Here is a 57342-nt window from a genome sequence, read left to right as displayed (position 1 = left end):
CCCGAGGCGAGTCCCAGCGCGACGACATTGCCGCTCCACGCCCGCTGCCGCATCCCGGTCCTGAAGCGCAGCGTCCGCGGCTCGGCGAGCGGCCGGCCCTCGATGTTGGCGAGCAGAATCGCCGCCGCTTCGTCCTCGCTGAGGAAGTCGCTGCAAAAGACATGGCCGTTGCCCGTCCGGTGCTGGAGCGGGATGCGCCATTGCCAGCCGCTCCGGTGCGCGAACGCCTGCGTATAGGGCCGGGCCGGGCCGGCATTCTCGCTCGGCACCGCGATCGCGCGATCGCAGGGGAGCCAGTGCGTCCAGTCCTCGAAGCCGGTTTCCAGCGCACCTTCGATCAGCAGCGCGCGGAAGCCCGAGCAATCGATGAAAAGCTCGCCCTCTATCGCCGTGCCATTTTCCAGCACGACCGCCTCGACATGGCCGCTCTCGCCGTTCCGCCTGACCTCGGCGATCTTGCCTTCAGTGCGTTCGACCCCGGCTGCCTCGGCGATCCGGCGCAGATAGGCCGCGTAGAGCGCAGCGTCGAAATGAAAGGCATAGGCGATGCCGTCGAGGCTGGTGTTCGGGATATGGGGCAGCCGCGCGAAGCGGTTCTGAAGCGCCACGGTCTCGTTCAGCGAATAGTCGCCGAAGCGGCCCGCGACGCCCTCCGCCCGGCCCCGAAGCCAATATTGCTGGAACGGCAGCATGCCGAGGCTGCGCCCGACCTGCCCGAAGGCGTGCATGTAGACGTCGCCGAGCTGGCCCCAGTCGTGGAACTGGACGCCCAGCTTGAACGATCCGCGCGTTTCGCGGACGAAATCATCCTCGTCGAGGCCGATCAGCGCGTTGAACAGCCGGATCGACGGAATGGTCGCCTCGCCGACCCCGACCGTGCCGATTTCCTCGCTTTCGACCAGCCGGATCGACAGGCCGTCCATCGTGCGGGACAGCGCCGCGGCGGCCATCCAGCCCGCGGTGCCGCCCCCGACGATCACCACCTTCGTGATGCGACTGTCGCCCACTCTTCCCATTCCCTCTCGTGCAGCGCCGCCAGAGGACGGTCAGTCCACAGCCGGCGGGCCGGACGTGTCGCCCGGCCCGCCTGTTCTGTCAGAACTTGTAGGTGATGCCCGCCATGAAGTTGCGGCCATAATTCTGATAGTCGCGGATCTGGCGCGGGTCGTTGTTGTAATAGGTCACGAACGGCTCGTTGGTCAGGTTCGACGCCTGGAGCAATATGCCCAGCCCTTCGAGCGTGCCGCTCTGGAAGGTATAGCCGATCTGCGCGTCGACCACGAACTCGCTCTTCGCCATCACCTTGTCGCGCACGAGGCTGAGCCCCGAGACCTCAGCGAGGAACTTGGAGCGATAGCGGCCCGACACGCGCGCCTGGAATCCCGCCTTTTCGAAATAGGCGGTTCCGTTCACGACCCAGCGCGACAGGCCGGGCATGGAGATCGGGGCGGCGCCGCCCTCGCGGACGCTGCTCTTGGTATAGGAGCCGCTCGCCAGCACCCCGAACCCGTCAAGCGCGCCGGAGAAGGTCGCGAACGGCAGCGAGAGCGCCCCTTCCGCTCCATAGACGCGGCCGCCGTTGCCATTCCGCCATTGTTTGGCGATGCCTTCATAGGTCGCAACCGTTCCGCCGTCCGGAACCTCGAAGCCGGTGAAGTCGAACGCGTCGTCTTGGCGATAGATATAGTTTTCGAGATATTTGTAGAAACCGCCCAGCGATACATAGGCGCCCTGACCGAAATATTTCTCGATCGAGACATCGAGCGTGTCGGCCATCAGCGGCCGCAGTTTCGCATTGCCCAGCTCGAGCGACCAGGGCGACGCGTCGATGTCGGTGTTGTTGCGCCTCGACGAATCGAAATTGACGCCGCCGCCCGGCTTCAACTGATCCATCCGCGCGCGCGCCAGCATGCGCGCCGCACCGAAACGCAGGAAGCTGTTGTCGGCGAACTCGATCGACAGGTTCAGGCTCGGCAGGATGTCGGTGTAGGTCGCGCCGTCGGTGACCGGCGTCGACTGGGTTACGCCGCCTACGACCTGCGCATAGAAGCTCGACCCGGTCTGGTCCGAATGCACGATCTGGATGCCGACATTGCCGCGGATCGGGGTGTCCCCCGCATCGGCGTCGAAATTCGCCTGCACGAAGCCCGTCAGAACCTTTTCCCGAATCGTATAGTCGTTGAAGATGCGCCCCGGCGTCCAGCCGGCCTCGTCGGTGAGCGTATAGTTGCCGTCGTTGTAATAGCGCCAGCTATCGAACGCGACCATGCCGGGAATGCCGATGAAATCCAGCGAGATCGGGTCGAACAGATAGTCGGCAGGCACCGCCGTGTTGGCCGGATAATCATTGCTGGTCAGCACGAAGCCGCGGTCGTCGAGGCTCTTCTTGCGATCCGAATAATTGGCACCGACGCGCAGGCTGCTGATCGGTCCGTCGAACTCCTGGGTCGCCTGCAGGCGCAGCGATTTCAGCTCGTCCTTGATCTTCGGCGTGTTGACGAAGCCGTCCTGGCAGTTGGGCACCGCGCCGCCGCAGCTATTCCAGCCCTGCGGATCGGTGATCAGGAACAGATTGGGATCGGCATAGTCGAGCGAGGGATTGAGGATGATGCCGCCATTCGGGCGCATCTCGAAACCCAGCGCGGTCTCGCGCGCGCCGACGCCGGCGCCGCGCCCGGTGCCGAGGTAGATCTCCAGATTTTCCTCGGTCTTCTTGAGCCGCGAATAGCCGAGATCGAGTTCGAGCGTCAGCCTTTCATTGGGTTTGAACTTCGTGTTCCAGCCGCCGGCGATGATCGTCGAGTCGCGATGGACGATATCGTTGCGCATCACCGCTTCGGTCCCCGACCAGGTCCCCTTCGTCACCAGCCCATTTTCGATGGTGAAGCCGGGCAGCAGCGTCGAATTGCCCCACGCCAGGGGCAATTCGATGCCGCGCAGGCGCTGGACGTCCTTGAACTTCGACCAATAGCCGTCGATCGTCGTGTGGAACGTGTCGCTGGGCTCCCATTCGACGACGGCCATCACGCCGTCGCGCTTCAACTCGTTGGATTTCACATAGGGCTTGGCACCGCCGATCAGGAAGGCGGTGTTCGTGCCGTCGGTCAGCTCGGGATAGCCCCAGGCGTTGAACCGCTCCTCGGCGGTCGGCGACTGCATGCGCGCATAGCCGATCGCCCAGCCGAGCGTGCCGTCGGCATTCTGGTCGATATAGGAGATGTTGGCGCGATAGCCCTTGTCCGAAATATCGGGGTTGAGCTTGCCGAGGTCGTTCATTTCGAAGCGGGCGCCGACGGCGATGGCGCGCTTGCCATAGGCGAGCGGGCGCACCGTCCGCATGTCGATCGTGCCGCCGAGCGCCTGACCGATCAGCGACGCGTCGGGCGTCTTGTAGACGACCGCGCCATTGAGCAGTTCGGACGGATATTGGTCGAGCTCGACGCCGCGGTTGTTGCTGGCCGAAACCTGCTCGCGGCCGTTGAGCAGGGTCGTGGTGAAATCGGGGGCGAGACCGCGGATCGACACGACATTGGCACGGCCGTCGAGGCGCTGCGTCGCCAGACCCGGAAGGCGCGACAGCGATTCGGCGATCGACAGGTCCGGCAGCTTGCCGATATCCTCGGCCGAGACCACCTCGACGATCGAGGTGTTGGCTTTCTTGGCCTGGACCGAATTGTTGATCGCACCGCGGATGCCGGTGACGACGATGGCGCCATCGACCGCCGCATCGTCGGCGCCGGCGGGATCGGCGTCCTGCGCCATAGCGGCGCCCGGCAGGATGGCGGTCATGGCAAGGCCCAGCGCGATGGCGCTGACGCCGCGTCGGACATTCGGGCGAAGGCTGGTCGGCATGGTCATTCTGGTTCCCCTGGCTCGGACGGGCGGTTGTTGCCGCGCATCGGGCCGGGAACGGCATGCGTCCGCCAGGCTCCTCTCCGACACGCGGGTGTTCCCGTCTTCGCCCCGCAATTGAAGCCAATCGGGCAGCGCGACCATAGGGTATACGTATACGCATATTATGCAGCCGCGGCGCTTGGTGCCAAAATGTCACAGCCCGCCGCACGCCGCGCAGGCGCCGGATGCAAATCCTTGCACGGCGCCCGGCACCCGCTAGATTCGGGGTGCGCGCCGCCCCGGGGAAGGCGGCGCGGCAATGGGAGAGGAACATGGGGCGGCCGCCGTCGTCCAAGCCGACATCGTTCGACATCGCCTATCTGGCGGGCGTGTCGCAGCCCACGGTGTCGCGCGCGTTGCGCGGCAGCAAGTCGGTCAGCGCCGCGACCCGCGCCAATATCGAGCGCATCGCGCGCGAGCTCAACTATACGGTCGACAAGAACGCCTCCAGCCTGCGCTCGCAGCGCACCCACACCATCGCCCTGCTCTTCTTCGAGGACCCGACCCCGGACGAATCGATGATAAACCCCTTCTTCCTGTCGATGCTGGGGTCGATCACGCGACAATGCGCGCTGCGCGGCTACGACCTGCTCATCAGTTTCCAGCAGATGCACAACGACTGGCACGTCGCCTATCAGGACAGCCACCGCTCGGACGGCATCATCCTGCTCGGCTATGGCGACTATCAGCTCTATCGCGCCAAGCTCGAGCATCTGGTGGAGATGGACACGAAATTCGTGCGCTGGGGGTCGGTGTCCGAGGACAGTATCGGATTGACGGTCGGGTCCGACAATATCGGTGCGGGCGAGGCGGCGGGCGCGCATCTGATCGCGATCGGGCGGCGGCGCATCGCCTTTCTGGGCGACGCCTCGGCCCATGCCCCAGAATTCCAGGACCGCTACACCGGCCTTTGCCGCGCGATGGCGGCGGCGGGGCTGGCGGCGGACCCGGCCCTCCGCCAGAACGCCGTCTCGTCGGAGGAATCGGGCTATGCCGCCGCGAAGGCGCTGCTCGCGCGCGGGACGGCGTTCGACGCGATCTTCGCGGGCAGCGACCTGATCGCGATCGGCGCGATGCGCGCGCTGGCCGAGGCGAAGCTGCGCTGTCCGCAGGACGTCGCGCTGATCGGCTTCGACGACATCCCCGCCGCCAGCCAGACCTCGCCGACGCTGACCACGGTGATGCAGGACATGAAGGGCGCCGGCGAACTGCTCGTCGACGCGCTGCTCCGCCGCATCGACGGCAAGGATCCCGAACGCACGATGCTGCCCGCGCGGCTGATAAAAAGGCAGAGCACGGCGGTCTGAGCCCCCCTCATCTTCAGATGAGGGGCCTAATTCCTGAACGCATTCGTATACCCATCCCGCCGCGCTTGCCCCCTCCTCCACCGCGCGGCACAGTCCGCGAGAAACGCGAGCCGCCCCGGCGGCCACAAGGGGGAGAGCCGCGATGGAGAAGCCGCGACAGGGTTTCGCCGGCCTGTGGAACATCAGCTTCGGCTTCTTCGGCCTCCAGGTCGGCTTCGCGCTCCAGAACGCCAATATGAGCCGCATCTTCCAGTCGCTCGGCGAGGATATCGAGCGACTGCCGGGCCTGTGGGTCGCAGCGCCGCTGACCGGGCTACTCGTCCAGCCGATCATCGGCCATATGAGCGATCGCACCTGGCTTGGCCGTCTCGGCCGCCGCCGCCCTTACTTCCTCGCCGGCGCGATCCTCGCCGCGATCGCGCTGTTCGTCATGCCCGAAAGCCCGGCGATCTGGTTCGCGGCGGTGATGCTGTGGCTGCTCGACGCGTCGCTCAACATCTCGATGGAACCCTTCCGCGCCTTCGTCGGCGACATGCTGCACAGGGACCAGCACAGCGCCGGCTATGCGGTGCAGACCGCCTTCATCGGTGCCGGCGCGGTCGTCGGCTCGCTTTTCCCCGCTGTCATGGAAGCGCTCGGCGTCGCCAATGTCGCGCCGCCGGGGCAGATTCCCGACACGGTGCGCTATGCCTTCTGGTTCGGCGGCATCGCGCTGTTCCTGTCGGTGCTATGGACGGTCATCGCGACCGAGGAATATGATCCGGCGCAAATGGCGGCGTTCGAGGCCGCGGCCGCAACGCCCCCCGCGCCGCCGCTGCGCGCGCTCGCGGCACACGGCTATGGCACCGGGCTCGGCTGGATCGCGGCGGGCGCCTTCGTCGTCTTCGTCCAGATGCGGGCTAGCCTGCTGCGCGAGGTGCTGCTGCTCGGCGCGTTGCTCGTAGGCTACGGCCTCGCCTCGATGCTCGCCATCGCGCTCGCGCGGCGCGGCAAGGAAACCAACATGCTGTCCAGCATCGTCGGCGATTTCGCGGGCATGCCGCCGCTGATGAAGCGGCTCGCGCTCGTGCAATTCTTCAGTTGGTCGGCGCTGTTCATCATGTGGATCAACACGACCCCGATCGTCGCCCGCTATCATTACGGCGCCGCCGACGCCGCGAGCGCCGCCTATCAGGCCGCGAGCAACTGGGTCGGCGAGCTGTTCGCCATCTACAACGGCGTCGCGGCGCTCGCGGCGCTGACCCTGCTGCCGTGGCTCGCGCGGCGGATCGGCGCGGCGCGCACCCATATCGTCGGGCTGGTCTGCGGCGCGGTCGGCTATGCCAGCTTCTTCGTGCTGCGCGATCCGACGTGCCTGATCGTCAGCGAGGTCTTCATCGGCATCTTCTGGGCCTCGGTGCTCGCCATGCCCTATGCGATCCTCGCCTCCAGCCTGCCGCAGGCAAAGCTCGGCATCTACATGGGGCTTTTCAACATCTTCATCGTCGTGCCGCAACTGCTCGTCGCGACGGTGATGGGGTCGATCATGCAGGCTTTTTTTCCCGGCGAGCCGATCTGGACGATGGCCTTCGCTGCCGCGACCCTGCTCCTCGCCGCCGCCGCGATGCTGCGCGTGGTGCCGCTGGTGCCGGCCGGGGCCCGCGCATCCTTTTAGCTTTCGCTTACCTTAACCATATAGATTGCGTGCGATGGACCAGATTCGCGACGCAATCTATCACGATCAAATGGCTCGCGTCGCTCGGCGCAAGGCCGAGCTGACCGACGATCCCTTCCTCGCCCGCCGCCTGCGCGAGGCCGCCGTTCGCCACGAGCGCATGGCACGCCGGATGCGCCGCACCGAGGGCGGCGCCCCGACCTCGGCCTGACCCGCTATCCGCGATAGGCCTTGGGGTCGATCCCGAGCCGCTGCATCTTGTCGTAGAGCGTCTTGCGCGGCACCTCCAGCCGTGCCATCGCCTCGGCGATGCTGCCGCGCGTCTGGCGCAGCGTGTCGCGGATGATCGTCGCCTCGAACCGCTGGAGCCGCTCGGCGAGACCCATGTCGCCGGGCATCGCCGCGAGACCGGGGTCGGCGGGCAGGTCGAGCACGACGCTGTAGGCGAAATTCCTCAGTTCGCGGACATTGCCCGGCCAGTCGTGCTCGACCAGATGCCGCCTCACCCCGTCGTCGATCGCGAAACCCGCGTGCCCCATCTTGGCCGCCGCCTCGTCGAGGAAATAGGCGAAGGTCTGCGGAATGTCGGCGCGCCGTTCGCGCAGCGGCGGGATACGCAGCTTCACGACATGAAGCCGGTAATAGAGGTCCTCACGGAAATCGCCGCGCGCGACCGCGTCGCGAAGGTCGGTCTTGGTCGCCGCGACGACGCGCAGGTCCACCGGCTCGGGCGCCGCGGCGCCGATCGGCTGCACCTCGCGCTCCTCGATCACGCGCAGCAGCTTCGCCTGCACCGCCGCGTGCATCGTGTCGATCTCGTCGAGGAACAGCGTGCCGCGATGTGCGCTGCGGATGCGTCCCGGCCGGCCGAGCCGGCCGCTCGCGCGGTCGACCAGGTCGCTGCCGAACAACTCGCCTTCCGCCACCTCGTGCGGCAACGCCGCGCAATTGACCGCGACCAGCGCGCCGCCGCTGCGCCGGCTCTGGCGGTGAAGCATATGCGCGACCAGTTCCTTGCCGGTCCCGGTCTCGCCCTCGATCAGCACGTCGATATCGGCCTGCGCAAGCTGGGCGATCGTCTCGCGCAGCCGCACCATCGCCGGGCTTTCGCCGATCAGCGGGCTGTCGATCTCCTGGGCCGCGGCAACGAGACGGCGATTGTCGAGGATCAGCGCCCGGTGCGCGAGCGCGCGCCGCGAGCTGCTGACCAGATGGTCGGCGGCAAAGGGCTTGGTCAGGAAGTCGAAGGCCCCGCCGGTCAGCGCCCGCACCGCCATCGCGACGTCGGCGTGGCCGGTGATCAGGATCACCGGAATCTCGGGATCAATGGCATGGATCGCTGCGCGCAACTCCAGCCCGTCCATGCCGGGCATGCGGATGTCGGTGACGACGATGCCGGCGAAGTCGCGGCTGATCCGCGGCAGCACGCTGGCGGCGTCGGCGAAGGCCTCGACCGCCAGCCCGGCGAGGTCGAGCGTCTGGAGGTTCGCCTCGCGCAGCGGCGCGTCGTCGTCGACGAAGAAGATCGTCTGCTGTCCCGTGAAGAAGCTCATGCGCGCTGCAGTTCGAGGCGGAAGCCCGCGCCGCCGAGCGGCGAGGGGATGAGGAGCAGGCGGCCGCCGAAATCGGCCATGATCTGGCTCGCGATCGCAAGGCCCAGGCCGAGTCCGTCGGCGCGCCCGGTGGCGAAGGGGGTGAAGAGCTGCGGCTTCAGCGCCTCGGGTACGCCGGGGCCATTGTCGCAAACGTCGATACATAGCGGCGCATCGCCGTGGACACGCAGCGCGATGCGCGCATCGGCGCGGCCGTGCATGGCCTCGGCGGCATTCTGCAGCAGGTTGATCAGCACCTGTTCGAGCCGCACCCGCCCGGCGTGGACGGTAGCGCCTGACGCGTCGACCGCGACCTCGACCGCGATGCCCTGGCTGCGCAGCCGGTCGCCGATCAGCAGCATCGTGCCGTCGATCGCATCCTCGACCGCGACCGGGCCGATCGGGGTCGGCGCGCGGCGCGCGAAGTTGCGCAGCTCGCCGGTGATCGCGCCGACGCGCGCGGTCAGGTCGATGATCGTGCCCAGATTGGCCTCGGCCTTCGCCCCGTCGCCGCGCTTCAGATAGGCGAGGCCGTTTTCGGCAAAGCTGCGGATCGCGGCGAGCGGCTGGTTGATCTCGTGCGCGACGCCCGCCGTGATCTGCCCGATCGACCCGAGCCGGCTCGCCTGCGCCAGTTCCTCACGCGAGGCGCGATAGCGGCGGTCGGTCTCGGCCTGCAACTCCGACGCGGCCTTCAGCTCCGCGTTGGCGGTGCGCAGGTCCTGCGTCCGCGCCGCGACCTCGCGCTCGAGCGCCTGATGCGCCGCCTGCCGCATCGCCTGTCGCTCGACAAGGCGGAGCAGCGCCGCGATCGCCGCGCCGACGAGGATCAGCAGGATCAGGAAGACAACGCGCGCGGTCGCGGCGGCGGCGGCGCGATGCGGCGCGAGCGGCTGGACCTGATGCAGCAGCGTGCCGGGCAGCGACACGCGCACCGCCGCTTCGCGATAGCGCGTCTCGCCCCCGCCGCCGCGCACGGTCAGGTCGCCGCCGTCGCGCGCGAGCGGCAGCGGGGCGAGCGGCCGCTCGCCATAGCGACGCGAGGCGCGCAGCGCGTCGCGGGCGGCGGCCGACAGCGGCGCGAAGGCACGGAACCGCCACGCGGGGTCGCTCGCCATGATGATGATGCCGCTGCCGTCGGTGACGAAGCTGGTGCCGCGCGAATCGGCCCATTTCGCCTCGAGCCGGTCGAACTCGATCTTGACCACGATCACCCCGAGCGCGCGGCCCGCGGGCGCCACCTTTCGCGCGAGATAGAGGCCGGGGCGCCCGCTCACCGTGCCGAGCGCGAACAGTTCGGCCGCGCCGCGCTCCATCGCGCCGCGATAATAGGGGCGAAAGCGGTAGTTCTGGCCGACGAAGCTCGTCGGCTCGCGCCAGTTGCTCGCCGCGATCGTCGTGCCGTCGCGGTCGAGGACATAGATGACCGCCGCGTCGGTGCGCTCGGCAAGCTGCTCCAGCTCGACGTCGAGCCGCCGCGATGCCGCCGCGCTGCGGTCGGCGAGCGCGGCGCGCACGTCGGGGAATTCGGTGAGCACGCGCGGTAGCAGGCGAAATTTCTGCAACTCGCTTTCGAGCAGGGTCGCGTGCGCGCGGGCGTTCTGGCGCGCCTCGGCGTCGGCCCCGGCGCGCGCGTGCCCGATCGCCCAGCGGCCAAGGCCGAAAGCGGCGACGACCAGCACCAGCGCGCCGGCCAGCCCCGCGAGGAGCAGCCGCCGCCGGTCGAGCCAGGGGCGCGCCGCCTCCGCCGAATCATCGAACGCCATGCTGTGCGGAATACCGCACAAATCGTTGCATAGCTATGCGGAAAATCGCACAAATTGCGACGCCAGAATTCTCGTCGTTTATAAAAACATCATGAAATCAAGGAGGAAGGGAAAGCCGCCCTCTATTTGACCGTGATTCCGCCCCTCCGTAATCTTCGCGCCCAAGACCGCCGGACCAGGCGGCGAACGCGCCGAGGGCGCCAGGCAGGAAGGGAGAGGCGCGGGTGGCCGCCATCATCGATCCGACGCAGCAGCCGGCGCCGCGCACCCCGCGCCCGTGGTGGATGCACCTGTATGTCCAGGTGCTCGCCGCGATCGCCGCCGGCGTCCTGCTCGGCCATTATTGGCCCGACAGCGCAGTGCAGTTGAAGCCCGTCGGCGACGGCTTCATCAAGCTGGTCAAGATGATCATCGCGCCGGTGATCTTCCTCACCGTCTCGACCGGCATCGCCTCGGTCGGCGAGAGCAAGGCGCTCGGGCGGCTGACGCTCAAGACCTTCGCCTATTTCCTCTTCTTCTCGACCCTCGCGCTGATCGTCGGGCTGATCATCGCCAATGTCTTCCAGCCCGGCGCCGGAATGAACATCGACCCAGCGACGCTCGATGCCGGCGCGGTCGCCCAATATCAGGAGAAAGCGCACGAGGCGACGCTGACCGCCTTCCTGATCGAGATCATCCCGACCACCTTCGTCTCGGCGCTGACGTCGGGTTCGATCCTTCAGGCGTTGTTCGTCGCGATCCTGTTCGGCATCGCGCTGTCGCACACCGGCGCCGCCGGCGCGGCGGTGCTCGGAATGCTCGAAAAGATATCGGTGGTCTTCTTCCACATCGTCGCGATGCTGATGCGCTTCGCGCCGGTCGGCGCCTTTGGCGCGATGGCCTTCACCATCGGCGAATATGGCGTCGAATCGCTCGCCAACCTCGGCAAGCTCATCGCGACCTTCTATCTGACCTCGCTCTTCTTCGTGCTCGTCGTGCTCGGCGCGATGGCGCGCATCGCCGGCTTTTCGATCCTGCGGCTGATCGCCTATCTCAAGGCCGAACTGCTGCTCGTCCTCGGCACCTCCTCGTCGGAAGCGGCGCTGCCGAGCCTGATGGAGAAGCTGGAAAAGGCGGGCTGCGCCAAGCCGGTCGTCGGGCTCGTCGTGCCGACCGGCTACAGCTTCAATCTCGACGGCACCAACATCTACATGACGCTCGCGGCGCTGTTCGTCGCGCAGGCGACCAATGCCCATCTGAGCCTTGGCGAACAGATCGCCTTGCTGCTCGTCGCGATGGTCAGCTCGAAGGGCGCGGCCGGGGTCACCGGCGCGGGCTTCATCACCCTCGCCGCGACGCTGTCGGTCGTGCCGTCGGTGCCGGTCGCGGGGCTCGCGCTGATCCTCGGCATCGACCGCTTCATGAGCGAGTGCCGCGCGCTGACCAATTTCACCGGCAACGCCCTCGCCGCCATCGTCGTCGCCAAATGGGAAAAGGCGCTCGACGAGAACGCGCTGCACCGCGCGCTCGGCATGCGCGAGCCCGATCTCGCCGACAGCCTTCCAACCACCAGCCAGCTCGCCGCCGACACGCCGGCCGACTGATCGACCAGAGAAAAACCATGGGGAGTGACATGAACCGACTGACCAAAGCCCGCTGGGCCCGCCGCAGCAGCAGCCTGACCCTGATCCTCGCCGCCGCACTCGCGCAACCCGCTCTCGCGCAAGAAGAAGCGCCCGCCGACTCGACCGCCGCCGATCCGGCCGCGGACGGCGCGATCATCGTCACCGGCAGCCGCATCGCCCGCGAAACATATGACACCGCCGCGCCGACGGTCAGCATTACCAGCGACGACCTGCTCGAATCGGGGAACAGCGAACTCAGCGAGACGCTCGCCGACCTGCCGCAGCTTTCCTCGACGCTCAACGATTCCACCGTCACCGGCAACACCCAGAATTCGGGCCTGTCGTCGATCCAGCTCCGCAATCTCGGCGACAATCGCACCCTGGTGCTGATCGACGGACGGCGCACCGTGTCCAATTCGGCGATCGGCAACCGCGTCAGCCTGTCGACGATCCCGAGCGATTTCATCGACCGGGTCGAGATCATCACCGGCGGCACGTCGTCCGTCTACGGCTCGGACGCGATAGCCGGCGTCGTCAACATCATCACCAAGAAGGACGAGCGCGGCCTAACCCTGCGCGCGCGCACCGGCGTCACCGCAGAGGGTGACGGACAGGAACTGACGCTCGGCGCGACGTACGGCGCGCGCTTCGCCGACGGGCGCGGCTATCTGCTCGTCAGCGGTACCTACGACCGCGACTGGGGCATCCGCGCGACCGACCGCGAATGGGCGATCCGCCCGATCGGCTATGAGTATGATTTCGAAACGGGGCAGAATCTGTTCGACACCTATTATGTCAACAACAGCGGCGGGCTGACCAGCGGGCGCCAGCCGACCGACAGCTTCCCGCCCAATATCTACAGCGATCTCAGCAGCTTCATCCCCGGCGGCGTCTTTTCGGGCAAAAGCTCGTCGCGCGACCGCTTCTACCGCAACGGCGTGCTCGTGCCGCTGGGTCCCGACCTGCAGACCGGCGAGCCGATCGAGATCGGCGACACCGACAATGGCAATACGGGCTATTTCCTTCCCAACCGCGACGGCTACAACCAGCGCACCGGTCGCTCGCTGATCCTCGCGCGCAAGCGCTATCTCGGCGCCGCCAAGCTCGACTATGAATTTTCGGACACGCTCGAAGGTTTCGCGCAGGTCCAATATTCGCGCATCACATCGGGCGAAACGCGCGAATCGATTGGCATCGGCTGGGATTCGACCTTTCCCATCACCGATCCCGTTACCGGCATCACGACCGAGCAGGAATATGGCAAGATTCCCTGCTTGCAGAATGGCCCGTGCAACCCCTTCGTCCCGCCCGAGATCGCCGATCACGAGGTTCCCTCGACCGGCGTCGGCATCGCCTGGGATCGCCGCTTCGACGAGGTCGGCGGCCAGATCACCGAGAACAAGCGCGAGACGATCCGAAGCTGGCTAGGCCTGCGCGGCAAGATCTCCGATAGCTGGAACTGGGAGGCGAGCTTCGGCTATGGCCAGTACAAGCAGGGCCAGTGGCGCCGCAACGAGATATGGGGCGCGCATCTGATCCAGGCGCTCGATGCCGAGACCGGTCCTGACGGCGCCCCGCGCTGCGTCGATGCCGATGCGCGCGCGGCGGGCTGCGTGCCGATCGACCTGTTCGGCGAAGGATCGATCACGCCGGAGGCGGCGGCGTGGATCCGCGCCGACCTGCATCAGGATCTGACGATCCGCCAATATACCGGCCAGGCCTTCGTCACCGGCGACCTGTTCCAATTGCCCGCCGGCCCGGTCGGCGCCGCCTTCGGCGTCGATTTCCGCAAGGACAGCCAGACGCTCAGCGGCGACCTTCTGTCGCAGATGGGCGGCACCACCGGCAACGCGATCCCCAATTTCGGCGGCTCGATCTCCGCTTACGAAGGCTATGGCGAGGTCAGCGTGCCGCTGCTCCGGGACGTGCCGGGCGCCTATCAACTCAGCATCGACGCCTCGGCGCGCGTCGCCCATTACGACATCGACCGCGTCGGCACCGTGTTCAGCTGGCGCGGCGGCATCCAATATGCGCCGATCCCCGACCTGCGCTTCCGCGCCCAATATGCCCGCGCCCAGCGCGCGCCCGATATCGCCGAACTCTATTCGCCGCCGCGCGGCAATTTCGAGGTCGCCGACGACGAATGCGACGGCGTGACCCCGACCACCGAGGGCCGCATCGCCGCCAATTGCCGCCTCGACCCCGGCATTCAGGCGCTGTTCGCGCGGCAGGCGTCCGAAGGTCTCGATCAGGAATATGAGCAGGCCGGCTCTAACATCTTCAGCCCCAACGGCGGCAACCTCGACCTCAAGGAGGAAACCGCCGACACGCTGACCCTCGGCGCCGTCTTCGCGCCGCGCTTCGCGCGCGGGCTCAGCCTCGCGGTCGATTATTACAGCATCAAGATCCGCGACGCGATCGACGCCTACACCAACCGCGACATCCAGCTTCAATGCTATGACACCGACGTGCCGCAGGCGGGCAATCCCTTCTGCGCCGACATCACCCGCAACCCGATCAACGGCCAGATCGTCGAGCTGGTCCAGCGCCAGGCCAATCTCGCGCGCTTCGACACCTCGGGGATCGACGTCGCGCTCAATTATCGCTTCCGCCTCGACGACGCGCTCGGCATTCCCGGCCGCTTCGACCTGCGCTACGATGGCACCCATATATTGAAGCAGAAGGTCAGTTTCGAAGGCATCGACGGCACGGTCACCAACGACCTGCGCGGCGACCTGCGCGACGGCAGCTTCAAATATCGCGCCCAGGGCTCGCTGAGCTGGCGGCTCGATAATTTCCGCATCCGCTGGACGACCACCTATTATGGCAAGATCAACGACAGCAATGTGCTGCGCGACAAATATCGTGCGCTGCTCGCGACCAACCCCGATGCCGAAATGCCCTATTATCTGAACATCGGCGACGTGTGGGAGCATGACCTGTTCCTGTCGTTCGACGTCGACAGCGGGGGCCGGGAATTCCGCCTTTATGGCGGGGTGAACAATCTGTTCAATTCGATCAGCCCCTTCCTGCCGACCGGCACCGATGCCGGGCGGCTGACTAATCAGAACGGCGTTTACGACATCGCCGGACGCCGTTTCTATATCGGCGCGACAGTGAAATTCTGATGCGCCGGGCGAACAAGCGAGCTTTGCGGGCAGCCACTGGGCCCGTGAAGGCCATGGCGGGCGCGGTGCTGTTGACGCTGACAGGGTGCGCGCCCGGCCAGGCGGTCGCCGGCGCCGCCCCGCATGGCGAAACGAAGATGGAGAAAAAGCTGTTCGCCGAGGGGGTTCAGCGCTTCACCTTCCGCGACTGGGCCGGCCCCGCCATGCCAGTGTGGACCTATCGCTCGCCCGACACCCCGGCCGACGCGCCGGTCCTGTTCGTCTTTCACGGGGCGCTGCGCGACGCCGACAATTATGTCGACCAGTGGCTCGATCTCGCGCGCCGATACAGGATCGTGCTGATCGTCCCCGAATTTTCGAAAAAGGCCTTCCCCGGCGCACGCAGCTACAGCCATGGCTGGTTCACCGAAAAGGACGGCACTCCGCGCCCGGCCGACAAATGGTCGTTCGCGGTGGTCGAGCCGATCTTCGCCGCGGTCAAGGCGCGCGAAGGGCTGACCGCCGCCACCTATTCGCTCTACGGCCATTCGGGCGGCGCGCAGTTCGTCCACCGCTTCATCCTCGCGGGCGGCGGGCCGCACATGGCGCGCGCGGTGACCGCCAACGCCGGCTCCTATGCGATGACCGATCCGGCGGTCGCCTGGCCCTTCGGCCTCGCCGGCCTGCCGCAGGGCCTGTGGCAGCCGGCCAAGGTCTTCGCGCTGCCGGTGACGGTGCTGCTCGGCACCGACGACACCGACCCCAACCATCACAGCCTGCCCCGCCAGCCCCAGGCGATGGCGCAGGGTCCCTATCGCCTCGCGCGCGGCCAAGCCTTCTATGCCCGCGCCCGCGCGCTGGCGGCGGCCGACAAACTGCCCTTCGCCTGGGGCTGCGGCCTCGTCCCGCACGTCGGCCACGACAATGCCGGCATGGCCCCGGCGGCGATCGCCATCCTGTTCGGCAGCGACAGGCCGGTCCCCGGCGCCGATTGCGCCGCCGTCCCGTCGGAGCGCTGATCGAAGACAGGGGCCGCGCGCGACACGACGGGTCGCGCGTCCCGCATATGGTTTACAGGTGCCGCAAATTCGGCCCGCGCGATGGCGCTGTTCGGTCGGCGCCTCGATGCGGGCAGGACCTGTCGCATGCGGGCGGGACCAGGTAGAACGAAGTGGACCGTGCGGACACAGGCACCGAAAATCGGCCTGGTCGTTGCTGCATCTCCGACCTTGAATCTATGGAAAATGGGCCGGAGGCAAATGCTGCCTCCGGCCCAGAGTTGGCTTCGATCAAATGCCCGATATCGAAGCTAGGAGGAGGTCGGTTCAATAACGCCAGGTCACGGACACGCCATAGGTCCGGGGATCGCCCGGCGTGTAGGAGGTGAGTCCGAAAGGCGTGTTTTCCAGCGATAACAATCGCGTGAAATATTTTTCCTTGGTGATGTTGGTAGCGTAGACCGCGAATTCGAGATCGGGCTCTGCCAGTTCGAAGGCGATGCGCGCGTTGAGGATGCCATAGCTCGAGATCTTCGACGTATCCTGAAGCGCCTGATTCCCGGCGGCGATCTGTTCGGGCGTGAGCCCGACGCGCGCGGCCGCGGGGAGTTGCATAGGCGCAGCATATTGCTTTGAGCGCCAGCCGTAGTCGGCGCGCAACCGCAACGTCCCGGCGTTTACAATGTCCCTCTCATAGTCCCCAGTCACGCCGAACGTATATTTGGGCGTGTAAGGAAAAGCCGCGTCGCTCCAGTCGGTATTGTCGAGGATGTTGATGAAGCGCTTATACTTCGGGTCGGTGAGACCGAAGTTCGCGCCCAGCGTCAGCCCGTCGACAGGAATCACGGTAAGCTCCGCCTCGAGGCCGCGGATACGCGCACTCGCTGCGTTGGCAACTCCTGAGATGAGCCGCGTGCCCGCGACCCCGATCAAGTTGCGCTGCACATTCTTCACGTCTGAATTGAACGCCGCCAGGTTGATGCGGACATGACGATCGAACAAGTCGACCTTGGCGCCAACTTCATAGTCGGTGACCTCTTCCGGCGCGAAGCTCACGGGTGGATTTCCGCCAGCGACCGCGCGGGTGTTGAAGCCGCCCGAGCGCTGTGACCGGCTCGTCTTGGCGTAAAAGAAGACGTCAGGCGTCGCTTGCCAGTCGGCGCTGACCAGATAGGACCAATAGTTATAGGTCCGGTTGAACGTTGCGCGGAACGGATCGCTGACGTCGCCATCGAGGAAGTCCGGGATCGACGAGGTCACGACGTTCGTGAAGTAGTTGATGTCGCGATTGCGCGAGACGAGCCTGCGCTTGTCCTCGGTATAGCGCAGGCCGCCGGTGATGCGGACGCCGTCGACGATTTCATAGATCAGTTGGCTAAAGCCGGCGAGGCTTTGATTGCGGACCGTTCCATCGACCACACCGATCCCGGGGCTGAGCGGGAACAGGCTTGCCGAACGCGACCGGTCGGTGCCGTTTTCCACGAAGTAGAAGCCGCCAAGAATATACTGCAACCGATCGAGCGTACCCGAGAGCTGGATTTCCTGGCTAAACTGATCCTGGTCGATGACGTTGCCTGCAAAGGGCGCGAGCCCGCCGGTGAACAGATAGGGCGTTCCGTCGTTGTCGCTGAGCGAGTTCATATAGACGCCGCGCCACGCGGTCGTGCTCTTCAGGACCGCGGCATCCGAGAATTCATATTCGAGAACACCCGACGCGCCATGGGTGCGCGATTTACCATAGGCCGGCGTATTCTGATAAACGGCATAGATATTATCGTTGCCATTCTGGCCATAAACATAGTCCTGTAGCGGACCGCGGGCAACCGCGGGACAGAAGGGCTGCAGGGCGTTAAGCGCCGGCACCGGCGCCGTGCCATTGCACAGGCCGACGAGCAATTGCTGCGGCGAAGTCGGCCCGCCGAGCGTGACCGACTTGAGGCCAACGAGCTCACCGAGATTGCTGAATTTGGTGAAATCGGCCGACAGAAATGCCTTGAAGCGCGAGCCCGGCGGCTCCAGCTTGAAACTCACGCGGACGAAATCCGAATTGGCATCGCCCAGCCCGCGATCAAGCGACAGATTGCGACCATAGGAGCCATGTTCGCGATGCTGATAGGCAACGCGCGCGGCGAGCGCGTCGCCCATCGGGACGTTGATCATACCGCGCGCAAGGAAGGTGTCGTAATTGCCATAGTCGAAGCGCGCCATCGCATCGAACCCATCGGTCGAGGGCTGGTTGGCGATGATGTTGACCGCGCCGCCGGTGGTGTTGCGCCCGAACAATGTGCCCTGCGGGCCGCGCAGCACCTCGACGCGCTGGACGTCGACCATGTCGAACGCGCCACCCGTCGAGCGCGCCGAATAAACACCATCGAGATAGATGCCGACCGCCTGGTCGATCGCGATCAGGCCATCCGAGGAGCCCTGCCCGCGGATGAAGACGGTAGCCGACCCCGGCTGCGCGACAGCGCTCGAGAAGTTGAGATTCGGAGTGGTGGTCTGGAGTTGGGTGATGTTAACGATCGACTGTTTCTCAAGCATGGCGCCCGAATAGGCGCTGACCGCGACCGGAACCGTCTGCAGGCTTTCCTCGGTTTTTCGCGCGACGACGACGATTTCCTGAATGCCGCCGCGATCGGTATGCTCCGCTTCATCGGCTGGTGGCGGCGCAGCCTGTGCAAATACGGGGACCGCGTAGCCGGTCATCAGCATCGTGCCGAGCGCCAACGACGTACGAACAAATCTCTTCATCTAGACTTCCTCCCTCCAGCGTGGGGCGTGGTCCGCTTCATGCGGAACCCTTCATCTCGGGAAGCGAGGCTATGAAGAAACATATTAATCGTCAATATAATTAAACGAATTCCTGCCAGCGTCGACCGGCCTTTCCAGCCTGACACGAAGGACAGAGGACGCCGCTTCAGGCGACTATCGCAGGATTGCCCGCCATAACCGCCATAACCACCGGTGCATGTCCAAAAAGCAGTGCGCCCACGATCATGACGCCCGTCGCCCCGTATTGTTGCGTTGCAGCACGGTGCAAAAAATCGATCCGGGGTCTCGCCAGACGCGATCACGCCGCTTCAGCATCCTGAAGCATCCCGATCGCTCCGGTTCGCGCGGTGCCGCGACCGCCAGGCGTTCGGCGACACCCCCGTCGTCGCGACGAAGACGCGGCGAAACGACGGGACGTCGGCATAGCCGACAAGCTGGGCGATCTCGGTCACCGAGCGGCGGGTTTCGGCCAGCATCGACATGGCGGCATCGACGCGCGTGCGCTGCACGAACTCGCGCGGTCCGCTCGATCCCGCGGCGCGAAAGCGGCGGATCAGCGATTGATGGCTGACACCGAGATCGCGCGCGAGATCGGCGATGCGGAAGCGCTGCGTGAAGCGATCGCGAATCCAGAGCTGCGCCCGCGCGACGAAGGGATCGGTTGCGGCCGCGAGCGGCCCCGCCTGCGGTCCCGGCGGCTCGCGTGCGGCAAGGCTGCGTCCGAGGGTCAGCGAAAAGGCCTCGGCGAACATCCGCGCGATCAACGCCGCGCTTTCCGCATCGCGGCTGCATGTCCAGAGATGGCCGGCCCGGCGGATGACATTGTCGGTATCGACCTGCACCCGCGGAAACAGGCGCCGCAGCGGACCGACCAGCCGCGGACCGGCGGCGCAGGGTCGCCCGTCCAGCAACCCGGCGGCGGCAAGGTGCAGGACGCTCGCTCCGCAAGCCCCGATCTCCACCCCTTCGCCGCTCCGTGCACGCAGCCAGGCGTGAAACGCCGCGAAGGCGGGCACGCGCGCACCGAACGCATCGGGGTCGGTAAGCTGGAACGAGGGCAGGAAAACGAGACGCGGGGATTCGGCGTCGGCGAGCTGGGCGTCGGGCTCGATCCGCCGGCCACCGACCAGTTCGATCCGGTCGCCCGCGGCAGCGAACAGCCGTAGCGCGGTCTGCATTCGCGCATAATCGCCGAGCGCGGGATTGGTCGCGAACACCTCACCAAGCCGCGCGTGGGCGTCGATCATCGCTCCGAGCGGCGCGACATAGCTGGGCGAGGTAACGACGGCGGCAAGGAAGGTCATGGCGGGCCCCGGAATTTTACCTCTCTATTATGTCAAAAAAGCCCCTTGTTGTCGAGGAGCGGCGGGGCGCAGGATGGCCGCGACGACCGGGCCGCGACACGCGATCAGAACCGGCGGAAGGACGGGAAAGGACAAGGACATGGCCGTGGAATCGATCTTCATGCCCGATGCGAGGGACCTCGACGTGCTGAGCGTCAAACCGGTCCGGGAACTCGAATCCTGCAATCATCTGCTGGACGATCACGCGGCGCTGATGCGCTTTCACGACGACGAGGGCTATATCCTGCTGCGCGACGTGCTCGACGCCGGGTCGGTCGAGGAGGCGCGCAAGGCGATGTTCGCGGTGATGGAACGCCACGGACTGATCGAACCCGGCGCGACCGAACCGGTGTGGACCGGCACGCCTTCGCCCGGCGGCATGGAAGAAAGCCCCGAATTTTCCGGCATCGCGCGGCGATTGATCGAGAATCCGGCGAACATGAAGCTGATGGAGAAAATCCTCGGCGAACCGGCGTGCATCATACCGATCGTCCAGTATCGCGCCTATCCGCCCGGCGGCTCGATCACCGGCGTGCATCAGGACGGCTTCTTCAGCCCTGGCATCCGCAACTACAAGCCGGTGTGGACTCCGCTCACCGATTGCGAGCGCGAGGTCGGCGGACTGATGCTCGCGGTGCGCCAGTGCAACCGGGGATTTTTCCACAATCTCGCCAAGACGCCGAGTTCGATCCCCGAAGGGGTGATCCCCGACGACAGTTGGGCGACCACCGACTATCATCCGGGCGACGTGCTGATCCTGAACCCCTGCACGCCGCACGCGAGCATGCCCAACACATCGAACCGCTGCCGCGTGACGATCGACACGCGGGTCCAGTCGGCCGCCGACCCGCGCGTCCTGCTCGCCGACATCGTCGCGGCGGACACCGACAGCATCCGCGTCCGCACCACCGACGGCGCCGAACGGCGCTTCAGGGTCGACGACGACACCTTCATCCGGATCGAGCATCCGGGAGTGCGCCAGAAGCGCGCCGACTATGTTCCGAGCGCGGCGCCGGGAAAGCGTATCGTCGTCGTGTTCGACGGCGACCATGCCGAAACGCTGCGCCGGGCGTCGGAGAACTGACCCGGCACGGATCAGGCCGGGCGGCGGCTGAGGCCGTCGGTCGCGTTCGAGCCGAGCGTGCACAGCGGCAGCGCCGAGCCGCCGCCGGCGTTGCTGCTGACTTCGAGGTTCGACAGGCCGACGCGGTCGCCCATGCGCGCCGTGCCGATCGTTTCCACCGCCGTGTATCCGCGGACGTGCATCAGGATCGCGTCGCTGCGGTCGCATGCGATCTCCAGCGTGTCACCGTTGGCGAGATGCAGCACGCCGCGTCCCGCACGCGGGGTCAGCGCGTCCGATTCGAGTTCGACGACGACATCGCTATCGACGATCGCGATCGTTTCGCCGTCGCGCCAGACATAGCCGACCTTCAGGATGCGGCCGTCGTGGACGAGGTGGATGATGTGCGTGGTGAGATCGGGGCCGAAGACGCAGGGCCACCAGCGCGTCCCCCGGCTGGTCGACCAGTCGCGGCGCACCCACGAACGGTCGCGATAGCCGAGCGCCTCAATCGTCAGTTCGCGCGCGCCGATGCGAATCCGGCCCGTCATGCGCCCCGACACCTCGAAATGATGCGCAGCGCCGGCCAGCTTTCGTCCCGGCATGGCGATGGCATGATAGTCGAAGCGCGGATGGAAGTCGGCGAAGTGGAGGTCCGCGGCGCAGTCGGGAAAATCGGCGGCGATATGCGCGCCGCCGTCGAACAGGACACGCAAATGCGGACCCCAGCCCATATGCGCCTCGCCGCGGTCGGCGGGAGCGAGCGGCGCGCCGGTGACGTTCGAGCGAAAGCGAAGGCCGTCGTGGGTGAAGACCCCGAAGCAACTGTTGACGGCGCCCACGACCGGTTCCTGCCCCAGCCGCCAGAAGCCGCCGACGCCCGCCTCGCGGTCGTGCCAGACGAACAGGCTGCTTTCCTGCCACAGCGAATCGTCGTCCGGACGGTGCGGCCGGTCGTCGGCTTCGGAAAAGACAGGCATCAGGATCTCCACAGGACGGATATAGCGAGGACATGAGCATGGCGCGTGACATCGACGTGCTTCGCGAAAGGCTGACCGGCTGGGCGCGCGAGCGGCTCGATCGGCCGGATCGCGTCGCCTTCGACGCGATTGTCGCCGCCGAAGGGGGCGCATCGAGCGAAACCTGGCTGGTCGACGCGCGCGTCGGCGAGGATCGGCGGCTGGAAAAATGGGTGCTGCGGATCGAGCCTCGCGGGCATCAGGTGTATCAGGACCCATCGGTACGGCGCCAATATCGGGTGATCGAGGCGCTCGCGGCGCGGCCGGACCTGCCGATACCGGCACCGGTCGCCTTCGAAGCCGACCCCGCGCCGCTTGGCGCGCCCTTTTTCCTGATGGAACGGGCCGAGGGCGTCGCGCCGCCGAACGACTATCACCGCGAAGGGGCGCTCGCGCGCGCGGCACCGGCCGAGCGTGAGGCGATGTGGGCGGACGGGGTCGCGCTGATGGCCCGCCTCCACGGGCTCGACCCCGCGCCCTTCGCCTTTCTCGCGGCCCCGGGCATGGCGCCGGCGACCGACGGCGTCGCGCAGGAACTGGCTCGCTGGGATGCCTATCGGCGCTGGGCCGACACGCCGCAATTGCCGCTCTATGACAGGGCGCGCCGATGGATCGAGGATCATCGTCCGGCGCGCGTGGTGCCCGGCCCGGCCTGGGGCGACGCACGGCCATGCAACATGCTGTTCGCAAAGGGGCGCTGCACGGCGCTGCTCGACTGGGAAACCGCGTCGCTCGGCGGCGGCGAGAGCGATCTTGGCTGGTGGCTTTTCTATGACCGCATGGTCAGCGCGACGGCCGACGTGCCGCGGCTCGACGGCTTGCCCGATGCCGCCGCGACGCTGGCGCTGTGGGAAACCGCGGCGGGCCGCAGGGCCGAGGCGATGGAATGGCACCTCGTCTTTGCCGGCTATCGCTTCGCGCTGATCAGCGAACGCGCCCGGGCACTGGCGATCGCGGCCGGGCGCCTGCCGACCGACGCATGGGGCGAAGCGAATCCGGCGGTGCGGCTGCTCCGCGACCTGCTGGCCGGTTGACGGCGCCGTGCTCAGACCGCGACATCCTTGTTCTTGTGGTGGAGGTAGGTGAGCAGGCCGATCGGGATGCGGCTACCGCCGTTGACCGGGATCACCGTGCCCGACACCCAGGCGGATTCGTCGGAGAGCAGATAGACGGCCAACGGACCGACATCGTCGACGACGCCGAGCCGCTGCAGCGGCACCGTCTCGACCTGACGCCTGCGCCGTCCGGGGTCCGCCATCGTCTTTGAATTCTCGGTGAGCACGACGCCGGGCGCGATCGCGTTGACGCGGATGCCGAGGTGGCCCCATTCGACCGCGGCGGTGGCGGTCAGGCTGTCGACCCCGGCCTTGGCCGCACCATAATGAGCGGTCGGCGGGCAAGGCTGCGATCCGCTGCGCGACGAAAGATTGACGATGCTGCCGCCGCGTGCCGCCATCGCCCGCGCCGCGGCCTGCATAGCGAAAAACGTCCATTTGAGATTGAGGTCGACGACGCGATCCCATTGTCCTTCGTCGATGTCGAGCATCGGCCCGACATCGTCCGGATGGGCGCTGCCGGCATTGTTGACCCACCCGTCGATCGCACCGAAACGGGCCTGCGCCTTCGCGACGATCGCGTCGATCCCGGACGGCGCCATGATGTCGCCGGGCACGATCAGATGCTGGGCGCCGAGCCCTGCGAGTTCGGCCGCCGTTTCATCGAGCGGACCCGGCGTGCGGCCGGTAATCACCACATTCGCGCCCGCCGCGGCGCAGGCGCGCGCGATACCGCGGCCGATACCGCGCCCGCCACCGGTGACCACGACCGCCTTGCCTTCGAGTGAGAACATGTCCGTTTCCTTCAGGTACCGGCCGCGCCGTCGACCATGACGATCGAGCCGTTGACGTAACTCGCATCGTCGCTGGCGAGATAGGCGACCATCGATGCGATCTCGTCGGGCCGCGCGATGCGGCCCTGCGGGATCGCCGCGACGATCTGATCGAGATGCGCCGCGGGCAGGTCGTCGAGGATCGGCGTCCGCGTCACGCCCGGCGCCACGGCGTTGGCGCGGATACCCTCCGCCGCATATTCCCTGGCCGTCTGCTTGGTCAGCATGACCATCCCGGCCTTTGAGATGCTGTAGGGACCGACGCGCGGAACGGCGTGAAAGCCGGCCGGCGAGGCTAGGTTGACGATCGCACCCCCGCCCTGCCCGATCATCAGCGGCAGCGCGGCCTGCGTCAGCGCGAGCGGCGCGCGCAGGTTCGCCGCCATCACCGCGTCGAAATCATCGAGCGCCAACTCGTGCAGCCGCTGCGTGCGCGGTCCCCCGATCCCCGCGTTGTTCACCAATATGTCGATGCGGCCGAAACCCTCGATCATCGCCGCGAACAGGGCCGCGACGCCATCGGCCCGCGTGATGTCGGCGACGCATGTCCGTACCCCCGGCAGATCGGCGGCGAGCCGGTCGAGTCCTGGGGCGTCGACGTCGGCGGCGAGCACCCGCGCGCCTTCGGCCGCGAAACGGCGAACGATCGCGCTGCCGATGCCGCCCGCCCCCCCGGTGACGAGCGCCGCCTTGCCCGCGAGCGAACCGCTCACAGGCGCGAGCTCATCGCATAGCTCGACATGTCGGGCAGTCTGTGGCCGCCGTCGACGATCAGCGCCTGTCCCGTGACGAACCCTGACGTCGGCGAGCAAAAGAAGAGTACCGCATTGGCGATATCGCTCGGCAGACCGGCCCGCTTCATCGGAATGTTCGGCACGATCAGGTCGCGCGTCCTGTCGTCCATGCGCGGGCTGCGGTCGTCGATGACGAGACCGGGCTCGATCACGTTCACCGTCGCGCCATATTTGGCGAATTCGATGGCGAGGCTCCGCGCGATCCCGTTCATTCCGGCCTTCGACGCGGCATAGGCGTCGAGCCCGGCGAGCCACGCGTGGTTGCCGATCAGCGACGAAATACCGACGATGCGCCCGTCGCCGCTCGCCTTGAGATGCGGCAGCGCGGCGCGGCTGAGCCACATGAAGCTGTAGAGATTGGTCCTGAGAACGCGGTCGAACTCCTCGTCGCCCAGCGCCTCGAACGGCGTGAAGGGAAAGATCGCGCTGTTGTGGACGACGATGTCGAGACGGCCGAATGCGTCGACCGCAGCCTGCACCGCCGTATCGCACGCCGCGCGCGTCGACAGGTCGAGCGCGACCAGTTCGACCGTGCCGCCCTTCGCGCGCAGTTCTTCGGCAACCTCGCGCCCGCTCGCTTCGGTCCGCGTGGCGATCGTCACGCGCGCGCCATTTTCCGCAAGCTGCGTTGCAATGACGCGGCCGATACCGCGCCCGCCCCCGGTCACCAGGGCAACTTTCCCTTTCAGATCGATCTTCATAAAATCTCCCTTCATCCGACCGCGGCAATGGCGGCTTCGGTCCATGTCCAGAGGCGCGCGGCGGCCTGGGGATCTTGCGCCCAGGGCTTGACGCCGACGCGCATGCCCTCCTCGCTCGGCACCGCTTCGTTGCAATCCTCGAGATACAGTCCGCCTGCCCCCTCGAGTTCGCGCCCGAGAGCGGCCCAGATCGTCGTCGCGCTGCCCTGCTCGACGCTTTTCCAGCGATATTGGCTCGCCTGTGCCGGATCGACGCCCAGCCGCTTCCGGATATCGTCGGTCATGTGGCGGCCGAGCGAAGTGTGGATGCCGCCCGGCATCAGCGAAAAGGCGCGAATGCCCGCGTCCCGGTAACGCCGGTCGAGTTCGACCGCGAACAGCGCATTGGCCGTCTTGGACCGACCATAGGCGGTGAGCGGATCATAATCGGTGCGCTCGAAATTGGGGTCGTCGAAGTCGAAGCCGCTCCAATGATGGCCGGTGGACGACACCGACACGACGCGTGCGCGCCCCGCGGCATGCAAGGCGGGCAGCATCAGCGTCGTCAGGTGGAAGTGACCGATATGATTGACTCCGAGTTGCATCTCGAAACCCTGCGCGGTGCGCATCAGCGGACAGGCCATGACGCCGGCATTGTTGACGAGCAGATGCAGCGGCGCCTGACCGTCGGCGGCCGCGAAAGCTTCGACCGAGCGCAGGTCGCCAAGATCGAGCGCGGCGATGCGGACCCGGCCCCCGTCGGCCTCAATCGCGGCCGCGACCGGCTTGGCGGCCGCCGGATCGCGCACCGCGAGCAGCACCTCGGCGCCGCGGCTCGCGAGCACGCGCGCCGTTTCGACGCCGAGGCCGCTCGTCGCGCCGGTGACGATCGCGCGCTTGCCGGCGATGTCGTGGCCGGCGGCGACCTCGGCCGCGGTCGAGTCCCAGCCGAAGGGCGAGGTGATGCGCGTCATGGCTTTCGTCTCCTGTCGAGGAAGAGGGTCTGGTGGGCGTGTCCGATCTCGCCCCGTTCGTCCGCAAGCCGGGCATGAACGATCGCGATGCCGTTGCCGGCACCATCGGTTTCGGCGGCGATGCGAATCCATTCGCCTTCGGGCATGCGGGTCAGATGAAGGCTGATGTCGACATTGGCGAAGCTCCATTCGCGCCAATCGACGTAGCTCGAGGTGCCGCTGCCGAAATCGGCGGCCATCGCGAGCTGGACGAAGGGGGAGACGGGGATGCCCCGCACGACCTCTCCCGCGATGCGCGCCCAGACGACGCCCGGGCCGACGACTTCGAGCCCGCCCGATTCGAGCCGCGTCTCGACGATATGCCGCATCGGCGACCGCTCGCCATTGAGGCTGGGAAGCCCCGGCGGCGGCAGCGCGTGGCGCGGCGCGGCGGTCGCGGGCGAGTCGCCGATCCGCACGCGCAGCGCCGAGGCGCGCGCGGTGACCGCACCATCCTGTACCAGTTCGACGTCGAGCAACTGGAGGCGCCTGCCTTCGCGAAGGACCGTCACCCGCGCCGCGACCGGCGCCATGAGCGTCGGCTTCAGGATGTCGAGCAGCAGCCGGCCGGTCGCCATCGGTACCGGGCTCGGCGTGCGTTCGATCTCGTGCGCGATCAGGGCGTTGAGCACGACGCCGCTCTGCAGGCGGCGATCCCACGGCCCCGTCGCGAGCGCCGTCGGCGCATAGAGATCGCCGTCGCGCTCGAAGATGTGACGAAGCGCGACTTGCGGTGCGGGCGCGGCCATCAGCCCGCCTTCCGCGGCGCGTCGGGCCAGGCGAGTGCGGCCACATCCGCCGCCTGCGCCCGATATCCCCCCATTTCGCCGACCAGCCAGCGCAGGCGAAAGGTCCACAGGTGCAGCGCATGTTCGAGCGTCATGCCGAGTGCGCCGTTGAACTGATGCACATCGTAATTGACCTGCGCGATCGCGCGCTGCGCATGCAGCGCGGCAAGCACGGCATCGAGCGCGCTGCCGCTCCATGCCGCCTTCATCGCCAGCCAATAGGTGCCGCGGCACTTTTCGGCGTCGGCGGCGAGGCGATGCTGCACGGCCTGGAACGAGCCGACCGGCCGCCCGAACACCTGCCGCTGCTTGACATAGTCGGTCGTGAAGTCGGTCGCCGCCTGCATCGCAGCGGCGATGTCGAGTGCCAGGGCGAGACGCCACAGACGGCGCAGTTCGCCGACCCTGGCGGAGCCGAGGCGCCGCGCCGCCGCCAGATCGGGCACCGCCGCGAACTTGCCGAGCGGATAGGCGTAGGGGCCGTCCAGAGGGGCGACCGCCGTCGCCGCCATGTCGACGACGGCGACATCGTCGCCGAGATCGACGAGCAGGGTCCGCGCCTCTGCGAGGAAGCGTACGCCGCGCGTGAGGTCGGCGAGCCGCGCGACCGCGACCGGACGCGGCAGCGCCTCGCCGGTGAGCAGCGGCGCAATCAGCGCCGACGCGCCGGTTTCTAGCACCAGCGGCGACAGGCCGGCCTCGTAGACAAGGATCGCGGCCTCGACCGCCCCGAAACCGGGCTCGCGGGCGATGTCGAAGAAGCCGCCGTCCGCAAGCGCCGCTTCCAGCCCCGTCGCCGGATGAAAGGTCCTGGGTTCGACGATGTTGCCGGTGCGCGGCAGTGCGCGATGGTCGGCGACGATGCGCTGGATCGCTTCGCCGAGCGCCTGCTGGTCAGAGGAGAAATCGAAATCCATCGTCAGGCCCCCCGCGGCAGGCCGAGATGGCGGCCTGAGATCATGTTGAGCTGCACCTCCGCCGCCCCGGCCGCGATGCCGGCGGTGATCGCCGAATTGAACTGCGCGCGCAGATGGCCGTCGGCGCCGTCGACGAGCAGGTCGGGAAGATAGGTCGAGCTGAGGTTGGCGACCGCATGATCGGCCTGGATCATCGCCCAGCGCGCGAGATAGGTCTCGGCACCGGGAGCCTTGTCCTTTGCGCGGCCGTCGATGACGAGATAGGTCTGGAGCCGCGCCGCCTCGACCGCCGCGAGCGCCGCCGCGCAGTCGGCGCGCACCACCGGATCGTCGAACTCGCCGCGCGCCTTCAGCACGTCGACGACGTGCGCCAGCGCGCGCGCCGCCTTTTCATAGCGCCCCGCGCCGATCCGTTCGTAATGGATGATCGCCTGGACGATCTGCCAGCCATTGCCCTCCTCGCCGAGCAGCGCGTCGGCGGGCAGGCGCGCATCGCTGAAGAATATCTCGTGGAAATCGTGGCGCGAATGGACGCCGGGAATCGGGCGCACCTCGAGCCCCGGCGTATCCATCGGCACGATGAAGCAACTGACCCCGCCTTTGCCCTTGCCGCCGACGCGCGCGAGCAGGAACATGACATCTGCGCGCGCGGCGTAGCTGGTCCAGATCTTCGATCCGTTCACCACATAGCCGTCGTCGTCGGGTTCGGCGCGCGTCTTCATATTGCCGAGGTCGGTGCCCGCCTCGGGCTCCGAAAAGCCCTGGCACCACAGCAATTCGCCCGCAGCGATCGCCCGCAGGTAGCGCCGCTTCTGTGCCTCGGTTCCGAATTTCATGATCGCGGGTCCGGCCCAGTTGGTGCCGAGATAGAGCGAGGAACGCGGCTCGCCGATCGACCACATCTCTTCGCTGATGATGATCTGTTGCCAGGCGCTGGCGTCGCAGCCGCCATATTCGCGGGGCCAGTGCCGGACGATCAGGTCGCGTTCGGCAAGCCGCGCATTGAACCGGCGCGCATGCTCCATCAGTCTGGGGCTCGACGGTCCGTGCGGCGCATAGCTTTCCCACCAGTCGGCGGGCAGCGTCGACAGCACCTCGTGGAGTTCGGCGCGATAGGCCTCCTCCGATTCGTTCCAGGCGAATTCCACGATTCCTCTCCTCGTTTAATTGGTATACTTATTCAATGGGCTCGCCTTGTCAAACGGGGCGAAAGACACGAAGGTTCAGGGGAAGCGAGCGCGGATGTGATTCTTCCAGGGGGCAGGACGGCGATGTTGGGCGCAGGCAAGCGCAGGCGAAAACTGGGCGAAGTCGTTGCCGAACGCATCGTCGACGAGATCGTCAGGTGCGGCTGGAAAGAGGGCGAGGTGCTGGGCACCGAAGCCGATTTCATGGAGCGTTTCCGCATTTCGCGCGCAACCTTTCGCGAGGCGGTGCGCCAGCTCGAATGGCATGGCGCCGCGGGGATGCGGCGCGGAGTCCATGGAGGGCTGGTCGTCAAGGCGCCGCCGCGCCACGCGATCGTCTATGCCGTCAAGACCTATTTCGAACTGACCCAGATCGATCGCGCCTTGCTGGATCGCACCGCCGCCATTCTGCGCGAGGCACCGCGCCTGGCCCCCGACGATTCGGAGAATCAGGCGATCGGCCTGTTCCTCGAAGCGCTCGATTCGCGAACGATCAGCGACCTCGCCGAAGAGCGGATGGTCGCGGGATCGACCCCCAAGCTCAGCGAGATCACTGCGCTTCGCCTGGTGCAGGATATCGAGAAGGCGGGCGCCGTGCCGGGAACCAATCTCGGCAACGAAGGGACGTTGCAGCAGTGCTATGGCGTCAGCCGCGCCGTGCTGCGCGAGGCGCTGCGTCCATTAGAACTGCACGAGATCGTGCGCGTGAAGACGGGCGCGCGCGGCGGCGTCATCATCCGCCAGTGCGACCCCGCCTATACGGTCGAACTGACCGCGACCTATCTCGCCTATTCGCGCATTCCCCTGTCGCACCTGTGGGAGGCCCAGAGTTGCCTGGAGATCGCGGCGGTCGAGGACTTCACCCGCCGCGCCGACGCGGCAACGCTGCCCTCGCTGCAAAAGGCGCTCGACCGCCTCGATCGAGCGTCGGCGGGCCATTATCTTGCCGCCGCCTGCGAATTTCACCAGATCATCGCCGATCATAGCGGCAACCGCGCCCTCGCCCTCTTCGTCGGCGTTGCGCTGCGCTATGGCCTGACCGGCCTGCCGAAGCCCGACGAGGCTTTCCTGCCGGCGCTGAAACGCCAGCACCGCGAGATGGTCGCCGCGGTCGCGGCCGGCGACGGCGCGGCCGCGAAGGCGTTGATGCAGGCGATGTTCGACCATTCGCGGCGCTGGATCGCCCGGATCGAACGCGATCGCGCGCGCCGCGACGCCCGCCTGTCAGCCGGCTGACCCGTCGCAAATGCCCTCCGCCGCATAGGGCGCGGCGGCGACTCCCGACGTATCGAGGGTCGGCGACAACGGCATACGGTCGGTCCCCGCACGCACGCCCAGTTCGGCGAAGGCCGCCTCCGCCTCGCCCGCCAGCACTTCGTAGATCGCAAGATAGCGGAAGGGATAGGGGCGAAGCGCCGGATGGTCGACGAGCCGGAAACGCTGCGCCGCGACGAAACCCGGCACCGCGAGCACGTCGGGAATATGGGTGTTCGTGTACCAGTCGTTGAATTGCTCGTCGTCGCCCGGCGTCGCATTGGTCAGGACGATGTATAGCAACCGCTCCTTGCCCGCCGCATCGACGGTGACGGTCGAGCGCACCCGGCCGGTGAGCGCCTGACCGACCGCCATCATCATCGATTCGCCATCGAGCGTATCGCTCATCGTCCAGTCACCGCTTCCCGCGCGCTGGAAAATCTCGCCGAGAATCGCCGCCGGATCGCCGTCGAGCCAATAGGCGGCGGCGTTGGTCCAGCGCAGCCCTTCGAGCCTGTCCGTCGTCCCTGCGAATTCGCCGCGCAGCACGCCGGGAACCCCGCAAACGTCGGGCAGATGGTGCGCCAGATACCAGTCGCGGTGTGCCGAATCCTGCCCTTCCCGCGGGTTCTGCATCACCAGCAAAATCGCGTTCGCGTCGGTCATCATTCCTCTCCCTGTCGTCGATCTTCGAAGTTGGGGCTTGCCGCGAACCGCGGTTCGATGCAAGGAATAGGTATACCAGTTAGGAGGATTGAGGGTGCCACCGCGCTATGCGAGCTACAAGGCTCTTTCGATCGCACAGGATGGCCACGTCCTGACGATCACGCTCGACAACCCGCCATTGAACGGCATGACACCGGAGGCGCACGAGGAGCTGACGCGCGTCTGGGCCGATGCCGGGTCCGACACCAGCGTCCGGGTGATCGTCTTCACCGGCGCGGGCGAACGCGGCTTCTGCGCCGGCGGCGACCCGCGCAAGATGATCGACAATTGGGGCAACCGCGAACGCTGGCACGTCGGCATCTTCGAAGCGCGGGCGATCATCGTCGGCATGCTCGAATGCCCGAAACCGATCGTCGTGCGAATCAACGGTCATGCGATGGGCATGGGCGCCAGCCTTGCGCTCGCGGGCGACATCACGGTCGCGGTCGAAGACGCGCTGATCGGCGATCCGCATGTCAGCGTCGGCCTTGCCGCGGGCGACGGCGGCTCGCTGCTATGGCCGAACCTCGTCGGGCTGGTCGAGGCGCGCCGCCACCTGCTGAGCGGCGAACCGCTCCGCGGCAAGGAGGCGGCCGCAAAGGGGCTGGTCACCGAATCGACCACGCGCGACGATCTGGATGCGGCGGTGAAGAAATGGGTCGACATCTTCCTCTCCAAATCGCCGTCTGCCCTGCAGACGACGAAGCAGGCGCTAAACCTCGACCTGCTCGACAAAGCGCGGCGCCACATGGGCGAAATGCTGCGGCTCGAGACGCGGTCATGGGAATCCCCCAACCACCGCGAGGCGGTGCAGGCGATGATCGACAAGCGCCCGCCCGAATTCATCGACGAATGACCCTGGAAATCCCGAACCATGTCTGACGAACTCGATCCCGGCGTTCTTGCCGAGAGCTTCGCCGAAATGCTCGGCGCCGAATGGCCGCGCGAAAAGGCGGTCGCCTGGTCGCAGGCCCCCGCCCTTTTCGCCGAACCCCTGTGGGAACAGATGGCGGCGCTCGGCTGGACCGCGCTGACCGTGCCCGAGGCGTATGGCGGGCTGGGGCTCGGCATGGAAGCGGCGGCGGCGCTCCATGCGGCGCTGGGCGCCGCGGCGGCGCCCGTCCCGATGCTCGGCACCACGCTCGCGGCGGCGCTCCTCGGCGCGGCGGGGAGCGAGGCGCAGAGGACGAAGCTGCTGCCCGGGCTTGCCGACGGCTCGTCGCGGGCAGCGGTCGCGCAGCCCGGCGACATGCCGATCCGACTCGATGGCGGATCGGTGGGCGCGACCATCCCCGACATGATCGGGGCGCCGGCCGCCACTCTGCTTTTCCTGCGCGGCGAGCGGGCGGGCCGCCCCTGCTGGCTCGCCCTTCCGGCCGATGCGTCCGGCGTGTCGATCGCGGCGACCGCGCTCACCGACGCGACGCGCACGCTCGGCACGGTCACCCTCGACGGCGTGACGGTCGACGAGGATGCCCTGATCCTGGCGGAAGATCCCGCAGCGCTCGACGACCATCTGCTGCGCGTCGCCGCGATCGCGATCGCGGCCGACGCGATCGGCGGCGGCGAAGCCGCGCTCGCGGGCACGATCGACTATATGAAGGTGCGCGAACAGTTCGGCCGCGTGATCGGGTCCTTTCAGGCGCTCAAGCATCGTGTCGCCGATCATCAGGCGGCGCTGGTCGCGGCGCGCGGGCTGGTCGAACATGCCGCCGGCCTGCCCGACGACGCGCCGCACGCGCTGCTCGATGCGCTGTCGGCCAAGCAGCATGTGACGCGTACCGTGGCCGAGATCGCGCGCGACTGCATCCAGCTCCACGGTGGGGTCGGTTTCACCGCCGAATTCTTTCCCCACATCTACCTCAAGCGCGGCAAGCTCAACGAGGTTCTGTTCGGAACGCGCACGATCCTGCTCGACCGCATCGCCGACATGCTGGAGGCCGCGTGATGAGCCGGACGTTCGACATTCTCTCGAAGGTCGGCGACGAGCCCGCCTTCCGCCAGGAAATTCGCGACTGGCTCGCCGCCACCGTACCCGCCGACTGGCGCCGACGATGGCAGGCGGTGCGCGAATCCGAGTTGAAGGCGATCGTCGTCGACTGGCTCGAGGAACGGCGCAAGGTCGGCCTCGCGACGCCGCACTGGCCGCGCGAATGGGGCGGCCCCGGCATCCCCTTCGCCTATCAGATCATCGTCTATGAAGAGTTTGCGCGCGCAGACGCGCCCGAACTCGACATGTTCACCATCTCGCTTTTCCACACGCCGGCGACCTTGTTCGAGCATGGAACGCAGGCGCAGAAGGATCGGTATCTGGGCGGCATCACCCAGGGCGCCGACATCTGGTGTCAGGGATTCTCCGAGCCCGGCGCGGGGTCCGACCTCGCCTCGCTGCGCACCAGCGCCCGGGCCGAGAGCGGTCATTATGTCGTCAACGGGCAGAAGATCTGGTCGTCCGCCGCGATGCACGCCGATTACTGCCTGCTGCTCGCCCGCACCGACCCCAATGGGCCGCGCAAGCACGATGGCATTTCCTATTTCATCATGGACATGAAGACGCCGGGCATCGAGGTCCGCCCCATCCGGCAGATCACGGGCGAAGCCGAATTTGCGGAAATCTTTCTCGACGATGTGAAGATTCCGGCCGAAAACCTGATCGGTGCCGAAGGCGATGGCTGGAATATCGCGCAGTCGACCCTGTCGACCGAGCGCGGCCTCCTCATCTTCGGCGCGGTCGAACGGCTCGCTCGTTCGTTCGAACTCGACGGCAAGGAAGCGAAGGATGGCTGGATGCGCGACGTCCAGTTGCGCCGCGAATATGCCGCTTTTCACGCCGAGCTCCAGTCGCTGCGGCTGATGATCCGCAAACTGCTGATCGAGCTCGAGGCCAATCCGGACAAGGCCTCGCCGACGCTGCCGACCTATATCAAGCTGATCTGGGGCCCCTTCCTGCAGCGCTACACCGAATTCCTGCTGCGCGCCGAAGGCATCGACGCGCTGAAATGGCAGCCGTCGATCCCCGGGACCGGGCACAGCAGCCGCCTGCGCATGAACGATTTCCTGAAAAGCTATGGCTGGACGATCGCGGGCGGCTCCAACGAGATCATGCGCAACATCGTTTCGGAGCGCATCCTGGGACTGCCGCGCGGCTGATGCGAACGAAGGAGCGGAGGGTATGACCGATATGGCAGCGGCCGGCGTCACCAATGCGGACCGATCGGGATCGATCTGGCGGCTGGTCCTGCCGCTGATGGTCGCAGAGGTCGTCGGGTCGCTCGAACTGACGATGATCTACGCCGCGATGCGCAGCCTGATCGCCGATTTCGGCAGCGCCTCGGCGGCAGGGTGGCTGATTACCTCCTTCATGCTCTCGTCGGCCGCGGGCGCGGCGCTGTTCGGCCGGCTGGGCGATCTGCTCGGCCGGCGGCGCATCCTGCTCGCGGTGCTCGTCATATCGACCGCCGGCTCGGTAATCAGCGCGCTGACGCGCGATCTCGGTTGGCTGATCGTCGGGCGCGCGATGCAGGGCGCGGCGGGGTCGATCGTGCCGCTCTGCTTCGGCATCGTACGCGAACATGCGCCGCCCGGGCGCGTGCCGTTCGGGGTCAGCATGCTCGCCGTGGCGGCCAGCCTCGCCTCGGCGACCGGGCTGGTGATCGGTGGCGTCATCATCGACCTCGCCGACTGGTCGATGATCTTCAAGGTCACGGCGGCGATGGGGCTGCTCGCAACCTTCTGCATCGCGGTCTTCGTCCAGCGCGACCGTGCCTGGGACCCCGGCGCCGTACGCGACGACCTGATCGGCGGATTGCTGTTCATCCCCGCCGCGGTCGGGCTGCTGCTCGCGATCGACAATATGGGCCATGCCGGCTGGTCGGATCGGATGACGCTCGTCTATGTCGCGGTCGCGGTCGCCTCGCTCGCGGCCTGGGTGTGGCGCGAACTCAGCGTGCCCAATCCGCTTCTCCAGGTGCGGCTGCTCGCGCGTCCCGAAATCGGCTGGGCGAACGCCTGCTACGTCGCGCTCGCCCTCGGTGCGTTTCAGGGGGGGCAGATCATGGCGCTGTTCGGCCAGCAGGCCCCCGAAACCGGGGCGGGGCTCGGCCTGTCAGCGACGGCGGCGGGCTTTCTGCTGCTGCCCGCCAATTTCATCACGGCGGCCTGCTACCCCTTCGTCGCGCGGATGGTCGAGCGGCATGGGCCGCGGCTGGTCGGGGCGATCGGGTTCCTGATGATCGTCGTCGGTTTCGGTTCACTGATCCTGTGGCATCATGATGTCGCGCTGGTCATGACGCTGCTCGTCATCCAGTCGATCGGCCTGGGGGTCGTCTATGTCACGCTACAGATCGTGATCGTCAGCGCCGCGCCGGCCGATCGGGTCAGCGAGGCGACAGGCATGATGACCGTCATTCGCGCGACGGCGATGGCGATCGGCGCCCAGACCGTGGCGACCTTGCTGTCGGCGGCCGGACATCATGGCGCGGGCGTCGTGCGCTTCCCCGCCGAAGCCGACTATATCACCGTATTCCTTTTCGTGGGCGGCACGGCCCTCGTCGGAATGCTGATCGCGCGCAAACTGCCGCCACGGCTGACCGCCGTGGCGCGGCCGCACTGATCCTGTCGAAAGGACGATCGATGGACGAACGGATCGCGCCCCTCTTCTCCCCTTTCGCCTTGCGTTCGCTGCGCCTCGCAAACCGGATCGTGATGGCGCCGATGACACGCGGCTTTTCCCCCAACGGCACCCCCGGGGCCGATGTCGCGGCCTATTATGCGCGCCGCGCCGATACCGGACTGATCATCACCGAGGGCGTCGGCGTCGACCACCCCGCCGCGCTCGGCGGCAGCGGGGTCGATGGCGACAATGCCCCGCACATGTACGGCAAGGCCGCGCTCGAAGGCTGGCGCGCGGTGGTCGATGCCGTCCATGCCGCGGGCGGGGTCATTCTCCCGCAACTCTGGCATCAGGGGGTGATGCGCGAGATGGGCACCGGCCCGCACCCCGAAGTCGAATCGGTTCGTCCCTCCGGCATCTGGGGACCGCTCGACCGGACGGCGATGGTTTCCCCGCACTATATGGAAACGGTCGCGGGCGAGCCCGGCCGGCCGATGTCCGACAGCGAGGTTGCCGATGTGATCGCGAGCTTTGCGCGCAGCGCCCGCTGGGCGATGGAGATCGGCTTCGACGGCATCGCGATCCACGGCGCCCACGGCTATATGATCGACAATTTCCTATGGGAGGGCACCAACCGACGCACCGACCGATGGGGCGGCGACCACCGGGCGCGCACCGCCTTCGCCGCCGAACTGGTCCGCGCCGTCCGCCGCGAGATCGGACCCGAGCCGGTCGTCAATTTCCGCTTTTCGCAATGGAAGCAACAGGATGTGCGGGCACGCCTCGCGGAGACGCCACAGCAGCTCGCGGAGGTGCTCGGCCCGATCGCCGATGCCGGGGTCGACATCTTCGACGGCAGCCAGCGCTATTTCGACCGCCCCGAATATGACGGGTCGCCGCTCAACCTGGCCGGATGGGCGAAGAAGCTGACCGGCAAGGCCGCGCAGACGGTCGGCGGCGTCGGGCTCAATTCGGGGGTCTATGATTCGAAGAAGACCGGTGGATCGGACGCGGCGGTCGAAAATGTCCACAAGGTCGCCGAACGGCTTGCGCGCGGCGAGTTCGACCTCGTCGGGGTCGGGCGCGCCATCATGCACGATCCCGAATGGACGCGCCGCATCCGCGAGGGCGACGAACTTCTTCCCTTCGATGAGGGATCGCGGCTCGTCCTGACCTGAATCGGGCCAAGGGAGGAGAGGATCATGGGCGAACTCCTGACCGGCCGCGTGGCGGTCGTCACCGGCGCCGGGCGCGGCATCGGACGCGGGATCGCCGTCGAGCTGGCCCGCGAGGGCGCGAAGGTGATGGTCGCATCGCGCTCGCAAGGCAGCATCGACGCGACGCTCGGCGAGATCGCTGCGGCGGGCGGCGAAGCGATGGGGCGGGTATGCGATGTCGGCGATGCGCGCCAGATCGCCGCTACGGTCGCCGAAACGGTCGAGCGGCTCGGCGCGCTCGACATCCTCGTCAACAATGCGCAAAGCTTCGGCACCGCCCGGCAGCCCGCACCGACGCCGGTTCTGACGCCGCTCGAACGCTTCGACGACGGCGAGTGGGAACGCACCTTCGCGACCGGACCCACCGCGACCTATCATTTCATGAAGGCCGCCTTTCCTCACCTGAAAGCATCGGGCGCCGGGCGCGTCATCAACTTCGGTTCCTATTGGGGTCAGGTAGGCTACGAAGGCTCCGCGGCCTATAATGCCGCCAAGGAGGCGATCCGGGGTCTGACGCGGACGGCAGCGCGCGAGTGGGGCCGATATGGCATCACCGCGAACGTCATCAATCCGGCCATCGCTTCGGATGCGCTGAAAAGCTTCGTCGCGAACCAGCCCGACCGCGCCGAACAGGCGGTGCAGGCGATTCCGATGCGCCGCTATGGCGACATCTATGCCGACGGCGGGCGGCTTGCCGTCTTTCTGGCGAGCGACGATGCGAGCTTCCTGACCGGCATGACCTTCCAGGCCGACGGCGGCCTTTTCATGCATCCCTGACCGAAAGACGCACCATGCCCCAGCCCTTTCGAAATCGCGTCACGCTGGTGACGGGTGGCGCGTCGGGCATCGGCCAGGCGATCGTGCGGCGCCTGATCGCCGACGGCGCCAGGACGGTGTTCACCGATATCGACGAAACCGCGGGCGGGCGGATGGAAGCGGAAGCGGGCGGCGCTGCTCGTTTCCTGCACGCCGATGCGACGGTCGAGGCGGACGCCGAGCGCAGCATAGCAGAGACGCTGGCCGCTTTCGGCCGGCTCGACGTCGCGGTGCACAATGTCGGCAATTTCGGCACGGGCGACGCGGCGGGCACCGGACTGGAGGCCATGGACGTGCAGGCCTGGGACAATACGCTCCGCCAATGCCTGACCAGTTGCATGCTCGGGATGAAATATGCGCTGCCGCCGATGCTGGCGGCCGGATCGGGCAGCATCGTCAACATCGCCTCGCTCGCGGGTATCCGCGTGACGCGCTATGCCTCCTATGCCTATCACGCTGCGAAGGCCGGCGTCGTGCATCTCAGCGAGGCCGCCGCGGTGCTTTACGCCGACCGTGGCATTCGCGTGAACGTCATCGCCCCCGGCCTGACGCTGACCCCCAATATCGCGCGCACGATGCCGGACGAGGTGCGCGCGTCGCTGGTGCGCGAATTTCACCCATCGCAGCGCATGGTCTCGCCCAACGAGATCGCCGACGCGGTCGCCTGGGCCGCGGCGCCCGATGGCGCGTGCGCCACGGGGCTCGTCATCCCCGTCGATGGCGGGTGGTCGGCGCGCTGAGAATCAGGGAAGGCTGGTCACCTTATCTCTGTCGTCGGGGTGCTGCTCCCAGAAGGTGGACCAGCTCTCGTCCGATTGCGGCAATTCGCAGGCGAAACGATCCTCACGGCCGGGCCACCGGTTGAAATCGATCGACCGCGGCGCGCTGCGCGGGTCGCCGACGAACAGGAAGCGCGGGCGGCGCCCGAGGAAATACCAGCGCCCGCCGACGCGCGTGTAGCGATCGAAATAGACCATCAGGTTGACGATCCAGTGGTCGCCATCCTCGTGCTCCGCGCGGCAATAGACGGTGCCGCGCGCGCTGTCGGCGTCGATGTCCGTGATGACGTGCCCGACGATCTGGTGGAAGCTGCGATAGAAGCCGGCGAGCACCCGGTCGTAGAAGGCCCGCGCTCCATCTTCGCCGCTGCCATGCTCGCCGAAGTTGGTTTGGGGTGAAAAAAGCCCGCCGAGGTCAGCGAGATTGCGGCTGTCGACCGCGCGGGCATAACGCGCCGCCAGTTGCTGAATCGCGAGTTGCGCTTCGATTCGCGCGATCCGGTCTTCCAGGCCTGCATCCGGCATCATTCCACCCCTTGTCACAACGCTAGATCAGTATACTATTTAATGACGCCAGTCCGAGCAAGCGGGGAATGCCATGGAAAAGGTCGCCGTTTCCGTCGTCCATCAGCCGGTCGACGCGTCGCCGCTGTTCACGCCCTTTCGCGTCGGCCGGCTGACGCTGGACAATCGTTTCGTCATGGCCCCGATGGGACGCAGTTCGGCACAGGACGGCGTTTTGTCGCCGGCCTATGCGCCCTATTATGCGCGCCGGGCCGCGGGCGGCGCCGCGCTGATCATCGGCGAAGCGACGGCGGTCGACCATCCGACCGCCATGCACATGCACACGAGCTCGACGATCCACGGACGGGGCGCCGAAGCGTGGGCGAAGGTCGCCGAGGCCGTGCACGCGGCCGGCGGCGCCTTCATGCCCCAGCTATGGCATGCGGGACTGATGCGCTCGCCCTATCCCGCCGCCGACCCGAAGCTCGCGATGGTCAACCATCATATGAAATCGATGGGGCCATCGGGACTCTATATGCCCGGACTGCTCGATCCGGCGGTCACCCCGCCCGATCCGGTCGAAGTGGCCGAGCCGATGACGACCGACGAGATCGACGCCTGCATCGCCGCTTATGCCATGGGCGCGCGCACCGCGATGGAGATCGGTTGCGACGGGATCAATATCCATGGCGCCCATGGCTATCTGATCGACGAATTCCTCTGGTCGCGCCTCAATCGCCGAACCGACGGCTATGGCGGCGGCATCGCGAACCGCGTGCGCTTCGCGACCGAAGTCGTTGCGGCATGCCGCGCCGCGACCGCGCCCGACTTCCCCATCATGCTCCGTATCTCGCAATGGAAACAGCAGGATTATCGCGCGCGCTTCGCCCGGACGGCAGACGAGCTCGCCGATTTCGTCGAGCCGCTTGCCGAGGCCGGCGTGAACCTGTTCGATTGTTCGACGCGCCGCTTCTGGGAAGCCGAATTCGAGGGCTCTGACCTCAGCCTGTCGGGCTGGGTGAAGCGGTTGACGGGCAAGGCTGCGATGATGGTCGGCTCGCTGGGCATCGCCAGGGAAGTGCTCGAGAAGGACGCGATGGCGGCACTGCGGGCGGTCGCAGCGGGGGCGGAAGGTGCGGGGGCGCAACCGGCGAGAACGATCGACGGGCCGCCGCACGGGCTGGACGACGCGTTGCGGCGCTTCGCGCGCGGCGATTTCGATCTGATGGCGGTCGGGCGGATGATGATCAGCAACCCCGACTTCACGAATCGCGTGCGCAGCGGCGATTACGACGGGCTGCTGCGCTATGAAACCGCCCATCTGCTGCGGCTCGAATAGGCATCAGGCCTTGCTGATGGGGGGCGCGAAGACCGCGGTGACCGGTTCGAAGCGAGGTGCCCGCCCCTCGCGCTTCGCCGCCAGCGCCTCCTTGAAATCGGGCGCGTCGAGCGTCTTGCGCGTCCAATCCGCGGCGCTGGCGCGCGCGGCCTCGAAATCGCCGCCATCCGCGTGGCGAAGCTGGTGCTTCATCATCGCGAAGCTGGCAGGCGCGCCCTGCGCCAGATCCGACGCATAGGCGCGCGCCGCCGCCGCGAATCCGTCGCGCGGCAACAGGCGCGAGACGAGCCCCTTGGCCAAAGCCTCCTCGGCCCCCACGCGCCGCGCGCTCATCAGCATCTCGGCGGCGTTTCCCGGTCCCATCAGCCGCGACAGCGACCAGGCGAGACCGCCCTCGGCGCACAGACCAAGTTTCGCGAAGGGGGCGACGAAGACCGCATCGTCGGCGGCGATGCGGATATCGGCCGCGCAGGCGAGTGCGAGGCCGATCCCGGCGCAGGGGCCGTGGATCGCAGCGACGACCGGCTTCGGCAATCGCATCAGCCCGTCATAGCGCAGCCCGCCCGAGCCCGAGTTGGGCGCCGACGGATCGTCCGACAATTCGCCGAGAACTTGCAGATCGGCCCCGGCGCAGAACGCGCGCCCGGCGCCCATGAGCAGGATCACCCGCACTGCAGGATCGGCGCCCGCACGCGCCAAGGCGGCGGTCAAGGCGCGCGACAGATCGCCGTTCGACGCGTTGAGGCGGCCGGGGCGGTTGAGCGTGACGCACGCGACGCCGCCCTCCTCGGCATAAAGGACGACCTCTGCCGCCGCGGCCATCTACCAGCCCGCGAAATCGGCGGCGCGCAGCCGATGCCGGCTCGGCGAACCCATCCACACCCAATCGAGCATCGCGCGCTTCATATAGATGTGCGTATCATGTTCCCAGGTGAAGCCGATACCCCCATGCGCCTCGACCGTGTCGCGCGTGACCTGAAGATAGGTATCGGTCAGATGCGCCTTGGCCTGCGCGGCGGCATGCGCGGCCTTGTCCGGCAACGCGTCCCAAGAGTGGGCGGCATACCAGTAGAGACCCCGCGCCGGTTCGGTCGCAAGCGCCATTGCGACGAGTTGATAGCGCAGTCCCTGGAACGCGGCGATCGGCTGGCCATATTGTTCGCGCACCCTGGCATAATCGACCGACATCTTCACGCAATGCTCGGCGCCGCCGAAGGCATCGGCGGCGAGCAGCACCGCCGCCGCATCGGAGAGCCGGTCGCGCGCCGCCAGGCCGTCCGCCAGCAGCTCGGCGATGGCTCCCTCGAACAGAACCGTATCGACGGGACGCGTGCGGTCGCCGCTGTCGGCGCGCTCGGTGCGATAGGCGGCGCCCTTCTCGACCAGCGCCAGCCCCTCGGCGACGCCGACGACGATCAGGTCCGCCTCGGCCGCATTGGGGACGAGCGTCTTGACGCCCGTCAGGCTGCCGTCGGCGCCCGCAAGTTGCCACTCGCCGGGGAACCAGACGCTCTTGCCCTCGGCGAAGGCGACCGTGGCCAGCACCTCTCCCGATGCGAGCCGGGGAAGCCACCGCGCCTTCTGGGCTTCGCTGCCGCCCAGCACGATCGCGACGGTAGCGAGCGCATGGCCGAGCCACGGCACGGGCGCGGCATAGGTGCCGAAGAGTTCGGAAACGATGGCGAGGTCGACCATCGCTAGCCCGAGCCCGCCATGGGCTTCCGGCACGAAAATGGCGGGAACCCCCATTTCGACCAGCCCCGCCCACAATTCGGCGTCGAACTGTGCGTCGCCCTCAATGTCGAAAATCTTGTGGACGCGCAGCGCGTCGCAGCGGTCGCGCAACAGATCCTCGATCGCCGAGAGAAAGGCGAGCTGGTCTTCGGAGAGGAGGAAATTCATGCGCCCGCTCCCGGCACGCGGTCGCGCGGCAGGCCGAGGCTCCGCTCCGCGATGATGTTGCGCTGGATGTTCGATGTGCCGCCGGCAATCGACATCGACAGCGAGATCATGAAGCGCTCGATCCATTTGAGCCGCGCGCCGCCCATGTCGGTGAAATCATCCTCGACGATGTCGCGCGCCAGCTTCGCTATCCGGCCCGCGAGCTCTGTCATGTAGAGCTTGGGCATCGTCTGGAACCAGCCGATGTCGCGCCCGTGGATATCGTGCGACGTCGCCCGATAGGTCGAATAGGTCAGCGACATCAACTCCCCCTCGATCGCGGCCAGTTCCTCGCGGATGCGGGGGTCCCTGATCGCCGGCTCGCCGTTCCGTTCGACCTCTTTTGCCAGTTTCACCAGATCGCGGAACATCGACAGGCTCCAGGTCATCGTCGCGATGCCGGAGCGTTCGTGCTTGAGCGTCGAGCGGGTGACGTTCCAGCCCTTCCCCCGCTCTCCGACCAGCATGTCGGCGGGCGTTTCGGCATTGTCGAAGAAGACCTCGTTGAACTCCGTTTGCCGGGTCATCTGGATCAGCGGCCGGACGGTGACGCCCGGCTGGCGAATGTCGACGAGCAGATAGGAGATGCCGCCATGCTTCGGCGCGTCGGGTTCGGTGCGGACGAGGCAGAACATATGCGTCGCCTTATGCGCGTGGGTGGTCCAGATCTTCTGCCCGTTGATGATCCATTTATCGCCGATCAACTCGGCGCGGGTGCGGAGCGCGGCAAGGTCGGAACCGGCATTGGGTTCCGAGAAGCCCTGGGCCCAGACGATGTCCCCGCGCAGAGTCGGGGCGATGAAGCGCGCCTTCTGTTCCTCGGTTCCCCATTCGAGAAGCGTGGGGACGACCAGCCCGTTTCCGGGGATGCGGCCCGCAGGCGCGCGCGCCTTGGTCAGTTCCTCGCGAATGATTTCGGCCTTGGCGATGTCGGGTTCCTGCTCGCTGCCGCCGAAACGCCTGGGGATCGCCCGGTGCATATAGCCGCGCTCGATCGCCGCGACGACGAACGCGCGCTCGTTCGCGCGCGATTTCAGGTCGCCGTCGGCGGGCGGCCAATGCGCGACGATGAAGTCCCGCACCTCCTGGCGGAACGAATCATATTCGGCGCCGAACCCCAGTTCCATCCTCAATCCTCTATATGATTTATCATCGCCCCTTCTGAAATGCGGCGGGCCCCAAGAGTCAATCGAAATCGTAATAATCAGCTAACTAAGTCACTTGATTATGAGTCCCGAAAGGCGCACCCTCAAGGCCAGATGGACGCTCGGCGCGAGCCATGCCGATCCCCTGATCGCCAAAGGCATTGAATACTTATTGACAAATTATGTCCAAACGTCAGACATGCGATGAACCCGCCGTCCGGCGTGCTGCGTGCTGCGTGCGATCGGGAGGAATCGGTATCGACCGACCCGGCAACCGCGCGCTCCCGCTCCGTTCGGCAGAGCCCGCCTTGCCCGGTTCCGACCGCGACGGCGGGACCGAGTGGATAGGATTCAAGGCACAAAATGGTGCCGATGGGCTGAGGAGAGAGACGATGCCGCAGACGGTCGCGGTCCCGGACAATGTTCCGCCGGAACTGGTAGTCGATTTCGATTTCTATAGCCTGGCGGGCAAGGCCGAGGATATCCAGCTTGCCTGGGCCGAGCTGCACAAGGGGCCCGACATCGTCTGGACGCCGCATTACGGCGGCTACTGGATCGCCACGCGCGCCGCCGACATTCAGGTGATGCAGGTCGACTACGAGCATTTCAGCCACAATGAATTCGACATTCCGCTGAACCCCGACCGGGTGAAGTCGATCCCGCTTTCGCTCGACCCGCCCGAGCATACCCCTTATCGTCGGCTGCTCATGGGCGGTTTCATGCCCAAGAAGGTGCGCCAATATTCGGAGGTCGCGCGCGAAACGGCGCAAGCGCTCGTCGCGGCGCTGAAGCCGCGCGGCGAATGCGAGTTCATCGACGAGTTCGCAAAAGTACTGCCGATCAACGTCTTTCTGACCATGATGGGCCTACCGCTGGACGATCGCGCCTTCCTGTTGCCGCGCGCCGAAATCGCGGTGCGCAGCAACGACGTCGAACTCAAGACGAAGACGCAGATGGAACTCGCCGGCTATCTGATGGGCCATATCGAGGACCGCAAGGCGAACCGGCGCGACGACCTGCTGGGCATGATCGTGAACGGCGAGGTCGAAGAACGGCCGCTGACTCCGCACGAGATCATGGCGATGTCGCTGCTGGTGCTGGTCGGCGGGCTCGACACGGTCGCCTCGCAGATCGGTTTCGTCGCTCATTTCCTTGCGAAGAACCCCGGCCATCGCCGCGAACTGATCGAGGACCCGAAGCTGATCCAGACCGCGTGCGAGGAATTCCTGCGCCGTTACGGGCTGCCGAACACCGCGCGGCAATTGACCCGGGATTATGACTATAAGGGGATTCGCTTCAAGAAGGGCGACATGGTCCAGATGCCCAAATGCCTCTATGGGCTGGACGACAGGATCAACGCCGACCCCACGGTGGTCGATTTCCACCGCAAGCCATCGGAGATCAAGCACGCCGCCTTCGGGTCCGGGCCGCACATATGCCCCGGCAATGTGCTCGCGCGGCGCGAACTCATCATCTTCCTCGAGGAATGGCTGCCCGAAATTCCCGACTTCGAGATCGACCCCGACCGGCCGCCGGTCTTTGCGGCGGGCAGCGTCAACGGCGTCGACAAGCTCTATCTGAAATGGGCGGTCTGATGGCCGTCGACGACAAGGCCGTCCGCACGGCGGTCCGTGCGGCGATCGACGCGGGCGACGAAGAGGCGGTGCATGTCGTCGCCTATCACGACGGGCGCAAGGTCATCGACGTGTGGGACGGACTCGCCGACCCGGCTTCGGGGCGCCAGGCAGCCGCCGATACCCTCTACAACGTCTATTCGGTGACGAAGGCGGTCGCCGCGACGGCGCTCCACATCCAGGCCGAGCGCGGCCATGTCGATTATGACGCGCCGATCGCCGACTACTGGCCGGAATTCGCCGCGAACGACAAAGGCAAGGCGACGGTGCGCCATGCGCTCACGCATCGCGCCGGCGTGCCGCTGATGCCCGAGGGCGTGACGCCCGAGACAATGTGCGACTGGGCTTATATGACCGGCGCGATCGCGGCGATGGAGCCGCTTGCGCCGCCAGGCGAGAAAACGCTCTATCAGTCGATGACCTTTGGCTGGATCGTCGGCGAGATCGTCCGCAGGAGCGATCCGGTCGGCCGCGACTTTCGCCAATATGTCCTCGACGAGATCGCCGCGCCGCTCGGCCTCGCCGACCTCTGGATCGGCATCCCCGACGCGGTCGAGGACCGGATTGCCGTCATGTCGAACCGCAACGAGAACGATCCGCCGCCGCCCGCGGCGACGCTCTATGCCCGCTCGATGCCGGCCGCCGTCGATCTCGTCCCGCCGGTGTTCGAGCGCCCCGACGTGCGCCGCGCCTGCATTGCCGGTGTCGGCGGCATCTTCAATGCCCGCGACGAGGCGCGCTTCTGGGCCATGCTCGCCGGCGGTGGCGCGCTAGACGGCGTGCGGCTGCTTGCGGCCGACCGCGTCGCGAGCTTTTCGAACATCCGCGACAATGGCGACGAGCCCGATCCGGTGATGTTCGGCATCCCGATCCCGATCAGCGTCGGCGGCTACTGGCTCGGCGGACATCGCGTCAGCAGCCCGCGGGCGATCTGGCACCCCGGCGCCGGAGGCTCGCTCGGCTGGGCCGACCCCGATCAGAAGCTCGCCGTGGCCGTGTGCCACAACCGCATGTTCAACGCGCGCGATCCGAAGGACGACCCGATCCTGCCGATCTCCAAGGCGGTCGTCGCCGCGCTCGGGCTGGAGTGGAAATCATGACCGTCATGCCGCGCCTCGAAGATCTGGAGGACAAGAGTTTCGACCCCTTCCTGGTCGAGAAACTGTCGACCGGCGACTGCCCCGATCCCTATCCGCGCATCCACGAGCTGCGGGCGCAGGGACCGGTCGTCGACGGCAGCTATCGCAAGCAGTTCACCGACGTGCCCGACGTGCAGATGGGCCATCTGCCGCAGGTGATGGTGCTCGGGTACGACGCGGTGATGAAGGTACTCACCCAGCCCGACATCTTTCGGAACAAGGAGGCCTTCGAGAATAATCTCGGTCGTTCCTTCGGCAACACGATCACCGTGATGGACGCGCCGATCCACACCCGTTTCCGCAAGATCTTTCAAAAGGCCTTTCTGCCGCAGGTGGTCGCGCAATGGGGCGAGTCGGTGGTCGATCCCGTCGTCAACCGCCTGATGAGTACCTTCATCGACCGCGGCGAAGCCGATCTGATCGAGGAATTCACCCATCACTATCCCTTCCAGGTCATCTATGCGCAGGTCGAGCTCGAACCGTCGCAGGCGCCGATCTTTCACAAGCTCGCGATCGCGCAGATCCTGTCCTCGATCGGGGCGCCGCAGGGCCCCGAGGCGAGCGCCAAGCTCGGCACCTTCTTCGGCGGACTGCTCGTCGAGAAGCGTCGAAATCCGGGAACCGACCTGATCAGCCATCTCGCCACCGTCGAAGTCGACGGCGAGCGTCTGCCCGACGATGTGCTCATCTCCTTCCTGCGCCAATTGATGAACGCGGGCGGCGACACCACCTATCGCGGCACCAGCGTGCTGCTGACCGGACTGCTGACGCATCCCGAGCAACTCGCGGCGGTGGCCGCCGATCGCAACCTGATTCCGCAGGCGATCGACGAGGCGCTGCGCTGGGAGGGACCGGTCACGTCGACCTTCCGCTACGCCGCGCAGGATACCGAGATCGAAGGCATGCCGATCCGGAAGGGCACCTATATCAATACCGTCCTCGCCTCGGCGAATCGCGATCCGCGCAAATTCGAGAACCCGGACGAGTTCGATATCTTCCGCTCCCGCAGCACGCGCCACATCGCGTTCGCGAGCGGGCCGCATCTATGCATCGGGCAGCATCTCGCTCGCGTCGAAATGACACGCGCCCTGAACGCGATCCTCGACAGGCTGCCGAACCTGCGGCTCGATCCCGACAAGCCGGCGCCCGCGATCAAGGGGCATCTGCTCCGGGTGCCCGAACATCTGTGGGTGAAATTCGACCGCTGACCGGAGGCACCGCGCCATGAAGAAATGGATGTGCATGAATTGCGGCTGGATCTATGAGCAGGAAGTCGGCGATCCCGAGGGCGGCATTGCCCCCGGCACCGCGTGGGAGGATATTCCCGACGACTGGAAATGCCCCGATTGCGGCTCGCTGAAATCCGAATTCGACATGGTCGAGATCTGACGCGATGGGGCCGTTCGACTATATCGTCGTGGGCGCCGGCTCGTCGGGCTGCGTCCTTGCCGAGCGGCTGAGCCGCAACGCCGCCAACAAGGTCCTGGTGATCGAAAGCGGCCCGGTCGATTCCAGTCCGTTGATCGACATGCCCCGCGGTTTCGGCAGGACGCTGACGGATTCGAAGCTGACCCATGTCTATGTCGCGAAGAAGACCGGCGGCCATAATGAGCCCGAATATTGGGTGCGCGGCAAGACGCTCGGCGGATCGAGTTCGCTGAATGGCATGGTCTATGTCCGCGGCCAGCCGAGCGACTATGACGAGTGGGATTGCGACGGCTGGCGCTGGGCGGACCTGAAGCCGCATTTCAAGGCGCTCGAAAATCACGAGCTCGGCGCATCCGACATGCGCGGCACCGGCGGCCCGCTCAACATCACCATCCACCCGACGAAGCTGCCGGTGCTGGAAGCGATGATCGCCGCCGCGGCCGAAATGGACGTGCCCACCGTCGACGACCTCAATTCGATCGACGGCGCGGGTTTCGGCTATCAGCCGCGCAACATCTGGAAGGGCAAGCGGCAAAGCGCCGCCAAGGTCTTCCTGCGCCCCGCCATGCAGCGCCCGAACCTGACCGTGATCACCGACACCGACGTGCTGCGGCTGACGCACGAAGGCCGGCGCATCACCGGCGTTCGCATCCGCAATGCCGAGGGCGAGCGCGATATCGCCGCGCGCGAAGTGATCCTCAGCGCCGGGGCGCTCAACTCTCCCCTCCTGCTCCAGCGCTCGGGCATCGGCCCCGCCGATCATCTCAAGGGCGTGGGGGTCGAAGTGCTGCACGACGCTCCCGGCGTCGGCCGCAACATGCGCGAGCACCGCCTGCTACGGGCGCAATATCGCCTGCGCGAAGGCAGCGAGAATGCGGCCTTCCAGGGCGCGGGCCTCTACCTCAGCGCGCTGCACTATTTCCTCTTCAAATCGGGACCGCTGACCTCGGCGGCCTTCGAGGTCGGCGGCTTCATCCGCACCGAACCGGGCAGCGGACGGCCCGACGCGCAACTCGGCATGGGGCCGATGTCGATCGACACGAGTACCCCGGGCCTGTCGCTGCACGGCTTTCCGGGCGCGATGTGCGGCGGCTATGTGATGCGTCCCGAAAGCCAGGGCAGCATATTGATCGGCGGACCCGATAGCGCCACACCCGCGATCATCGACCCCAATTATCTCGCGACCGACTATGACCGGCGCGTATCGGTGGCGCTGTTCCGCTTCATCCGCGCGATGTTCACCCAGCCCGCCCTCGCGCCCTTCGTCGTCGGGGAGATCGACCCGAGCGCGGGCATCGAGACCGACGACGAGATCATCGACGCCTATCATCGCATCGGCGGCGCGGGCTATCACGCCGCCGGGACCTGCCGCATGGGGACCGACGATGCATCGGTCGTCGATACGCGGCTGCGCGTGCGCGGGGTGAAGGGGCTGCGCGTCGTCGATATCTCCGTCATGCCTTCGCTGGTGTCGGGCAACACCAATGCGCCCGCGATGGCCATGGCTTCACGCGCGGGCGAACTGATCCTCGCCGATGCGGGTTAGGGTTCCCGAAACCCTCGCGGGGATCACCGCGGACTGGCTGGAAAAAGCACTTGCACCTCGCTTTCCGGGTGTCCGCATCGCGCATGTCGAACCCGTCGACGTTCTCCACGGCGCCTGCACCAAAATCCGTCTCGCGGTGCGCGGCGACCATCCCGGCCTGCCGCCGACGATGCTGATGAAAGCCGGGTTCGAACCGCACAGCCCGGCGATGCGCAAGATGCACGTCAACGAATATCATGCCTATCGCGACCTGATGCCGACGGTCGGGCTCAACGTTCCCGACTGCCTGTGCGCGGCGATGGACGACGACGGCCGGGCGCTCGTCATTCTCGAGGATCTGTGTCTGCGCGACGTGCGCTTCCTGTCGCTGCAGCAGCCGATCGATTTCGACCTCGCCAAGGGGTTTCTCGCCGGCCTTGCGAAGCTCCACGCGCGCTGGTGGGATGCGCCCGAACTCGACCGCGCCTTCGCTTGGGTGCCCGGCACCGGCGAGGCGGCGATGGACCATTATTTCACCCTGCTGCTGACGCCCGGGCATTTCGAGGCCTATGCGACCGCCCCGCGCGGGGCGGCGATGCCGCGCATGCTGCTCGACCCGCCGCGCATCCGCGCCGCCCACGCCGCGATGCGGCAGGCGCAGAAAGCGCAGGCGCGCGTGATCAACCATGGCGACATGCACCTCGGCAACCTCTATGTCGACGCGGACGGAACGCCGGGTTTCCTCGATGCGCAGCCGCGGCTCGGCGCCTGGTCGATCGACGTCAGCTATTTTCTGATCGCCGGACTCGACCTCGTCGACCGGCGACGCTGGGAGGGTGCGCTGCTCGCCCATTATCTGAGCTGCCTGCGGGCCGAGGGCGTCGATCCTCCCTCGTTCGACGACGCCTGGGCCGCCTATCGCCGCGATGTCGTCTGGGGCCTGCTCATCTGGATGCTCAACGGCTCGCATTTCCAGACCGAGGCGAACAACACCGCCGCGGCAACGCGCTTCGCGATGGCGATGGTCGATCTCGACAGCTTCGGCGCACTCGGCGTGTGACGGCGTGCGTGACGGAGCCCATCGCCGCATCGTCACCTCCCTCGGCTCCGATGGACGCTCCTGCATCCTGTTCGACGACGCCGGCGGCGCGGTTACCGAAGGCGGCGGTACGCGCGTAACCCTATTATGGCAGAGCGACGCCTCGCCGGCCGACAACAGCGGCCAAGCCGATATGGCGAGCGCCTTTTCCTTCGCCTTCGCGCGCGGCGCAACCAAGTTCCTGATTGTGGAATTCGCCGCCGACGCGAATCTCGTCGGGCCGGGGATGCATGCGACGAACACGCTCGACTATGGCATATTGCTGTCGGGGCGGATCACCTTGGTGACCGAAACGGGCGAGACCAAGCTCGAACCCGGCGACCTGATCGTCGACCGCGGCGTCCTGCACGGCTGGCGCAATCCTGGGCCGGGGCCAGCAAAAATGCTGTTCGTCAACATCGATGCCGCGCCGGTGGGGGGTGGGGCGACGGTCGGTTAGTCGTCGAACCCGACGAAGGTCGCCGCTTCGTCGAGCGTCTTGCGCGTCGATACGACGCGATTGGCGGGAAAGCTGTCCTCGGGCCAGCCGATCGCGATACAGATCATGATCGTCTGGTCGTCGGCGATCCCCGCTTCCGCGCGCACGACCGCCGAATGCATGATCCCCTGACTGTTGATCACGCAGCCGAGGCCGCGCGACCAGGCGGCGTTGACGATCGCCGTCGCGACCGCGCCGCAATCGAAGGGCGCGATGTCGCTGCCGACCAGCACCCGGTCATAGGTGACGACGATGCAGGCGGGCGCATCGAACTGACGGAAGCCGCGAAGCACCCAGTCGGTACGCTTCGGCTTGTCGTCCCGCGCGATCCCCATCGCGCCGAACAACTGCTTGGCGATCCCGACCTGTCGCTCGCGATGGACGCCCTCGTAATTTTCCATGCCACGGAACTCGCGCGTCGACGGAATGCGTTCGAGATTGCGCCGCGTGTTCTCGGCGCGAATCCGTTCGAGCGGTTCGCCGGTCACGACATAGAAATTCCACGGCTGGGTGTTCAGCGACGAAGGCGAGCGCATCGCAAGGGCCAGAATCTCGCGAATCAGCACCTTCGGCACCGGATCGCGCTTATATCCCCTGATGCTGCGCCGGCCGTTCACTACCTCGGCATAGGCCTTCGCGGTCGCCTCCCGGTCGGTCATTCGCTCAGCCGATCTCCGCGATCACAGCGCCGACTTCATAGGTTTCGCCGACTTCGCCGATGATCCTGATCTTGCCGCTCGCGGGACTCTCGACCTCGTTCGTCGACTTGTCGGCTTCCAGCGCATAGAGCGGCTGGCCCTCGCTCACCTCGGCGCCATCCTCCACGAGCCATTCGGCCAACATGCCCTCGTTCATCGAAAAGCCGATCTTCGGCACGGTCACTTGCACAGCCACGAGGGCTTCTCCTTAACTGACGATATCCTTGATGGCGGCGAGGATGCGATCGGCATCGGGCGCATAGGCGTTTTCGAGCGGCCGCGAATAGGGGACCGCGCTGAACGCGCCGCCCAGCCGCTTCACCGGCTTCTTGAGGCCGCCGAACAGTTCCTCGTTGATCACCGCGGCGATTTCGGCACCGGCGCCGTGCTCCTTCACCGCTTCGTGGACGACGATCACGCGCCCGGTCTTGCGCGCCGAGGCGAGCACCGTCTCGCGGTCCCACGGCGCGATGGTGCGCAGGTCGACCACCTCGACCGAAATGCCCTCGGCCGTCGCCTGCTCGGCCGCGGCTCGCGCCTGCACCGCCATGCGCGCATAGCTGACGACGGTGACGTCGCTGCCCTCACGCTGCACCGCCGCCTTGCCGAGCGGGACACGGTGGTCGCTCGCCGGCAGTTCGAATGCCATCGGGACACGATACGTCGGCAGATTCTCGATGAAGATCACCGGATCGGGGTCCTCGATCGCCGCACGCAGCAGACCATAGGCATCCTCCGGGGTCGACGCGGCGCAGACCTTGATCCCCGGCGTGTGCGCGAACCAGGCTTCCAGATAGTCGCAATGCTGGCCGCCCGAACCGAAGCCGAGACCCGTCATGGTGCGAATGACGATCGGGACGCTCGTCTGCCCGCCCGACATGAAACGCAGCTTCGCGGCGTGATTGACGATCATGTCCATCGCCACCGTGGTGAAGTTCATCAGCATGATCTCGGCAACCGGTTTGTAGCCGGCGAGGCTGGCGCCGATCGCGGCGCCCATGATCGCCTGTTCGGAGATCGGCGTCGAGCGCACGCGGTCATCGCCGAAGCTGGTCGACAATCCCTTCGTGATCTTGGCGATACCACCGCCCTCGGGATCGGCGAGATCCTCGCCGAGCGTGATGACCTTCGGATCGTCGGCGAAGGCATCGTGATAGGCCTTGGCGATCGCCTCGATGATCGTGACCTTGGGCTTTGCCGCCTTTTCCGCCGTCGCGCTCATGCCGCAATCTCCTTCGCGAAGACGTCGAAGCGCAGGTCGTCCGGCTCGGGCCAGGGGGATGCGAGTGCATGCTCGACCGCGTCGTCGATCCGCGCCTCGATCTCTGCCTCGACCGCCGCCAGCTCCGCCTCGGTAGCGACGCCATCGGCGATCAGCCGCGCGCGCAGCCGCGGAACCGGATCGGCCTCCATCGCCGCTGCCTTCTGTTCCTTGGGAATATAGCTGTCATCGTCACCGAAATTATGCCCGAAGAAACGGAAGGTCATGCATTCGAGCAAGGTCGGCCCCTCACCCGCCCGCGCACGCGCCACCGCTTCGGCGAAGGCCGAGTACATGGCTTCGGGATCGTTGCCGTCGACGCGGACGCCCGGAATGCCGTAACCGTCGGCGCGTGCCGCGATATTCTGACCCCCGGTCATCTTTTCGAACTTGGTATGCTCGGCGAAAAGGTTGTTCTGGCAGACGAAGATCGTCGGCAGCTTCCACACCGCCGCCAGATTCATCGCCTCGTGCACCGCGCCGATGTTCGATGCCCCGTCCCCGAACGTACAGATCGACACACGGTCGCTGCCGTCGAGTTGCGCCGCCCAGGCAAGGCCGTTGGCGATCGGCGCCGACGATCCGACGATGCCCGTCGTGACCATCACCCCCTTGGCCGGATAGGTCAGGTGCATCGGTCCACCCTTGCCCTTGCACGACCCGGTCGTGCGGCCGGCAAGCTCGGCCCACAGCTCGCGCAACGGAAAGCCCTTGCCGAGCATGTCGTGGATACCGCGATAGATGGTACAGATCGTGTCGTCGTCGCGCAGCACTTCGCCCATCACCGACGGGATGATCTCCTGCCCGCGATAGCTGTAATAGACCATCGCGATCTGGCCCGAGAGAATCACCTTGCGGGCGCGTTCATCATTCGCCTTCAGCAGCGCGGCCCGCTTGTAGATTTCCAGCAGAACCACGGAATCCGCCACCAATTGCTTGTCGGCCATCCAGCACACTCCCTGACACAGACATAATTATCAGTACAATTCGTTATATAATTATACTGCTTCTGTCGAGAGCGATATGTGCGAAATTTCAGTCGATGAGGTCGACCATGGAATTGGGCCCGACCTTCTCCATCCACACCTTACCGGCCGCGATCATATGCTCCTTCCAATGCGCCTCGGCGCCAGGCCCGTCCTTCGCTTCGATCAGATCGGCCAGCTTCGAATGCGACTTGAGGCCATAGCGTAGCTGCCGCATCGAAAATTCGGGATCGATCGTGTTACGCCGCTGGGCGAGGCTCAGATGCTCGTCGACGAGGCCGGCAAGCGCGTTCGAGAACATGATCAGCGTCCTGTTGCCGGCAAGTTCGATCATGACACGGTGAAATTCGGCGATCTTGGGCGTGATGCCGAAGCGATCCTTGATATTCTTCAGTTCGTCCTCGATCATGGCGCGCAGGATGGGCACCGCTTTTTCGCTGTTGCGCTCCGCGACCAGCCGAGCCGCCGGCGGCTCGATCAACGTCCGCATCTCGTAAAGGTCGCCGATCGTGACCCCTTGCGACTGCAAGGTGATGCCGGCCGCCCGCGCGACCATCTCGTAATTGGGCGAACTGACCCGCGCCCCGCCCCGTGCGCCGCGCGCCACCGTCACGAGTCCTTCGGATTCGAGAATGCGAACAGCCTCGCGAATCGTCGGTCGCGATACTTCGAATTCGGCGATGAGATGCGATTCGGCCGGCAGCGTGTCGCCGTCGACCAGTTCGCCGCGAATGATGGCGTTGCGTATCTGCCGCGCGACGAGTTCCGCAGTCTTGGGAACCCGGACGGCCTCCGCATTGCTACGATTGCCGACGGGAATTGCGACAAAAGCGTTAGACAAGTTAAATTCCTTTTTGGATTTTCTGCCTTTTGCCCCGAAAACGGCCAGCGCGCAAGCGCGCGAAACAAGACTCGCCCCTTGCCAAGAGTCATGTTACCTAGTTAGACGATAAATAAATGGAGCGACGCGCCAATGACGTTGCAAAGGCCAGCCCAATCAGTACACCGAATGGGCCAAGGAGAGGAAAGTCATGAACGTTCAGACCAAGGACGGACTGCAGCAGGACGGCGCGGGCTATGTCGTCGGAGCCGACCATTATATCTCGCCCGAATTCGCGAAGATCGAAGCCGAAAAACTGTGGTATCGCGTCTGGCAGATGGCCTGCCGCGAAGAGGAAATCCCCAATGTCGGCGATTTCTACACCTATGACATCGTCGACCAGTCGATCATCGTGATCCGCGTCGCTCCCGACGAGATCAAGGCCTATTACAATGTCTGCCCGCACCGCGGCCGGACGATCACCGAAGGCTGCGGCCACGCCGCCCGCCTCTTCTGCAAATATCACGGCTGGTCGTGGAAGCTCGACGGCACTATCGCGAAAGTCGTCGACCGTCACGAATGGCCCGCCGAATCCCTGACCGACGACGATCTCGACCTCGTGCCCGTCAAGCTCGGGCGCTGGAGCGGCTGGGTCTATATCAATCTGGACCCCGACAGCATCAGCCTCGAGGAGCATCTCGCCCCGGCGAAGGCCTATCTCGATCCTTACGACATCGGCGGCATGAACTATCACTGGCGCAAGTCGACGATCTTCGACTGCAACTGGAAAGTCGCGATCGAGGCCTTCAACGAAGGCTATCATGTCCAGACGACGCACAATCAGATGCTGCGTTATTTCGACGATTGGACGCAAAGCTACGCACGCGGGCGCCATTCGCACTTCGGCTATTGGGAATCGATGCCGATGGGATCGCGCTCGCCGCGCCTGACCGGCGGCCAGCCGACCGAAGACATCCGCCCCGGCATTCGCGACTATATGGAAGACATGGCCGCGACACTGAATGCGGGGTCGTCGGTGCAGACGGTCTATGCCGCGCGGCGGGTCGAGCAGGAAGTGCCGCCGGGCACGCCGCCGATGGAGGTGCTCGCCAAATTCGGCCAGTTCATTCATGAAAATGCGGTGTCGCAGGGCCTGCAATGGCCCAGCATCACGCCCGAACAAATGTATGCCGCAGGTGTCGACTGGCATCTGTTCCCCAACCAGGTCATGCTGATGGGTCCGACCGGCCTGCTCGGCTATCGCGCGCGTCCGCTCGGCACGAATCCCGACAAGTGCATCTGGGACGTCTATTCGCTGCAACGCTATCCCGCGGGCGAGGCGCCCAAGGTCGAACAGGAATGGAGCCAGGACCATGGCGACGTCGACTTCTGGGGCCTGATCCTGACCCAGGACTATCAGAATATGGCGGAAGTCCAGAAGGGCATGAAGTCGAAGGCCTTCAAGGGCGCCAAGCCCAATCCGCGGCAGGAGATCGCAGTAATCAATTTCCACCGCAGCCTCGATGATTTCATCGAGAATGGATATGGCGCATGAGCCAAGACTGGGACGAGAGCGCCGATTTCGTCATCGTCGGCAGCGGCGGTGGATCGATGCTCGCAGCGATCGCGGCGGCGGATGCCGGCAAGACGCCCCTCATCCTCGAAAAGACCGACCGCGTCGGCGGATCGACCGCGCTGTCGGGCGGGGTCTTCTGGATTCCGAACCATCCGCTGCAGAGCCGCGAAGGGATCGGGGACAGCGCGGAGAAGGCGCGCACCTATATGGACTCGGCGGTCGGCGACGTCGGTCCTTCAACCTCGCCCGCGCGCAAGGAGATGTTCCTGCGCATGGGGCCGCGGATGGTCGAATATCTGGAATCCAAGGGCATGCCCTTCGTGCGCTATGGCGGCTGGTCCGACTATCATGACGACCTGCCCGGCGGACTTGCCGAGGGCCGTTCGCTCGGCGTCCAGATCTTCAACATCAAGAAGCTGGGCAAGGAATGGTATCCGAAGCTGCGTCGCGGCGAATTCGGCGTTCCCGCCAAACGATCCGAGGCGAAGCATCTGACGCTGCTCAAGGTCACCTGGGCCGGCAAGTTCGCGATGATGAAGATCGGCCTTCGGATGATCCGCAACAAGATTCTGGGCATCCACCAGGTCGGCTCGGGCGCCGCCATCCAGGGACGCATGCTCAAGATGGCGCTCGACCATCATGTCGACATCCGTACTGAAATGGGCGTCACCGACCTGGTCGAGGAGCAGGGACGCATTGTCGGCGTGATTACCGAAAAGGACGGGAAGCCCTGGCGGATCGAGGCGCGCGACGGCGTCCTGATCAACGCCGGCGGCTTTGCCCGCAATGCCGAACTGCGCAGGAAATACGGCCCGCAGCCGTCGTCGATCGAATGGACCAATGCCAATCCAGGCGACACCGGCGAGATGATCGAGATTGCCCGCGCGCATGGCGCCGCGGTCGACCTGACCGATCAGGCGGTGTGGATTCCCACGTCGGTCCCGCCCGACGGCCCGCCGCTGATGAACGTCCCCGACCTGCCGAAGCCGCACTGCATCCT

The 57342-nt window shown here is 66.4% G+C and carries 50 protein-coding genes (2 of these 50 only partly in view); 26 read left to right on the top strand and 24 right to left on the bottom strand.

Features of this window, described 5'->3' with window-relative positions:
• On the bottom strand, positions 1 to 1016 hold the 5' portion of the coding sequence (locus tag FHR21_RS02430; protein WP_184094937.1) for a tryptophan halogenase family protein. Its footprint begins 502 nt before the window's first position; 1016 of the gene's 1518 nt are visible here — the first part of the coding sequence; the start codon lies at positions 1014 to 1016; the stop codon falls past the left edge of the window.
• Positions 1017 to 1095: 79 nt separating this feature from the next.
• Positions 1096 to 3858, bottom strand: coding sequence for a TonB-dependent receptor (locus FHR21_RS02425; protein WP_221234954.1), 2763 nt, complete (start codon positions 3856 to 3858; stop codon positions 1096 to 1098).
• A gap of 308 nt (positions 3859 to 4166) precedes the next feature.
• Here FHR21_RS02425 and FHR21_RS02420 point away from each other — a divergent pair, with 308 nt between their 5' ends.
• The 3 genes from FHR21_RS02420 (at position 4167) to FHR21_RS02410 (ending at position 7066) form a co-directional block, all read left to right on the top strand.
• Positions 4167 to 5201 carry a LacI family DNA-binding transcriptional regulator gene (locus tag FHR21_RS02420; protein WP_184094934.1) on the top strand — a complete coding sequence of 345 codons (1035 nt, stop codon included), beginning with the start codon at positions 4167 to 4169 and terminating at the stop codon, positions 5199 to 5201.
• A 142-nt stretch (positions 5202 to 5343) separates the two neighbouring features.
• Positions 5344 to 6855, top strand: coding sequence for an MFS transporter (locus FHR21_RS02415; RefSeq protein WP_184094932.1), 1512 nt, complete (start codon positions 5344 to 5346; stop codon positions 6853 to 6855).
• A gap of 70 nt (positions 6856 to 6925) precedes the next feature.
• Positions 6926 to 7066, top strand: coding sequence for a hypothetical protein (locus FHR21_RS02410; protein ID WP_184095614.1), 141 nt, complete (start codon positions 6926 to 6928; stop codon positions 7064 to 7066).
• Between the two features lie 4 nt (positions 7067 to 7070).
• Here FHR21_RS02410 and FHR21_RS02405 read toward each other — a convergent pair whose 3' ends face one another.
• Both FHR21_RS02405 and FHR21_RS02400 read right to left on the bottom strand, forming a co-directional pair.
• A complete protein-coding gene (locus tag FHR21_RS02405) occupies positions 7071 to 8408 on the bottom strand; it encodes a sigma-54-dependent transcriptional regulator (protein WP_184094930.1) in 1338 nt (445 codons plus the stop codon).
• Entirely contained in the window at positions 8405 to 10213 is a 1809-nt protein-coding gene (locus tag FHR21_RS02400) for a sensor histidine kinase (protein ID WP_184094928.1), read from the bottom strand. The genes FHR21_RS02405 and FHR21_RS02400 overlap by 4 nt, the downstream gene beginning before the upstream one ends.
• 233 nt (positions 10214 to 10446) lie before the next feature.
• Between FHR21_RS02400 and FHR21_RS02395 the strand changes: the two genes are divergently transcribed.
• From FHR21_RS02395 to FHR21_RS02385, 3 genes are read left to right on the top strand one after another with little or no spacing between them, the layout of a single operon-like run.
• Entirely contained in the window at positions 10447 to 11796 is a 1350-nt protein-coding gene (locus FHR21_RS02395) for a dicarboxylate/amino acid:cation symporter (protein ID WP_420825268.1), read from the top strand.
• A gap of 29 nt (positions 11797 to 11825) precedes the next feature.
• The gene (locus FHR21_RS02390) at positions 11826 to 14945 is read left to right on the top strand and encodes a TonB-dependent receptor plug domain-containing protein (RefSeq protein WP_184094926.1); all 3120 of its coding nucleotides are present in this window, start codon (positions 11826 to 11828) and stop codon (positions 14943 to 14945) included.
• Between the two features lie 44 nt (positions 14946 to 14989).
• A complete protein-coding gene (locus FHR21_RS02385; RefSeq protein ID WP_184094924.1) occupies positions 14990 to 15943 on the top strand; it encodes a hypothetical protein in 954 nt (317 codons plus the stop codon).
• 306 nt (positions 15944 to 16249) lie between these two features.
• On the opposite strand, the gene FHR21_RS02380 is transcribed toward FHR21_RS02385, so the two are convergent.
• Positions 16250 to 18673, bottom strand: coding sequence for a TonB-dependent receptor (locus tag FHR21_RS02380; protein ID WP_184094922.1), 2424 nt, complete (start codon positions 18671 to 18673; stop codon positions 16250 to 16252).
• A gap of 329 nt (positions 18674 to 19002) precedes the next feature.
• On the bottom strand, positions 19003 to 19998 hold the full coding sequence (locus FHR21_RS02375; RefSeq protein WP_184094920.1) for a GlxA family transcriptional regulator: 996 nt from the start codon (positions 19996 to 19998) through the stop codon (positions 19003 to 19005).
• Between the two features lie 139 nt (positions 19999 to 20137).
• Between FHR21_RS02375 and FHR21_RS02370 the strand changes: the two genes are divergently transcribed.
• Positions 20138 to 21121 carry a phytanoyl-CoA dioxygenase family protein gene (locus tag FHR21_RS02370; RefSeq protein WP_184094917.1) on the top strand — a complete coding sequence of 328 codons (984 nt, stop codon included), beginning with the start codon at positions 20138 to 20140 and terminating at the stop codon, positions 21119 to 21121.
• An 11-nt stretch (positions 21122 to 21132) separates the two neighbouring features.
• Here FHR21_RS02370 and FHR21_RS02365 read toward each other — a convergent pair whose 3' ends face one another.
• Entirely contained in the window at positions 21133 to 22080 is a 948-nt protein-coding gene (locus FHR21_RS02365; protein ID WP_184094915.1) for a DUF7064 domain-containing protein, read from the bottom strand.
• Positions 22081 to 22118: 38 nt separating this feature from the next.
• Between FHR21_RS02365 and FHR21_RS02360 the strand changes: the two genes are divergently transcribed.
• The gene (locus FHR21_RS02360) at positions 22119 to 23153 is read left to right on the top strand and encodes a phosphotransferase family protein (RefSeq protein WP_184094913.1); all 1035 of its coding nucleotides are present in this window, start codon (positions 22119 to 22121) and stop codon (positions 23151 to 23153) included.
• An 11-nt stretch (positions 23154 to 23164) separates the two neighbouring features.
• Here FHR21_RS02360 and FHR21_RS02355 read toward each other — a convergent pair whose 3' ends face one another.
• The 7 genes from FHR21_RS02355 to FHR21_RS02325 are packed head-to-tail and all read right to left on the bottom strand — an operon-like array spanning position 23165 to position 29347.
• Entirely contained in the window at positions 23165 to 23968 is an 804-nt protein-coding gene (locus tag FHR21_RS02355; protein WP_184094911.1) for an SDR family NAD(P)-dependent oxidoreductase, read from the bottom strand.
• Positions 23969 to 23979: 11 nt separating this feature from the next.
• Positions 23980 to 24720 (bottom strand): glucose 1-dehydrogenase, encoded by a 741-nt coding sequence (locus FHR21_RS02350; protein ID WP_184094909.1) that lies wholly within the window; start codon positions 24718 to 24720, stop codon positions 23980 to 23982.
• Positions 24717 to 25502, bottom strand: coding sequence for an SDR family NAD(P)-dependent oxidoreductase (locus FHR21_RS02345; protein ID WP_184094907.1), 786 nt, complete (start codon positions 25500 to 25502; stop codon positions 24717 to 24719). Before FHR21_RS02345 ends, FHR21_RS02350 begins: the two co-directional genes overlap by 4 nt.
• 11 nt (positions 25503 to 25513) lie before the next feature.
• Entirely contained in the window at positions 25514 to 26455 is a 942-nt protein-coding gene (locus FHR21_RS02340; protein WP_184094905.1) for an SDR family NAD(P)-dependent oxidoreductase, read from the bottom strand.
• The gene (locus FHR21_RS02335) at positions 26452 to 27243 is read right to left on the bottom strand and encodes a thioesterase family protein (protein WP_184094903.1); all 792 of its coding nucleotides are present in this window, start codon (positions 27241 to 27243) and stop codon (positions 26452 to 26454) included. The genes FHR21_RS02340 and FHR21_RS02335 overlap by 4 nt, the downstream gene beginning before the upstream one ends.
• Positions 27243 to 28199 (bottom strand): acyl-CoA dehydrogenase family protein, encoded by a 957-nt coding sequence (locus FHR21_RS02330; RefSeq protein WP_184094901.1) that lies wholly within the window; start codon positions 28197 to 28199, stop codon positions 27243 to 27245. The genes FHR21_RS02335 and FHR21_RS02330 overlap by 1 nt, the downstream gene beginning before the upstream one ends.
• Positions 28200 to 28201: 2 nt before the next feature.
• Positions 28202 to 29347 carry an acyl-CoA dehydrogenase family protein gene (locus FHR21_RS02325; protein ID WP_184094899.1) on the bottom strand — a complete coding sequence of 382 codons (1146 nt, stop codon included), beginning with the start codon at positions 29345 to 29347 and terminating at the stop codon, positions 28202 to 28204.
• A gap of 123 nt (positions 29348 to 29470) precedes the next feature.
• On the opposite strand from FHR21_RS02325, the gene FHR21_RS02320 reads away from it, so the two are divergent.
• Entirely contained in the window at positions 29471 to 30622 is a 1152-nt protein-coding gene (locus FHR21_RS02320; protein WP_184094897.1) for a FadR/GntR family transcriptional regulator, read from the top strand.
• Here the strand turns inward: FHR21_RS02320 and FHR21_RS02315 are convergent.
• Entirely contained in the window at positions 30611 to 31306 is a 696-nt protein-coding gene (locus FHR21_RS02315) for a DUF4286 family protein (RefSeq protein ID WP_184094895.1), read from the bottom strand. The two genes, FHR21_RS02320 and FHR21_RS02315, sit on opposite strands and share 12 nt — an antisense overlap.
• A gap of 94 nt (positions 31307 to 31400) precedes the next feature.
• Between FHR21_RS02315 and FHR21_RS02310 the strand changes: the two genes are divergently transcribed.
• From FHR21_RS02310 to FHR21_RS02280, 7 genes are read left to right on the top strand one after another with little or no spacing between them, the layout of a single operon-like run.
• Positions 31401 to 32201, top strand: a complete 801-nt coding sequence (locus FHR21_RS02310) for an enoyl-CoA hydratase-related protein (RefSeq protein WP_184094893.1) — start codon at positions 31401 to 31403, stop codon at positions 32199 to 32201.
• An 18-nt stretch (positions 32202 to 32219) separates the two neighbouring features.
• Positions 32220 to 33293 carry an acyl-CoA dehydrogenase family protein gene (locus tag FHR21_RS02305; protein WP_184094891.1) on the top strand — a complete coding sequence of 358 codons (1074 nt, stop codon included), beginning with the start codon at positions 32220 to 32222 and terminating at the stop codon, positions 33291 to 33293.
• Positions 33293 to 34495: an acyl-CoA dehydrogenase family protein gene (locus tag FHR21_RS02300; protein WP_184094889.1), complete on the top strand. Its 1203-nt coding sequence runs from the start codon at positions 33293 to 33295 to the stop codon at positions 34493 to 34495. The genes FHR21_RS02305 and FHR21_RS02300 overlap by 1 nt, the downstream gene beginning before the upstream one ends.
• 22 nt (positions 34496 to 34517) lie before the next feature.
• Positions 34518 to 35957 carry an MFS transporter gene (locus tag FHR21_RS02295; protein ID WP_184094887.1) on the top strand — a complete coding sequence of 480 codons (1440 nt, stop codon included), beginning with the start codon at positions 34518 to 34520 and terminating at the stop codon, positions 35955 to 35957.
• 20 nt (positions 35958 to 35977) lie between these two features.
• Positions 35978 to 37135 (top strand): NADH:flavin oxidoreductase, encoded by a 1158-nt coding sequence (locus FHR21_RS02290; protein WP_184094885.1) that lies wholly within the window; start codon positions 35978 to 35980, stop codon positions 37133 to 37135.
• Positions 37136 to 37159: 24 nt separating this feature from the next.
• Positions 37160 to 37951 (top strand): SDR family NAD(P)-dependent oxidoreductase, encoded by a 792-nt coding sequence (locus FHR21_RS02285; RefSeq protein ID WP_184094883.1) that lies wholly within the window; start codon positions 37160 to 37162, stop codon positions 37949 to 37951.
• Positions 37952 to 37965: 14 nt separating this feature from the next.
• Positions 37966 to 38730 carry an SDR family NAD(P)-dependent oxidoreductase gene (locus FHR21_RS02280; RefSeq protein WP_184094881.1) on the top strand — a complete coding sequence of 255 codons (765 nt, stop codon included), beginning with the start codon at positions 37966 to 37968 and terminating at the stop codon, positions 38728 to 38730.
• 3 nt (positions 38731 to 38733) lie between these two features.
• On the opposite strand, the gene FHR21_RS02275 is transcribed toward FHR21_RS02280, so the two are convergent.
• Positions 38734 to 39294: a nuclear transport factor 2 family protein gene (locus tag FHR21_RS02275; RefSeq protein WP_184094879.1), complete on the bottom strand. Its 561-nt coding sequence runs from the start codon at positions 39292 to 39294 to the stop codon at positions 38734 to 38736.
• Between the two features lie 73 nt (positions 39295 to 39367).
• Between FHR21_RS02275 and FHR21_RS02270 the strand changes: the two genes are divergently transcribed.
• Complete coding sequence (locus FHR21_RS02270; protein ID WP_184094877.1) at positions 39368 to 40612, top strand: oxidoreductase; 1245 nt, start codon at positions 39368 to 39370, stop codon at positions 40610 to 40612.
• A 3-nt stretch (positions 40613 to 40615) separates the two neighbouring features.
• On the opposite strand, the gene FHR21_RS02265 is transcribed toward FHR21_RS02270, so the two are convergent.
• From FHR21_RS02265 to FHR21_RS02255, 3 genes are read right to left on the bottom strand one after another with little or no spacing between them, the layout of a single operon-like run.
• Positions 40616 to 41434, bottom strand: coding sequence for an enoyl-CoA hydratase/isomerase family protein (locus FHR21_RS02265; RefSeq protein WP_184094875.1), 819 nt, complete (start codon positions 41432 to 41434; stop codon positions 40616 to 40618).
• Entirely contained in the window at positions 41435 to 42514 is a 1080-nt protein-coding gene (locus tag FHR21_RS02260; protein ID WP_184094874.1) for an acyl-CoA dehydrogenase family protein, read from the bottom strand. It lies immediately after the preceding gene.
• On the bottom strand, positions 42511 to 43680 hold the full coding sequence (locus FHR21_RS02255) for an acyl-CoA dehydrogenase family protein (protein WP_184094873.1): 1170 nt from the start codon (positions 43678 to 43680) through the stop codon (positions 42511 to 42513). Before FHR21_RS02255 ends, FHR21_RS02260 begins: the two co-directional genes overlap by 4 nt.
• Positions 43681 to 44090: 410 nt before the next feature.
• Between FHR21_RS02255 and FHR21_RS02250 the strand changes: the two genes are divergently transcribed.
• From FHR21_RS02250 to FHR21_RS21160, 7 genes are read left to right on the top strand one after another with little or no spacing between them, the layout of a single operon-like run.
• Entirely contained in the window at positions 44091 to 45293 is a 1203-nt protein-coding gene (locus tag FHR21_RS02250) for a cytochrome P450 (RefSeq protein ID WP_184094872.1), read from the top strand.
• Complete coding sequence (locus tag FHR21_RS02245; protein WP_221234953.1) at positions 45293 to 46432, top strand: serine hydrolase domain-containing protein; 1140 nt, start codon at positions 45293 to 45295, stop codon at positions 46430 to 46432. The genes FHR21_RS02250 and FHR21_RS02245 overlap by 1 nt, the downstream gene beginning before the upstream one ends.
• Positions 46429 to 47679 carry a cytochrome P450 gene (locus tag FHR21_RS02240; RefSeq protein ID WP_184094870.1) on the top strand — a complete coding sequence of 417 codons (1251 nt, stop codon included), beginning with the start codon at positions 46429 to 46431 and terminating at the stop codon, positions 47677 to 47679. The genes FHR21_RS02245 and FHR21_RS02240 overlap by 4 nt, the downstream gene beginning before the upstream one ends.
• Before the next feature lie 16 nt (positions 47680 to 47695).
• The gene (locus tag FHR21_RS02235) at positions 47696 to 47860 is read left to right on the top strand and encodes a rubredoxin (protein ID WP_184094869.1); all 165 of its coding nucleotides are present in this window, start codon (positions 47696 to 47698) and stop codon (positions 47858 to 47860) included.
• Between the two features lie 4 nt (positions 47861 to 47864).
• Positions 47865 to 49445: a GMC family oxidoreductase gene (locus FHR21_RS02230; protein ID WP_184094867.1), complete on the top strand. Its 1581-nt coding sequence runs from the start codon at positions 47865 to 47867 to the stop codon at positions 49443 to 49445.
• Positions 49435 to 50484, top strand: a complete 1050-nt coding sequence (locus FHR21_RS02225; RefSeq protein WP_184094865.1) for a protein kinase family protein — start codon at positions 49435 to 49437, stop codon at positions 50482 to 50484. Before FHR21_RS02230 ends, FHR21_RS02225 begins: the two co-directional genes overlap by 11 nt.
• A 4-nt stretch (positions 50485 to 50488) precedes the next feature.
• Positions 50489 to 50962, top strand: a complete 474-nt coding sequence (locus FHR21_RS21160; RefSeq protein WP_184094863.1) for a cupin domain-containing protein — start codon at positions 50489 to 50491, stop codon at positions 50960 to 50962.
• Here FHR21_RS21160 and FHR21_RS02215 read toward each other — a convergent pair.
• The 5 genes from FHR21_RS02215 to FHR21_RS02195 form a co-directional block, all read right to left on the bottom strand.
• On the bottom strand, positions 50959 to 51660 hold the full coding sequence (locus tag FHR21_RS02215) for a nitroreductase (RefSeq protein WP_184094861.1): 702 nt from the start codon (positions 51658 to 51660) through the stop codon (positions 50959 to 50961). The genes FHR21_RS21160 and FHR21_RS02215 overlap by 4 nt on opposite strands.
• A 4-nt stretch (positions 51661 to 51664) precedes the next feature.
• Positions 51665 to 51895 (bottom strand): biotin/lipoyl-containing protein, encoded by a 231-nt coding sequence (locus tag FHR21_RS02210; protein WP_184094859.1) that lies wholly within the window; start codon positions 51893 to 51895, stop codon positions 51665 to 51667.
• Between the two features lie 12 nt (positions 51896 to 51907).
• Positions 51908 to 52921, bottom strand: a complete 1014-nt coding sequence (locus FHR21_RS02205; RefSeq protein WP_184094857.1) for an alpha-ketoacid dehydrogenase subunit beta — start codon at positions 52919 to 52921, stop codon at positions 51908 to 51910.
• A complete protein-coding gene (locus FHR21_RS02200; protein ID WP_184094855.1) occupies positions 52918 to 53907 on the bottom strand; it encodes a thiamine pyrophosphate-dependent dehydrogenase E1 component subunit alpha in 990 nt (329 codons plus the stop codon). Before FHR21_RS02200 ends, FHR21_RS02205 begins: the two co-directional genes overlap by 4 nt.
• Before the next feature lie 88 nt (positions 53908 to 53995).
• The gene (locus FHR21_RS02195; protein ID WP_184094853.1) at positions 53996 to 54787 is read right to left on the bottom strand and encodes a FadR/GntR family transcriptional regulator; all 792 of its coding nucleotides are present in this window, start codon (positions 54785 to 54787) and stop codon (positions 53996 to 53998) included.
• Positions 54788 to 54977: 190 nt separating this feature from the next.
• Here FHR21_RS02195 and FHR21_RS02190 point away from each other — a divergent pair, with 190 nt between their 5' ends.
• Together FHR21_RS02190 and FHR21_RS02185 are read left to right on the top strand one after the other, a co-directional pair.
• Positions 54978 to 56321 carry an aromatic ring-hydroxylating oxygenase subunit alpha gene (locus FHR21_RS02190; protein WP_184094851.1) on the top strand — a complete coding sequence of 448 codons (1344 nt, stop codon included), beginning with the start codon at positions 54978 to 54980 and terminating at the stop codon, positions 56319 to 56321.
• Positions 56318 to 57342 carry the 5' portion of an FAD-binding protein gene (locus FHR21_RS02185; protein ID WP_184094849.1) on the top strand. 625 nt of this gene lie beyond the right edge of the window, so only the first 1025 of its 1650 coding nucleotides appear in the window; its start codon is at positions 56318 to 56320; the stop codon falls past the right edge of the window. The genes FHR21_RS02190 and FHR21_RS02185 overlap by 4 nt, the downstream gene beginning before the upstream one ends.

This window comes from Sphingopyxis panaciterrulae, assembly GCF_014199295.1.
Taxonomy (GTDB): Bacteria; Pseudomonadota; Alphaproteobacteria; order Sphingomonadales; family Sphingomonadaceae; genus Sphingopyxis; species Sphingopyxis panaciterrulae.
This window is presented reverse-complemented; position numbering and strand designations above follow the sequence as displayed.

Excerpts from the sequence above, each read along its gene's own strand:
- FHR21_RS02425 (WP_221234954.1), bottom strand. The coding sequence starts at position 3,858 with ATGACCATGCCGACCAGCCTTCGCCCGAATGTCCGACGCGGCGTCAGC.
- FHR21_RS02420 (WP_184094934.1), top strand. The coding sequence starts at position 4,167 with ATGGGGCGGCCGCCGTCGTCCAAGCCGACATCGTTCGACATCGCCTAT.
- FHR21_RS02415 (WP_184094932.1), top strand. The coding sequence starts at position 5,344 with ATGGAGAAGCCGCGACAGGGTTTCGCCGGCCTGTGGAACATCAGCTTC.
- FHR21_RS02410 (WP_184095614.1), top strand. The coding sequence starts at position 6,926 with ATGGCTCGCGTCGCTCGGCGCAAGGCCGAGCTGACCGACGATCCCTTC.
- FHR21_RS02405 (WP_184094930.1), bottom strand. The coding sequence starts at position 8,408 with ATGAGCTTCTTCACGGGACAGCAGACGATCTTCTTCGTCGACGACGAC.
- FHR21_RS02400 (WP_184094928.1), bottom strand. The coding sequence starts at position 10,213 with ATGGCGTTCGATGATTCGGCGGAGGCGGCGCGCCCCTGGCTCGACCGG.
- FHR21_RS02390 (WP_184094926.1), top strand. The coding sequence starts at position 11,826 with ATGAACCGACTGACCAAAGCCCGCTGGGCCCGCCGCAGCAGCAGCCTG.
- FHR21_RS02380 (WP_184094922.1), bottom strand. The coding sequence starts at position 18,673 with ATGAAGAGATTTGTTCGTACGTCGTTGGCGCTCGGCACGATGCTGATG.
- FHR21_RS02375 (WP_184094920.1), bottom strand. The coding sequence starts at position 19,998 with ATGACCTTCCTTGCCGCCGTCGTTACCTCGCCCAGCTATGTCGCGCCG.
- FHR21_RS02370 (WP_184094917.1), top strand. The coding sequence starts at position 20,138 with ATGGCCGTGGAATCGATCTTCATGCCCGATGCGAGGGACCTCGACGTG.
- FHR21_RS02365 (WP_184094915.1), bottom strand. The coding sequence starts at position 22,080 with ATGCCTGTCTTTTCCGAAGCCGACGACCGGCCGCACCGTCCGGACGAC.
- FHR21_RS02360 (WP_184094913.1), top strand. The coding sequence starts at position 22,119 with ATGGCGCGTGACATCGACGTGCTTCGCGAAAGGCTGACCGGCTGGGCG.
- FHR21_RS02355 (WP_184094911.1), bottom strand. The coding sequence starts at position 23,968 with ATGTTCTCACTCGAAGGCAAGGCGGTCGTGGTCACCGGTGGCGGGCGC.
- FHR21_RS02345 (WP_184094907.1), bottom strand. The coding sequence starts at position 25,502 with ATGAAGATCGATCTGAAAGGGAAAGTTGCCCTGGTGACCGGGGGCGGG.
- FHR21_RS02340 (WP_184094905.1), bottom strand. The coding sequence starts at position 26,455 with ATGACGCGCATCACCTCGCCCTTCGGCTGGGACTCGACCGCGGCCGAG.
- FHR21_RS02335 (WP_184094903.1), bottom strand. The coding sequence starts at position 27,243 with ATGGCCGCGCCCGCACCGCAAGTCGCGCTTCGTCACATCTTCGAGCGC.
- FHR21_RS02330 (WP_184094901.1), bottom strand. The coding sequence starts at position 28,199 with ATGGATTTCGATTTCTCCTCTGACCAGCAGGCGCTCGGCGAAGCGATC.
- FHR21_RS02320 (WP_184094897.1), top strand. The coding sequence starts at position 29,471 with ATGTTGGGCGCAGGCAAGCGCAGGCGAAAACTGGGCGAAGTCGTTGCC.
- FHR21_RS02315 (WP_184094895.1), bottom strand. The coding sequence starts at position 31,306 with ATGACCGACGCGAACGCGATTTTGCTGGTGATGCAGAACCCGCGGGAA.
- FHR21_RS02305 (WP_184094891.1), top strand. The coding sequence starts at position 32,220 with ATGTCTGACGAACTCGATCCCGGCGTTCTTGCCGAGAGCTTCGCCGAA.
- FHR21_RS02300 (WP_184094889.1), top strand. The coding sequence starts at position 33,293 with ATGAGCCGGACGTTCGACATTCTCTCGAAGGTCGGCGACGAGCCCGCC.
- FHR21_RS02295 (WP_184094887.1), top strand. The coding sequence starts at position 34,518 with ATGACCGATATGGCAGCGGCCGGCGTCACCAATGCGGACCGATCGGGA.
- FHR21_RS02290 (WP_184094885.1), top strand. The coding sequence starts at position 35,978 with ATGGACGAACGGATCGCGCCCCTCTTCTCCCCTTTCGCCTTGCGTTCG.
- FHR21_RS02285 (WP_184094883.1), top strand. The coding sequence starts at position 37,160 with ATGGGCGAACTCCTGACCGGCCGCGTGGCGGTCGTCACCGGCGCCGGG.
- FHR21_RS02280 (WP_184094881.1), top strand. The coding sequence starts at position 37,966 with ATGCCCCAGCCCTTTCGAAATCGCGTCACGCTGGTGACGGGTGGCGCG.
- FHR21_RS02275 (WP_184094879.1), bottom strand. The coding sequence starts at position 39,294 with ATGCCGGATGCAGGCCTGGAAGACCGGATCGCGCGAATCGAAGCGCAA.
- FHR21_RS02270 (WP_184094877.1), top strand. The coding sequence starts at position 39,368 with ATGGAAAAGGTCGCCGTTTCCGTCGTCCATCAGCCGGTCGACGCGTCG.
- FHR21_RS02265 (WP_184094875.1), bottom strand. The coding sequence starts at position 41,434 with ATGGCCGCGGCGGCAGAGGTCGTCCTTTATGCCGAGGAGGGCGGCGTC.
- FHR21_RS02260 (WP_184094874.1), bottom strand. The coding sequence starts at position 42,514 with ATGAATTTCCTCCTCTCCGAAGACCAGCTCGCCTTTCTCTCGGCGATC.
- FHR21_RS02255 (WP_184094873.1), bottom strand. The coding sequence starts at position 43,680 with ATGGAACTGGGGTTCGGCGCCGAATATGATTCGTTCCGCCAGGAGGTG.
- FHR21_RS02250 (WP_184094872.1), top strand. The coding sequence starts at position 44,091 with ATGCCGCAGACGGTCGCGGTCCCGGACAATGTTCCGCCGGAACTGGTA.
- FHR21_RS02245 (WP_221234953.1), top strand. The coding sequence starts at position 45,293 with ATGGCCGTCGACGACAAGGCCGTCCGCACGGCGGTCCGTGCGGCGATC.
- FHR21_RS02240 (WP_184094870.1), top strand. The coding sequence starts at position 46,429 with ATGACCGTCATGCCGCGCCTCGAAGATCTGGAGGACAAGAGTTTCGAC.
- FHR21_RS02235 (WP_184094869.1), top strand. The coding sequence starts at position 47,696 with ATGAAGAAATGGATGTGCATGAATTGCGGCTGGATCTATGAGCAGGAA.
- FHR21_RS02230 (WP_184094867.1), top strand. The coding sequence starts at position 47,865 with ATGGGGCCGTTCGACTATATCGTCGTGGGCGCCGGCTCGTCGGGCTGC.
- FHR21_RS02225 (WP_184094865.1), top strand. The coding sequence starts at position 49,435 with ATGCGGGTTAGGGTTCCCGAAACCCTCGCGGGGATCACCGCGGACTGG.
- FHR21_RS02215 (WP_184094861.1), bottom strand. The coding sequence starts at position 51,660 with ATGACCGACCGGGAGGCGACCGCGAAGGCCTATGCCGAGGTAGTGAAC.
- FHR21_RS02205 (WP_184094857.1), bottom strand. The coding sequence starts at position 52,921 with ATGAGCGCGACGGCGGAAAAGGCGGCAAAGCCCAAGGTCACGATCATC.
- FHR21_RS02200 (WP_184094855.1), bottom strand. The coding sequence starts at position 53,907 with ATGGCCGACAAGCAATTGGTGGCGGATTCCGTGGTTCTGCTGGAAATC.
- FHR21_RS02190 (WP_184094851.1), top strand. The coding sequence starts at position 54,978 with ATGAACGTTCAGACCAAGGACGGACTGCAGCAGGACGGCGCGGGCTAT.